This is a genomic window from Streptomyces sp. NPDC005574, from assembly GCF_040605435.1.
Classification (GTDB): domain Bacteria; phylum Actinomycetota; class Actinomycetes; order Streptomycetales; family Streptomycetaceae; genus Streptomyces.
Genome location: NZ_JBEXCW010000022.1, coordinates 1 through 57233, shown reverse-complemented (window position 1 = coordinate 57233; position 57233 = coordinate 1). Strand labels below are relative to the sequence as shown.

At 73.2% G+C, this 57233-nt stretch carries 49 protein-coding genes, 2 rRNA genes and 5 pseudogenes (1 of these 56 running past the window's edge); 13 read left to right on the top strand and 43 right to left on the bottom strand.

The genetic code is table 11. From position 1 onward, the window contains the following. From ABZT03_RS17180 to ABZT03_RS17155, 6 genes are all read right to left on the bottom strand, one after another. Window positions 1-481, bottom strand: partial view of an LLM class flavin-dependent oxidoreductase gene (locus ABZT03_RS17180; RefSeq protein ID WP_356039812.1) — the 5' end (the start) only. 626 nt of this gene lie to the left of the window's left edge; 481 of the gene's 1107 nt are visible here — the first part of the coding sequence; the start codon lies at window positions 479-481; its stop codon lies off the left edge, out of view. Between the two features lie 6 nt (window positions 482-487). After that, a complete protein-coding gene (locus ABZT03_RS17175) occupies window positions 488-667 on the bottom strand; it encodes a hypothetical protein (protein WP_356039809.1) in 180 nt (59 codons plus the stop codon). 46 nt (window positions 668-713) lie between these two features. Next, window positions 714-2483 carry an FAD/NAD(P)-binding protein gene (locus ABZT03_RS17170; protein WP_356039805.1) on the bottom strand — a complete coding sequence of 590 codons (1770 nt, stop codon included), beginning with the start codon at window positions 2481-2483 and terminating at the stop codon, window positions 714-716. Continuing rightward, on the bottom strand, window positions 2480-2674 hold the full coding sequence (locus ABZT03_RS17165; protein ID WP_356039802.1) for a hypothetical protein: 195 nt from the start codon (window positions 2672-2674) through the stop codon (window positions 2480-2482). Before ABZT03_RS17165 ends, ABZT03_RS17170 begins: the two co-directional genes overlap by 4 nt. Before the next feature lie 416 nt (window positions 2675-3090). After that, window positions 3091-3807 (bottom strand): ATP/GTP-binding protein, encoded by a 717-nt coding sequence (locus ABZT03_RS17160; RefSeq protein ID WP_356039799.1) that lies wholly within the window; start codon window positions 3805-3807, stop codon window positions 3091-3093. Window positions 3808-3966: 159 nt separating this feature from the next. Next, the gene (locus tag ABZT03_RS17155; RefSeq protein ID WP_356039796.1) at window positions 3967-5226 is read right to left on the bottom strand and encodes a DUF5685 family protein; all 1260 of its coding nucleotides are present in this window, start codon (window positions 5224-5226) and stop codon (window positions 3967-3969) included. A 300-nt stretch (window positions 5227-5526) separates the two neighbouring features. Between ABZT03_RS17155 and ABZT03_RS17150 the strand changes: the two genes are divergently transcribed. After that, window positions 5527-5967, top strand: a complete 441-nt coding sequence (locus tag ABZT03_RS17150; protein ID WP_356039793.1) for a cell division protein SepF — start codon at window positions 5527-5529, stop codon at window positions 5965-5967. Between the two features lie 38 nt (window positions 5968-6005). Here the strand turns inward: ABZT03_RS17150 and ABZT03_RS17145 are convergent, their stop codons facing one another. Further along, the gene (locus ABZT03_RS17145) at window positions 6006-7196 is read right to left on the bottom strand and encodes an acyl-CoA dehydrogenase family protein (RefSeq protein WP_356039790.1); all 1191 of its coding nucleotides are present in this window, start codon (window positions 7194-7196) and stop codon (window positions 6006-6008) included. 214 nt (window positions 7197-7410) lie between these two features. Beyond that, the gene (locus ABZT03_RS17140; RefSeq protein ID WP_356039788.1) at window positions 7411-9063 is read right to left on the bottom strand and encodes an MFS transporter; all 1653 of its coding nucleotides are present in this window, start codon (window positions 9061-9063) and stop codon (window positions 7411-7413) included. Between the two features lie 261 nt (window positions 9064-9324). On the opposite strand from ABZT03_RS17140, the gene ABZT03_RS17135 reads away from it, so the two are divergent. After that, complete coding sequence (locus ABZT03_RS17135) at window positions 9325-10587, top strand: hypothetical protein (RefSeq protein WP_356039785.1); 1263 nt, start codon at window positions 9325-9327, stop codon at window positions 10585-10587. Between the two features lie 238 nt (window positions 10588-10825). Further along, window positions 10826-11839 carry a phosphatase PAP2 family protein gene (locus ABZT03_RS17130; protein WP_356039782.1) on the top strand — a complete coding sequence of 338 codons (1014 nt, stop codon included), beginning with the start codon at window positions 10826-10828 and terminating at the stop codon, window positions 11837-11839. Between the two features lie 97 nt (window positions 11840-11936). Here ABZT03_RS17130 and ABZT03_RS17125 read toward each other — a convergent pair whose 3' ends face one another. From ABZT03_RS17125 to ABZT03_RS17110, 4 genes and pseudogenes are all read right to left on the bottom strand, one after another. Then, window positions 11937-12152, bottom strand: a complete 216-nt coding sequence (locus ABZT03_RS17125; RefSeq protein ID WP_356039779.1) for an I78 family peptidase inhibitor — start codon at window positions 12150-12152, stop codon at window positions 11937-11939. Window positions 12153-12638: 486 nt separating this feature from the next. Beyond that, window positions 12639-13601, bottom strand: a pseudogene (locus ABZT03_RS17120) (YafY family protein); the annotation flags it as partial. A 94-nt stretch (window positions 13602-13695) separates the two neighbouring features. Beyond that, window positions 13696-14352, bottom strand: a complete 657-nt coding sequence (locus tag ABZT03_RS17115; protein ID WP_356039776.1) for a transglycosylase family protein — start codon at window positions 14350-14352, stop codon at window positions 13696-13698. Window positions 14353-14456: 104 nt separating this feature from the next. Next, complete coding sequence (locus ABZT03_RS17110; protein ID WP_356039773.1) at window positions 14457-15140, bottom strand: transglycosylase family protein; 684 nt, start codon at window positions 15138-15140, stop codon at window positions 14457-14459. 540 nt (window positions 15141-15680) lie between these two features. Between ABZT03_RS17110 and ABZT03_RS17105 the strand changes: the two genes are divergently transcribed. Together ABZT03_RS17105 and ABZT03_RS17100 are read left to right on the top strand one after the other, a co-directional pair. After that, complete coding sequence (locus tag ABZT03_RS17105; protein WP_356039771.1) at window positions 15681-16463, top strand: hypothetical protein; 783 nt, start codon at window positions 15681-15683, stop codon at window positions 16461-16463. A 172-nt stretch (window positions 16464-16635) separates the two neighbouring features. Further along, a complete protein-coding gene (locus tag ABZT03_RS17100) occupies window positions 16636-17049 on the top strand; it encodes a hypothetical protein (RefSeq protein ID WP_356039768.1) in 414 nt (137 codons plus the stop codon). Window positions 17050-17103: 54 nt separating this feature from the next. Here the strand turns inward: ABZT03_RS17100 and der are convergent, their stop codons facing one another. The 5 genes from der to aroH all read right to left on the bottom strand — a co-directional run bounded on the left by der (window position 17104) and on the right by aroH (window position 21529). Next, window positions 17104-18579 carry a ribosome biogenesis GTPase Der gene (gene der, locus ABZT03_RS17095; protein WP_356039766.1) on the bottom strand — a complete coding sequence of 492 codons (1476 nt, stop codon included), beginning with the start codon at window positions 18577-18579 and terminating at the stop codon, window positions 17104-17106. A 77-nt stretch (window positions 18580-18656) separates the two neighbouring features. Beyond that, window positions 18657-19304 (bottom strand): lysophospholipid acyltransferase family protein, encoded by a 648-nt coding sequence (locus tag ABZT03_RS17090; RefSeq protein ID WP_356039763.1) that lies wholly within the window; start codon window positions 19302-19304, stop codon window positions 18657-18659. Further along, window positions 19301-19978 (bottom strand): (d)CMP kinase, encoded by a 678-nt coding sequence (cmk, locus tag ABZT03_RS17085; protein ID WP_356039760.1) that lies wholly within the window; start codon window positions 19976-19978, stop codon window positions 19301-19303. Before cmk ends, ABZT03_RS17090 begins: the two co-directional genes overlap by 4 nt. Window positions 19979-20084: 106 nt before the next feature. Then, window positions 20085-21170, bottom strand: a complete 1086-nt coding sequence (locus ABZT03_RS17080; RefSeq protein ID WP_356039758.1) for a prephenate dehydrogenase — start codon at window positions 21168-21170, stop codon at window positions 20085-20087. After that, the gene (aroH, locus tag ABZT03_RS17075) at window positions 21167-21529 is read right to left on the bottom strand and encodes a chorismate mutase (protein WP_356039755.1); all 363 of its coding nucleotides are present in this window, start codon (window positions 21527-21529) and stop codon (window positions 21167-21169) included. The genes ABZT03_RS17080 and aroH overlap by 4 nt, the downstream gene beginning before the upstream one ends. A 235-nt stretch (window positions 21530-21764) precedes the next feature. Here aroH and ABZT03_RS17070 point away from each other — a divergent pair, with 235 nt between their 5' ends. The 3 genes from ABZT03_RS17070 to ABZT03_RS17060 are packed head-to-tail and all read left to right on the top strand — an operon-like array spanning window position 21765 to window position 23461. After that, window positions 21765-22466: a hypothetical protein gene (locus tag ABZT03_RS17070; RefSeq protein ID WP_356039753.1), complete on the top strand. Its 702-nt coding sequence runs from the start codon at window positions 21765-21767 to the stop codon at window positions 22464-22466. 18 nt (window positions 22467-22484) lie between these two features. Further along, a complete protein-coding gene (locus ABZT03_RS17065; protein WP_356039750.1) occupies window positions 22485-23063 on the top strand; it encodes a DUF6529 family protein in 579 nt (192 codons plus the stop codon). Beyond that, window positions 23060-23461, top strand: a complete 402-nt coding sequence (locus ABZT03_RS17060) for a Rieske (2Fe-2S) protein (protein WP_356039748.1) — start codon at window positions 23060-23062, stop codon at window positions 23459-23461. Before ABZT03_RS17065 ends, ABZT03_RS17060 begins: the two co-directional genes overlap by 4 nt. Before the next feature lie 36 nt (window positions 23462-23497). Here the strand turns inward: ABZT03_RS17060 and ABZT03_RS17055 are convergent, their stop codons facing one another. From ABZT03_RS17055 to ABZT03_RS16995, 13 genes and pseudogenes are all read right to left on the bottom strand, one after another. Continuing rightward, the gene (locus ABZT03_RS17055; protein WP_356039745.1) at window positions 23498-24526 is read right to left on the bottom strand and encodes an ADP-ribosylglycohydrolase family protein; all 1029 of its coding nucleotides are present in this window, start codon (window positions 24524-24526) and stop codon (window positions 23498-23500) included. Next, complete coding sequence (locus ABZT03_RS17050) at window positions 24523-25263, bottom strand: NUDIX domain-containing protein (RefSeq protein WP_356039742.1); 741 nt, start codon at window positions 25261-25263, stop codon at window positions 24523-24525. The genes ABZT03_RS17055 and ABZT03_RS17050 overlap by 4 nt, the downstream gene beginning before the upstream one ends. Window positions 25264-25276: 13 nt before the next feature. Further along, window positions 25277-25852, bottom strand: a complete 576-nt coding sequence (locus ABZT03_RS17045) for an MFS transporter (RefSeq protein WP_356039928.1) — start codon at window positions 25850-25852, stop codon at window positions 25277-25279. Between the two features lie 11 nt (window positions 25853-25863). Further along, window positions 25864-26477, bottom strand: a pseudogene (locus tag ABZT03_RS17040) (RNA polymerase subunit sigma-70); the annotation flags it as partial. Window positions 26478-26640: 163 nt separating this feature from the next. Beyond that, the gene (locus ABZT03_RS17035) at window positions 26641-27816 is read right to left on the bottom strand and encodes a pseudouridine synthase (protein ID WP_356039740.1); all 1176 of its coding nucleotides are present in this window, start codon (window positions 27814-27816) and stop codon (window positions 26641-26643) included. Beyond that, window positions 27813-28475: an SMC-Scp complex subunit ScpB gene (gene scpB / locus ABZT03_RS17030; protein WP_356039737.1), complete on the bottom strand. Its 663-nt coding sequence runs from the start codon at window positions 28473-28475 to the stop codon at window positions 27813-27815. Before scpB ends, ABZT03_RS17035 begins: the two co-directional genes overlap by 4 nt. Further along, entirely contained in the window at window positions 28472-29887 is a 1416-nt protein-coding gene (locus ABZT03_RS17025; RefSeq protein ID WP_356039734.1) for a segregation/condensation protein A, read from the bottom strand. The genes scpB and ABZT03_RS17025 overlap by 4 nt, the downstream gene beginning before the upstream one ends. A gap of 18 nt (window positions 29888-29905) precedes the next feature. Further along, window positions 29906-30457, bottom strand: a complete 552-nt coding sequence (locus ABZT03_RS17020) for a hypothetical protein (protein WP_356039731.1) — start codon at window positions 30455-30457, stop codon at window positions 29906-29908. Further along, entirely contained in the window at window positions 30442-31578 is a 1137-nt protein-coding gene (locus tag ABZT03_RS17015) for a ParA family protein (protein WP_356039728.1), read from the bottom strand. Before ABZT03_RS17015 ends, ABZT03_RS17020 begins: the two co-directional genes overlap by 16 nt. 401 nt (window positions 31579-31979) lie before the next feature. Next, entirely contained in the window at window positions 31980-33104 is a 1125-nt protein-coding gene (gene ald, locus ABZT03_RS17010; protein WP_356039725.1) for an alanine dehydrogenase, read from the bottom strand. A gap of 135 nt (window positions 33105-33239) precedes the next feature. Then, the gene (locus tag ABZT03_RS17005; RefSeq protein ID WP_356039723.1) at window positions 33240-35423 is read right to left on the bottom strand and encodes a tetratricopeptide repeat protein; all 2184 of its coding nucleotides are present in this window, start codon (window positions 35421-35423) and stop codon (window positions 33240-33242) included. A 156-nt stretch (window positions 35424-35579) separates the two neighbouring features. Next, the gene (locus tag ABZT03_RS17000) at window positions 35580-36206 is read right to left on the bottom strand and encodes an NUDIX hydrolase (RefSeq protein ID WP_356039721.1); all 627 of its coding nucleotides are present in this window, start codon (window positions 36204-36206) and stop codon (window positions 35580-35582) included. 107 nt (window positions 36207-36313) lie between these two features. After that, a complete protein-coding gene (locus ABZT03_RS16995; RefSeq protein ID WP_356039719.1) occupies window positions 36314-37981 on the bottom strand; it encodes a CTP synthase in 1668 nt (555 codons plus the stop codon). A gap of 506 nt (window positions 37982-38487) precedes the next feature. On the opposite strand from ABZT03_RS16995, the gene ABZT03_RS16990 reads away from it, so the two are divergent. The 3 genes and pseudogenes from ABZT03_RS16990 (at window position 38488) to ABZT03_RS16980 (ending at window position 42793) form a co-directional block, all read left to right on the top strand. Continuing rightward, window positions 38488-40290, top strand: a complete 1803-nt coding sequence (locus ABZT03_RS16990; protein WP_356039925.1) for a glycoside hydrolase family 15 protein — start codon at window positions 38488-38490, stop codon at window positions 40288-40290. A gap of 77 nt (window positions 40291-40367) precedes the next feature. Further along, window positions 40368-41071, top strand: a pseudogene (locus tag ABZT03_RS16985) (FAD-binding protein). A 78-nt stretch (window positions 41072-41149) separates the two neighbouring features. Beyond that, on the top strand, window positions 41150-42793 hold the full coding sequence (locus ABZT03_RS16980) for a PucR family transcriptional regulator (protein ID WP_356039717.1): 1644 nt from the start codon (window positions 41150-41152) through the stop codon (window positions 42791-42793). A 28-nt stretch (window positions 42794-42821) separates the two neighbouring features. Here ABZT03_RS16980 and ABZT03_RS16975 read toward each other — a convergent pair whose 3' ends face one another. The 5 genes from ABZT03_RS16975 to ABZT03_RS16955 form a co-directional block, all read right to left on the bottom strand. Next, window positions 42822-43958, bottom strand: a complete 1137-nt coding sequence (locus tag ABZT03_RS16975; RefSeq protein ID WP_356039715.1) for a glycosyltransferase family 4 protein — start codon at window positions 43956-43958, stop codon at window positions 42822-42824. 320 nt (window positions 43959-44278) lie between these two features. Continuing rightward, on the bottom strand, window positions 44279-45997 hold the full coding sequence (gene recN, locus ABZT03_RS16970) for a DNA repair protein RecN (RefSeq protein WP_356039922.1): 1719 nt from the start codon (window positions 45995-45997) through the stop codon (window positions 44279-44281). 207 nt (window positions 45998-46204) lie between these two features. Beyond that, window positions 46205-47110 (bottom strand): NAD kinase, encoded by a 906-nt coding sequence (locus ABZT03_RS16965; RefSeq protein ID WP_356039713.1) that lies wholly within the window; start codon window positions 47108-47110, stop codon window positions 46205-46207. Then, window positions 47107-47922, bottom strand: a complete 816-nt coding sequence (locus ABZT03_RS16960) for a TlyA family RNA methyltransferase (RefSeq protein WP_356039711.1) — start codon at window positions 47920-47922, stop codon at window positions 47107-47109. The genes ABZT03_RS16965 and ABZT03_RS16960 overlap by 4 nt, the downstream gene beginning before the upstream one ends. 7 nt (window positions 47923-47929) lie before the next feature. Then, window positions 47930-48232 carry a hypothetical protein gene (locus ABZT03_RS16955; protein WP_356039709.1) on the bottom strand — a complete coding sequence of 101 codons (303 nt, stop codon included), beginning with the start codon at window positions 48230-48232 and terminating at the stop codon, window positions 47930-47932. Window positions 48233-48274: 42 nt separating this feature from the next. On the opposite strand from ABZT03_RS16955, the gene ABZT03_RS16950 reads away from it, so the two are divergent. Beyond that, entirely contained in the window at window positions 48275-48622 is a 348-nt protein-coding gene (locus ABZT03_RS16950) for an SCP2 sterol-binding domain-containing protein (RefSeq protein WP_356039707.1), read from the top strand. Window positions 48623-48757: 135 nt separating this feature from the next. Here ABZT03_RS16950 and ABZT03_RS16945 read toward each other — a convergent pair whose 3' ends face one another. From ABZT03_RS16945 to ABZT03_RS16930, 4 genes are all read right to left on the bottom strand, one after another. Continuing rightward, entirely contained in the window at window positions 48758-49633 is an 876-nt protein-coding gene (locus ABZT03_RS16945; protein ID WP_356039705.1) for an ABC transporter ATP-binding protein, read from the bottom strand. Further along, window positions 49630-50676, bottom strand: coding sequence for an iron chelate uptake ABC transporter family permease subunit (locus ABZT03_RS16940; protein WP_356039703.1), 1047 nt, complete (start codon window positions 50674-50676; stop codon window positions 49630-49632). Before ABZT03_RS16940 ends, ABZT03_RS16945 begins: the two co-directional genes overlap by 4 nt. Next, window positions 50673-51716 carry an iron chelate uptake ABC transporter family permease subunit gene (locus tag ABZT03_RS16935; protein ID WP_356039701.1) on the bottom strand — a complete coding sequence of 348 codons (1044 nt, stop codon included), beginning with the start codon at window positions 51714-51716 and terminating at the stop codon, window positions 50673-50675. Before ABZT03_RS16935 ends, ABZT03_RS16940 begins: the two co-directional genes overlap by 4 nt. Window positions 51717-51798: 82 nt before the next feature. Further along, on the bottom strand, window positions 51799-52827 hold the full coding sequence (locus ABZT03_RS16930) for an HAD hydrolase-like protein (RefSeq protein ID WP_356039699.1): 1029 nt from the start codon (window positions 52825-52827) through the stop codon (window positions 51799-51801). 71 nt (window positions 52828-52898) lie between these two features. Here ABZT03_RS16930 and ABZT03_RS16925 point away from each other — a divergent pair, with 71 nt between their 5' ends. Continuing rightward, a complete protein-coding gene (locus ABZT03_RS16925; RefSeq protein WP_356039696.1) occupies window positions 52899-54191 on the top strand; it encodes a DUF1015 domain-containing protein in 1293 nt (430 codons plus the stop codon). A 374-nt stretch (window positions 54192-54565) separates the two neighbouring features. Here ABZT03_RS16925 and ABZT03_RS16920 read toward each other — a convergent pair. The 4 genes and pseudogenes from ABZT03_RS16920 to ABZT03_RS16905 form a co-directional block, all read right to left on the bottom strand. Further along, a pseudogene (locus tag ABZT03_RS16920) lies at window positions 54566-55258 on the bottom strand (hypothetical protein); the annotation flags it as partial. 108 nt (window positions 55259-55366) lie between these two features. Next, window positions 55367-56818, bottom strand: a pseudogene (locus ABZT03_RS16915) (hypothetical protein); the annotation flags it as partial. A 97-nt stretch (window positions 56819-56915) separates the two neighbouring features. After that, window positions 56916-57032: ribosomal RNA gene (gene rrf, locus ABZT03_RS16910) — 5S ribosomal RNA — on the bottom strand. Between the two features lie 104 nt (window positions 57033-57136). After that, window positions 57137-57233, bottom strand: a 23S ribosomal RNA gene (locus tag ABZT03_RS16905); the annotation flags it as partial.

The following is a 57233-nucleotide window of genomic DNA, read 5'->3' as shown; positions in this document are numbered from 1 at the left end:
TGGTCTCGGCGTCGTCCGCCCGGCTGTCCCACAACCGGGCGGCCACGTCGGCCACTTCACCGTCCCGCCACAGCTCGGCCACTCCACCGGCCTCCCGCCACAGCGCGTCGACGGGGGACGGGGGACGGCGGCCGAAGGGGCGGGCCTCCCCCTCGGTGGCCGGCACCGCCAGCCGCCAGCCGGCCCTGCCGCGGCTGACCCGGTCGAGGGTCGCGACGGCCGCCCGGACGTGGAAGGGCTCCGTGTGGGTGGTCGTGACGGTGGGGACCAGGCCGACCCGGCGGGTGGCCGGCGCGACCCGGGACAGCACGGCGAGCGCGTCGGGGCCGGGGCGCGCGAAGGGGTCGTCCAGCGTCACGAAGTCGAGGCCGCCGCTCTCGGCGAGCCGCGCCAGCTCGACGTGGGAACCGGCGTCGTACGCCGTCCGCTGGTCGACGGCGGCGGCCAGGTGCAGCAGCGCCCGGCCGGGCTTGGGGGCCATCGCGGGTCACACCCTTCCGGTGCGGGCCCGAGGGACCGGGTCCGACCCGGGCTCGGAGAACCCTGGAGAGGAACGCCCGCGGACCGCGACGGCCTCGCCTGCCGGTACGGCGAGGCCGATGCCCCTGAACACTTCGCGGGAGCCGTAGCTCTTGTGGGCGGACCTGATGTCGACCATGCCGCTCATCGCGGGGTTCCTTCGGTGACGTTCGGGAGGAGGGTGCCGACACGGGCTACGCGGCCGTGCGACACGCGAGCGCCCGCAGGAACGCCAGCGCGGTCCGCGCGGTGGCGTCGTTCTGCCGGAAGGCGGGCCCGCCGGTGCGCGGCCGGGTGAAGGCGCCGGAACCCCGCGCGTCGGTGTGCGGCCCGAGCGCGAACCGCCGTGGGTGCGGCCGTCCGGAGCGGTCCAGGACGCGTCCGTCGGCGGGGTCCACGGAGAGCAGTCCGTCGGGGGTGGCGGCGGCCCCGTCCTCGTGCAGTTCCCGCAGCAGGGTGTCGCGGGCCCGCTCGACGGTGGGGCTCGGCAGCCGCGCCTCGACCAGGGCCCGCGCCCGGACCGCGTGGCCCGGCACGGTGGGACTCGACGCCCGGAACTCCCCGTCCTCGGCGGTGACGGTCATGTCGGCGCCGAGGAAGCCGAGGACACCCGCGCGGGAGAGGGCGAGCATCTGCCGCAGCCGGGGCCCGGGCGGGCCGGACGCCAGGTAGCTGAAGAAGCCGTGCCACCAGGGGCCGACGTCGCCGAGCCGCACCAACTGGCCGTAGACCGAGAGCAGTCCGAGGAAGACCGCCTGGTCGGGGCTGTGCGCGGGGTCGTGCCGGCGTCTCAGGTCCTCCTCGACGTAGTCGCGCAGGCCGTCCTGGAAGGCGTCGTAGGAGACGTGGCGGACCCCGTCCAGCGGACGGTCGAGGGCGGCGAGGTCGAGCCGGTCGGCGGGGTCGGGCACGGCGGAGGCGACGAGGGCCTCGCGCTCGGCCGCGTCGGCGGCCGCGTACTTCTCCTCGAAGTCGGTCCAGGCCATCCGGGTCCGCCCGGGCAGGGCGGTGAACAGCCGGTGGTAGTGGGCGAAGCCCAGTTCCTTCTCCACCAGCGGCCACACCTCGCGCCGGAAGTCGGGACGGCCCGGCCCCGCGAGCAGGGCGTCGACCTCGGCGGGCCCGAAGAAGCGTGGCAGCGGCGGCCGTTCGCCGCTCCAGTCGTAGCCGATCTTCGAGTGGTACGGCACTCCGCGGCGCGAGCCGACGTGGAGCAGGGGTTCCCGTCCGGACGGGTGGTAGGTCAACTCGCCGTCCGCGCCGGTCTCGTAGCGTCCGCCGCGGCCCTCGGTGAGCAGCGCCATCAGGTCGACGAAGGCGAGTCCGAAGCCCCGGACGATGACGGGTTCACCGGGCGCGAGCGCGGACAGGTCGCTGTCGGCGGTGAAGTCCGGCGGCAGGTGGACGAGGTTGTGGCGGGCCGCGTGGGCGGCCAACTGCTGTTGTTCCTCGTCGAGTTCAGCGTCGAGGTGGCCGAGGGCGAGGACCACGAGGTCGGCCAGGAGGGGGCGCGGACGGTCCTCCAGCCACACCTGCTGGCGTCCCTCCCGCGGTCCGCAGACCCGCAGGGCACGCCGCGGGTGGTGGTGGACGGTGACGGACGGCGGCAGGGCGGCCACCGCCCGCTCGTACACCCAGCGCAGGTAGGACCCCTGCGACTGCCGGTCCGCGAAGGTGCGGCCGTCGATGCCGGCCCACTCGTGCAGGGTCGGGCCGGGACGCACCGGCCCGGCCATGTCCACCGTCTCGTCGGTGAACATCGTGACGTCCTCGGCGTGCGAGTTCATCCACAGCAGCGGCGACTGCTCCTCGCGCCAGATCCGCCCGGCACCCGGCGGATAGGGGTCGACCAGGTGGATGTCGAGTCCCGAACCGGCGTACAGCTCGGGCGCGTTGGCGGCGATGCGCTCGATGAGACCGGTCCCCCGCGGACCGGCCCCGACGATCACCAGGGAGGGTCTCATCGGACGCGCTCCGACCCGCGGGCGTAGTGCTTCCCCGCGAAGGGGTACAACGCGCCGGTGTCGAACCACGGCGGCGGGACGACGGCGGCCGTCCACCGGCCGAGGCGGCGCTGCGGGACGGTCCGCGGGGAGTCCGCGTCCTCGGGTGTGTCCGGTGAGGTGGGGGCTTGGGCGAGGGTGGGGGAAGACATGGAAGGCTCCGTGACGTCGAGTCGGTCGAACTCGGGTGGGTGCCTTCACACGGATGCGCGGGAAACGCGCCGCGCGGCGCTGTCACGGTCGAGCCCCTCAGCAGGACCGCGCACCGAGAGTACGGCGGCGTTTCCCCCAGCTGTCAAGGCTGTCCACACTCTGGTCGTCACGTCTCAAGTCGGTTGACTCACCACCGAATGCCTGTTCCACTTGCCCCATGCATCCGCAGCAGTGGCTGGTCACGCGCTCCCACATCGACTTCGGTCGAGTGTGGTCCTCTTCCTGTTGAGCTGACCCCCTGCGCGCCCCGATTCCTCGGGGCGCCTTTCGCGTTCCCCTCCTCGCACCGCCTTCACACGCGCACCCTCCCCTCGCCCTGCCCCCTCGCTTCGCCCTTCTCGATCTCCACCCACCATCAACGGACCGCTCCACGCCTCCCCGCCGGAACCGAAGAACCAGTGCTCGTCCGCGGGGGTGCGGGGCGTTCGCGCGCGAGGACCGCGGACGGCTGCCGCGCGGGGCCGTGTGCCCCGGCCACCCGGTCCATCAGTACGGCCAGCACATCCCGTACGGACGCCCGGTCGCGCGCGTCGCACTCCAGGACCGGCACCTCGGCGCCCAGTCCCAACGCGGCCGCGACCTCGTTCAGTTCGAACCGTTCGGCCCCGTCGAACCGGTTGACGGCGAGGACGAACGGCGCCCGCTGCCGCTCGAAGTAGTCGACCGCGGGGAAACACTCCTCGATGCGCCGCGTGTCCGCGAGGACCACCGTGCCGAGGGCGCCCTCCACCAGGTCGTCCCACAGGAACGAGAACCGGTTCTGACCGGGTGTGCCGAACAGGTACAGCGCGATCGTGGGGTCCAGCGTGACGCGGCCGAAGTCGAGAGCGACGGTCGTCGTCGTCTTGGACTCGACGCCGGCCAGCGAGTCGACGCCGACCGACACCTGGGTGATCGGCGCCTCCGTCTCCAGTGGGCGGTCGATCTCCGAAATGGCTCTGATGAAGGTCGACTTGCCCACCCCGAGCCCCCCGCTGACCACGATCTTCACCGCCAGCGGCACGATCCTGCCGGAGCGTCCGGACGCCGGCTGCCGGGTCCCCGGCCCTTTCGCTGATCCTTTCGCGACCATACCCGGCTCTACGTCGGGCGGCTCGTGGCCGTTCATCCGGGCGGGAAGCTTGAGGAAGCCTTCACCGTCAGCCGGGGTGCCGACTCCCCGACCTCCCGTCCCGTGCCGCTCGTTGGTCCCGCCGGGTCAGGGAACGGTCGTCGTGCCCCGGCCGCTCGCTCACAGCCCGCAGTCGCAGCACGAGCAGCATTCACAGCACTCGCAGGCTTCACAGCAGTCGCAGCAGTCGCAGTCACAGTCGCTGCACCACCCCTCGCGCCTCTGCCGCGACCACGGCCCCTCGTACTCGTCGGCGCAGCACACCCGGCAGGTGCAGCACAGCCCGAGGGCGACCGCGCACCCCGACCAGAACCCGCGTCTGCCGGGCCGCGGCGGCTCCCCGCCGAAGGGATTGCCGCCGTGCGGACGCCCGCTGTAGGGGTTGCCGCCGTAGGGGTTCCCCGGCGCCTGCGGTGTGTGGGATCCGCCGTGCTGCGGGGGCCCGAAGGCGGCCCCGGGGGCGGAACCCGTGTCCGGGGCGGTGTGTCCGCAGGACGACACCCCGAACGCCCGGTCCACCGAGCGCCGCAGCTCGTGCACGAGCAGCAGATGCGCCAGCTTCCCGTCGGCGTTGCGCCGGTCCGGCGACGCGTCGTGACCCCAGGCCACCTCACGCAGGGCGAGCCGTATGCCGTGCAGCGCGTCGTCCGCGAGGCGCCGGGCCTCGGCGAGCGAGGTGCCGGTGGCCGTGAGCGGGTTCCAGGCACCCGACGCGGCGTCGGCGGCCTGGTCCTCCACGGCGTCCAGGAGGTGCGCCAGCCGCCCGAAGAGACGCCCGGCCTCCGCGAGCGGCACGGCGTTGCCCGGCCGCCCCGCGAGCACGGCGGTGTGCGCGAAGGCCGCGGCGGTGGCGGTCTCGGTGGGCTCGGTCACCGTGAGGATCGGGGTTCCCGCCCCCGCGAGCGCCTCGATGCCGGCCTGCCGCTCCACGGCGTCGACCAGGACGGCCGTGTCGAACCCGACGTCCAGGCCGGTCCGCGCCCCGGCCCTGCCCCAGCTCACGGCGACCCGGCGGGCGGCGAGCGCCACCGGTCGGCGGGCCAGCAGCCCGTCCCCGTCTGTTACATGGTCACGTACCTTGGCGGAGGCGAGCACCAGGGAGACGGCCGCCGCGAGCCGGGCGCCCTCACCCTGAGCTACGGACGCGGTGCGCATTCCGCGCAGCGGACAGGGCCCGGCGGTACGCGTCCGCCCTTCGCCGCCGCTTTCCTGAGCCTGTGTCAGAACGGAGACGAGAAGACCGTCGTAGTTGGTGACCACACGCGCGAACTGGCCGTGATCACCGCGCAACGCGAGACACAGCCCGCACAAATGCGCCATCCACTGGGCTTTGAGGCTCTCACCGAGCCGATGGGTGCAGGGCCTGACGATTCCGAACACGACGATCCCCCGAGGTGCGTGCGGCGTTGGACTGCGCTGAGCTGCGCATCGTACCGAGCGTCGCGGTTCACCCGTACGCCCCGTCCGTCACCCGTACGCCGTGAAGAATCATATTTCACTCACAGTCAGCAGTTGTTTGCGAAACGGCCCTTGGGACACACGGACTCTCGACGTATTCGCTGTGCACCAGTACCGTCACAAACCCCCCGCGCGGCGTCTATCCACTTGGCGCACAGTCCGCATCATGGATGACCATAGGGATGCGGAAAGCAAGAATGACCGCTGTGAGAGGAGGCGTCCATGGGATCGGTGCGCAAGGCGAGTGCCTGGCTGGGCCTCGTTGACGACAACGATGACGAGCGTTACTACGACGACGACGGATACTCCGAAGGGACCGAGCCCGGGGAAGCCTGGGTCACCGATCCGAGAGTGAAGGTGGCCGCGGAGGTCGCCGAGGCGAAGGAGCGCCGGATCGGCACGGTCACTCCGGACAGCTTCCGGGACGCGCGCGCCATCGGCGAGCTGTTCCGGGAAGGAGTGCCCGTCATCGTGAACCTCACGGCCATGGACGCCGCCGACGCCAAGCGCGTGGTCGACTTCGCGGCCGGGCTGATCTTCGGTCTGCGCGGTTCCATCGACCGCGTGTCCAACCGCGTGTTCCTGCTGACCCCCGCCGACACGGAGATCGTGAACGGGGACCCGGCACCGCACCGGACGGACGGCTTCTTCAACCAGAGCTGAGGCAGGGCCGCTCATCGGCCCTGCCCGCTACCGGGGGGTCAGCGGAAGGCGTCGAGTCCGGTGAGCGCCTTGCCCAGCACGAGCTGGTGCATCTCGACGGTGCCCTCGTAGGTGAGCACCGACTCGAGGTTGGTGGCGTGCCGCATCACGGGGTATTCGAGCGAGATCCCGTTGGCGCCGAGGATGGTCCGGGCCGTACGGCAGATGTCGATGGCCTCGCGCACGTTGTTGAGTTTGCCGAAGCTGACCTGCTCGGGACGCAGGCGGCCGGCGTCCATGCGCCGCCCGAGATGGTGGGCGAGCAGAATCCCCTTGTGCAGTTCGAGGGCCATGTCCGCGAGTTTGGCCTGGGTGAGCTGGAAGCCACCGATGGGCCGCCCGAACTGCTCCCTCGACTTCGCGTAGCCGACGGCGGTCTCGAAGCAGGAGCGCGCCGCCCCCATCGCCCCCCAGACGATGCCGTAGCGGGCGTGGGAGAGGCAGCTGAGCGGGCCCTTGAGGCCGACGACCTCGGGCAGCACCGCGTCGGCGGGCAGCCGTACGTCGTCCAGGACGAGTTCGCTGGTGACGGAGGCGCGCAGCGACCACTTGTGCTTGATCTCCGGGGCGGAGAACCCGGCACTGTCGGCGGGCACCACGAACCCGCGGATCCCCTCGTCGGTCTGCGCCCAGACGACGGCGACCTGCGCGACCGACCCGTTGGTGATCCACATCTTGCGCCCGTTGAGCACCCAGTCCCCGCCGTCGCGCTTGGCGTGGGTGCGCATGGCGGCCGGGTCGGAGCCGTGGTCGGGTTCGGTCAGGCCGAAGCATCCGATGGCCTCGCCGGCGGCCATCCGCGGCAGCCACTCCTGCTTCTGCTCCTCGCTGCCGAAGCGGTGCAGGGCGTACATGGCGAGGGAGCCCTGCACGGAGACGAGGGACCGGATGCCGGAGTCGGCCGCCTCCAGCTCCAGACAGGCGAGCCCGTACTGCACGGCACTGGCCCCGGCGCATCCGTAGCCGGTGAGTGACATGCCCAGGGCGCCGATGCCGCCGAGTTCGCGGGCGAGGTCACGGATGCCGGGCAGCTCACCCCGCTCGTACCAGTCGGCGACGTGCGGCAGCACACGGTCCGCGGCCCAGGCGCGCACGGTGTCCCGGACGGCCAGGTCCTCCGGGTCCAGCAGATCGTCGATGCCGAGCGGGTCGGCGGGGTCGAACGGGGGCAACTTCGAGGACGCGGACATGGGGACACCCTCCGGCACACTGAAAACTAGCAGCGCTAGTCACGATTCCGGCCCGACGTTACGACGCCGCGCCCGACACGTCCAGTACGCGGGGCGTGTACGGGGCGGACGGGGGTGGCAGAGACGCCGGGGCGGGTAAGGGGCGGACGGGGGTGGCAGAGACGCCGGGGCGTGTACGGGGCGGACGGGGGTGGGAGAGCTACGGGACCGCGAGTCACGCCGAGACGCGGGACTCCGCGACCTCCCGGGGCGCGGGCACGCCCACCGACCCCGGCACCGAGCCGGGTCCCGGTTCGGTGCCGGGTCCCGGTTCGGTTTCCGCTCCCGCCTCCTCGCACTGCATCACGCGCGGCAGCCGCAGCGCCATCACCGCGCCCAGCAGCAGCAGTCCGGCGCTGACCAGCAGGGTCATGTGCAGTCCGTGCACGAAGCAGTCCCGCGCGGTGCGCCGCAGGGCCTCACCGGCGGGGCCGCCGAGCCGTCCCGCGACGTCGTACGCCTCACCCAGGGAGTGACTCGCCGCGGCCGAGTCCGCGGCGGGAACGCCCGGTACGGACGCGAGCCCCGGCGCGTACGCCGCGTTCATGACGCTCCCGAGCAGCGCGATGCCGATCCCGGCGCCCAGCTGGTAGGAGGTCTCCCCCACCGCCGCCGCGCCGCCAGCCTGCTCGGGCGGGGCCTCGCTCAGCATCGACTCGTACGCGCCGAACAGGGTCGTCTCCAGCCCGAAGCCCAGCAGCAGGAACCCCGCGAGCAGCAGGCGCGCGTTGTCCTCGCCGCCCATCGCGGTCAGCAGGACGACGGCGGCGGCGGTCATGCAGAAGCCGGCGCACACCATCCGCCGCGGTCCGAACCGGCGCAGCAGCCGCGCTCCGGCCAGCCCCGCCGCCATCGCCGCGATCGTGAGCGGCAGCAACCTCAGTCCGGTCTGCAGCGGCGACAGGTCGAGCACGAGTTGGAGGTACTGCGCCGCGATGAGTTCCAGGCCGACCAGGGCGAGCATCGCCAGCACGATGCAGCCCACCGACGTGCTGAACGCCGGGCGGGCGAACATGCGCAGGTCCACCAGGGGGTGCGTGCGCCGCCGCTGCCGGCGTACGAAGAGCACGATCAGCGTGGCGCCGACGAGCAGCGGCACTGCGGTGAACACGTCGAGTTCCCCGCCGCCGAGCCGTTTGACGCCCAGCACCAGCGCGAACAGCCCGGCGGCCGCCGTCAGCGCGCCGACCACGTCCCAGGGACCGTCGACGGCCCCGCGCGACTCGGGCAGCAGCAGCCGCCCGACGGGCAGGCTGACCAGCATCAGCGGGATGTTGACGAGGAAGACCGAGCCCCACCAGAAGTGTTCGAGGAGGAAGCCGCCGAGCAGCGGGCCGATCGCCGCGCCCACCGCGGCCACCGCGCTCCAGATACCGATGGCGAGCGCCCGCTCACGCCGGTCGGGGAAGACCTGGCGGAGGATGGAGAGCGTGGCCGGCATGATCATCGCGCCGCCGACGCCCAGCAGGGCGCGGGCCACGATGAGGACCTGGGCGTCGTGGGCGAGGGCCGCGAGTCCGGACGCGACGCCGAACAGGGCGTATCCCAGCAGCAGGATCCGTCTGCGGCCCACCCGGTCGCCGAGCGTGCCGAAGAGGATCAGCAGCGAGGCGCAGACCAGGGGATAGACGTCGACGATCCAGAGCAGCTCGATCGCGCCGGGCTTGAGGTCCTCGGTGACCGCGGGCACCGCCACGTGCAGCACGGTCGCGTCGAGGGCGACGAGCAGCAGGCTGGTGCAGAGGACCACGAGGACGACCCAGCGGTTGGCACCGGCCCCGGCCGCCCGACGGCGCAGCGTGGCGGCGGCCGTGGTCGTCCCGGACATGTACGTACCTCCCAGATGTTCCCTCGCGTTCGGCGGGGCTCACGGGGCGGGGACTCCCCGTGACTCGGCCGGGGAGGAGCGGTGGTCCCCGGCCCGCGCAGCGAATGGCGAGTGACGAGCCAATGTACGCGAGTTCGAGCCGGTGCCCAGTGGCGGACCTCACGAGCCCCCGCCCAACCCGTGTGGCGTACGCCACTCCCCCGGGCGGTGGGCGCACCCCGGTCGGCGGGCCGGGTGCGGACGCCGTCGATAATCGGGCCCGTGACCGATCTCGAGACGCGCGCGGCCCGGCCCGGTGCCACGGCCCTGCGCCGCGCGGCCCCGGCCCTCCTCGGGTACGCGGCCGTGCGCGCCCTGGGCCTGGTCGCGCTGGCCCTGTGGAGCGCGGCGCGCGGCAAGAGCGCGTACACCCTGCTGACCGCCCGCTGGGACGCCCTCTGGTACACCAGGGTCGCCGAGCTCGGGTACGGCTACGAGGTGCGCCTGCCGAACGGCGACGTCCACTCGAACCTGGCGTTCTTCCCGCTGCTGCCCTGGCTGGAGCGGGCACTGGCGGCGGTGAGCCCGCTGTCGTACGCCGACGCGGGGTTCGTCGTGTCCCTGCTCGCCTCGCTCGCCGCGGCCTGGGGGATCTTCGCGGTCGCGGACCAGGTGTACGGCCGCCGCGCGGGGGTGTGCGCCGTACTGCTGTGGGCCGTCCTGCCGGTGGGGATCGTGCAGTCGATGGCGTACAGCGAGTCGCTGTTCACCGCGCTCGCCGCCTGGTCGCTGTACGCGGTGCTGACCGGGCGGTGGCCGGCGGCGGGGGCACTGGCCCTGCTGGCGGGTCTGACCCGCCCGGTGGGGCTCGCCGTGGTGGCCGCGGTGTGGGCGGCGGGCATCGCCTCGTTCGTGCGGGAGCGGAGCGGGGCGCGGGTGGGCAGCGCCCACACCGGCGAGGGCGCCCCGGATCCGGCGGCCGATGCCCGTCCCCGGCGCGACCCGGCGGCGGACGGCGCGCTATGGGCCACACGCGCCCCTGGTGTCCGGGCCCGGCGCGCCCTCGGCATGGCCCTCGCCCCGCTCGGCGCCGCCGGGTACGTCCTGTGGGTCGGCCACCGCACCGGCGCGGGCCCGCTGGGCTATCTCGACGTCCAGGCGGGCTGGCGCAACGGCTTCGACGGCGGGTACGCCTTCGCGCGCTTCGTCGCCGCCAAGTTCACGTCCCTCCCCTCGGCCCTGGCCGGCGTCGGCCTGATCGTCGGGGTCGCCCTGCTCGCCCGGCTGTACGTCGTATGTGTGCGGCAGCGCCAGCCCCTCCCCCTTCTGGTGTACGCCGGGGTCGTCACCGCGCTCGCGCTGTGCGCGTCGAGCTACTTCGGCTCGAAACCACGGCTGCTGCTGCCCGCCTTCCCCCTGCTGTTCCCGCTCGCCCTGGCCCTGGCCCGGCTGCGTATCCCCAGGTCGGCGCTGGTGGTGGGCTGCGTCGCGCTGGCGTCGGCCGTGTACGGCGCGTTCTGGCTGAACGGATCGGGCCCGCCATGATCGTGCGGATGCCCCGTGTGAGCGGCCGGATAATTCCACCCCATGATTCGGTGAACGAATTCATAAGCGCGATTAAACCGCGACGCGGAATGATCAATGGAATTGAAGGGCCGGCTCGGCCCGGATTGTTGAATCGCTGGAAATAAACGTCCCGCTGAGAGGAATCCCACATCACATCGTCATCACAAAGCCGCTGATTCGACGGGGAACTGAGCTCACTCGCTGTAACGTCGATTGGGTGCGTACCAAACGAAACCTCACCCGTCTGGACCGGGTGTTCGCCAGACTCGACCGTGAGCCGGAACGACCGGCTCACATCGACGTGCCGAAGATGAGCCGGCACCGGGTCGTGCTGCTCTGCGCGTCCCTGGCCGTCTATCTGGCGATCGTGTGGGCCGTGGTCATCACCTCGTGGCTGGTCCGTCTCGACTGGCAGGTCATGTTCTTCCGGCCCTACCAGCAGTGGCCGGAGATCCACGCCTTCCTCGACTACTACGTCGTCCTCGGCCAGCGCGGCCCGACGGCCGTGATGGTCGCGTCCTGGCTCGGCTGGCGCTCCTGGCGGCAGCACACCCTCCGCCCGCTGCTCACCCTGGGCGCCTCCCTGCTGCTGCTGAACATCACGGTCGGCGCCGCCAAGCTGGGCATGGGCCGCCTCGGACCGCACTACGCCACCACCATCGGCGCCAACGAGATGGGTCTGGGCGGCGACATATTTCCCAGCGGCCACACCGCCAACGCGGTCGTGACCTGGGGCATCCTGGCCTATCTGGCCTCCACCCCGCGCGCCCGCCGCTGGCTGTCCGCCATCTCCGCGGTGACCTCCCTGGGCGTCGGCCTGACCACCGTCTACCTCGGTACGCACTGGCTGAGCGACGTCGTGCTCGGCTGGATCGCCGGCCTGCTGATCCTGCTCGCCCTGCCCTGGTGCGAGCCGCTGATCGCCCGCGCCGAGGACGCCCTCTTCGACCTGCGCGACCGCTGGCGCGCCCGCCGCGGCGCACCGGCACCCGTGCCGGCCCCGCCCGTCGGCGCACCCGTCCCGGTCACGGCACGCGGCGGCGACGAACCCGCCGCGCCAGAACCGGTCCCCGCGTCCCACTCGGCCCGGGCGCCCGCCTACCATCTGGCGCCGGGCCCGCACACGACCCGTTCCGAGCGGACCCCGGTCACGCCGGTCGGCAGCCGCCGCCCGCCGCACCCGGAGCGCGTCACGCGCGGCACGGCCGCCCGCCCCGTGGCGGGTGGCTGACCTCTCGGCGGACGGGGGCCGGTACGCACCGCCAGACCCCCCGCGCACACGACGGCCCCGGCTCCCCCATCGGAGAGCCGGGGCCGTCGCCGTCCGGTCAGCCCTTCCAGGCCCGGCCCACGCGGCCGTCCTTCACCTCGAAGTTCAGCCGTCCCGCGCGGTACTCCATGGTGATGATCGCGCCGGGCGGCAGCGAGCGCACGGTCGTCCACCCCCGCTCGCGGGCGAGCCGCTCGGCCCGGTCGACGTTCAGGCCGACATACGTGTCCGGGGTGTCGTCAGGTTCGGCGGGTGGTGTCGGAATCGGTGCCATGCGGCCACGCTAGGCCCTGTCCCAGGACCGGGGAAGCCCGGGGCCCCGCGGTGGTCACGCATCGTCCGCCGGTCACACTTCTGTCACAGGATCACGACACGCGTGTCCTCCGAACTCCGTCACCCGAACGGGGGGTTCCGTGCCCCTTCCGGCCGTATTCGAACTCAATTCCCGCCGGCCCCGACAACCCGGCGAATAGCCCCGCGAAAAAGGACCGTTAGAAGCGTCCCAGAGTCCTTTCGGAGCCGATTCCGGCCGACTTCGCGCGGACCGGCACGGCATGGGAAATACACGGTTCCGGCACAGAATCCCCGCACATCGCCCGCCGGCTCCCAGGCGCCTCGGCTCTCCGCAGGCTGCGCGTACGAGGGGAACGGGGACGCTCCGGCGCCCCGCGAGGGAGCGCTCTCAGGGGGCCGGCGCGGTGCCGCCCCCAGGCCCCGCCGGGCGCTCCACGGCGCCGTGCGCGGGAGCGGCTGAGTCCTCACTCCGGGCGAGGGCACGGGCCAGCCGGCCGTGCGCCACGCGGATCGCCTCGGTCAGTTCCGCCGGCTCCAGCACCTCGAACTCGAAGCCCTGCAGCATCACGTGGATCACCATCACGTCCAGGCTCGCCGCCCCCGTCCGCAGCACGCAGGCGTCCGGGCCGTCGGGCTCCAGCGTCCCGACGGACGGCGAGATCCGCTCGGCGGCCTCGGCCGACGGCACCAGCAGCCGGACCGCCGCGCGCGAGGCGTACGCGCGGGTGGAGACGCCCCGGGAGACGTAGGCGGCGAGGTCGTCGGCGGGCGGGGTGCGCGGGGCGAAGCGCGGGCCGTGCGGCGGCTTCGGGGTGATGCGGTCCGCGCGGAACGTCCGCCAGTCCCCGCGGTCGACGTCCCAGGCGACCAGGTACCAGCGGTGCTCGGTGCACACCAGGCGGTGCGGTTCGACGGTACGGCGGGAGGGGACGCCGCCGTGGTCGCTGTACTCGAAGCGCAGCCGCTCGGTGTCACGGCAGAGGTTGGCCAGCTCGGTGAGGACGGCCGGGTCGACGGTGGAGGGCCGGGGGCCGCGCAGCATCGGCACGGTGAAGGCGTTGAGGGCGGCCACCCGGCGGCGCAGCCGGCCCGGCAGGACCTGCTCCAGCTTGGCCAGGGCCCGTACCGAGGTCTCGCCGATCCCCTCGACGCCCTGTCCGGCGGCCGTCCGCAGACCGACGGCCACGGCGACCGCCTCGTCGTCGTCCAGCAGCAGCGGCGGCAGCTCGGCCCCCGCGCCGAGCTGGTAGCCGCCGCCCGTGCCGGGGCTGGCGTGGACGGGATAGCCCAGCTCGCGCAGCCGGTCCACGTCCCGGCGGACCGTGCGCGCGGTGACGCCGAGCCGGCCGGCGAGGTCGGCGCCGGACCACTCGCGGTGGGCCTGGAGCAGCGAGAGCAGACGCAGCAGACGTGCCGAGGTCTCCAACATGCGGCCGAGTCTGCCAGCGGTCGCGGACAGGTGCTGTCCGCAAGGGAAGAACGCCCTGGGGCCCCGGGACCGGAGGGAGGCTCCGGGACGGGGGTCAGCGCAGGGGCGGGCGCGTGGGCGCGTCGGCCGGCGGCAGACGACGGGGCGCCGGGGTCAGCGGCGGCCCGAACGCGGCGGGGGCGCCCGCCGGGGGCAGGACACGGGCCGAGCCCTTGGGGATGACCAGCAGGGCGCCGGGCTTCAGCCGCTCCGGCCGGCTGCCGATGACCTCGCTGTTCGCCGCGTAGAGCGCCGTCCAGCCGCCCTTGACGCCGTAGAGGCGGGCGATCGACACGAGGGTGTCGCCGGGGGCCACCGTGTGCATACGGCCCTTGAGTCCGTAGCGGGCCGCGCACACCCGCCAGGCCCCCCACCCCTGGACGGCGAGCACCTTGCGGGCCACGGCGATCTGTTCGGCCCGGGTGGCGAGGTCCGCGCGCGGGGCGTGGGCCAGTCCGCCGTACGCCTTCCAGGTGGGCTGCCAGAACTGGAGTCCGCCGTAGAAGCCGTTGCCGGTGTTGGCGTGCCAGCGTCCGCCGCTCTCGCAGTCGGCGACGCACCCCCAGGGCCACTCGTCGCTCGCGCACGCGGGAGACGTACGGGTCGGGGGCGGGCCGGGCAGGGGTGGTGGTGGTGCCGCGTACGCCACGGCCGGGGCGAGGACGGCGAGCAGGGCGGCGGCGAGGACGAGCGGGAGCGGCTTCGACGGCATCGGCCCACGCTACGCAGCGCGCCCTCCTCGGCCGCCCCGGCGCGTCCGGTGTGCCGCTCGCCCCACCCGGTCGGCGGACCGGGCGGGGCTCCTCACGGGTGTGCTCAGACGTCGATGCGCTGTCCGGGCACGATCAGGTCGGGATCGGCGCCGAGGACGGCCCGGTTGGCGGTGTAGAGGCGCTGCCAGGTCGTGCCGTGGCGGGCGGCGATCGCGCTCAGGGTGTCGCCCGGGCGGACGGTGTAGTCGCCGCGGGAGGCGCCGCGGTTCGGGTGGCCGGCCGGACGCCCCGGTGCCTTCGCGGGGGCTGCCTCGGGGGCCGGCTCGGGAGCAGTCTTCGGCGTGGCCGTCGAGGGAGCGGACCGCGCGGCCGAGCCGGTCGGGACGGCGGGGGCGCCCGGGGCGCTTCCCTGGGCTCCGGCCCGCGCCGAGCAGGTGGGCCAGGCGCCCCACCCCTGGGCCCGCTGGACCTTGGCGGCCACGCTGATCTGCTGGGGCTTCGAGGCCCCGTCTGCGGTCGGCGCGTAGGCCGTGCCGCCGTAGGCACGCCAGGTGCCGGCGGAGAACTGCAGTCCGCCGTAGTACCCGTTGCCGGTGTCGATGTGCCAGTTGCCGCCGCTCTCGCACTGGGCGATGCGGTCCCACACCCCGCCGTCCGCCGCCGCGGCGCCGCCGGTCGCGGCCAGGACCCCGAGGGGCGCGAGCAGCGCCGCGCCGGCGAGGACCGCCGTCGTGCGGACCGGGGTCCGGCGGGAGTTGTCATGGGTGTTGCCGGCACATGAGGACATGGAGTTCCCTCTCCACGGACCCGGGCTCCCCCGGAGCGGGACGCCCCGCGCCGCGCGTCGTACGCGGTCGTCGCGTCCCGCCCCGTCCGCCGGCGGTGGTGGTGCTGTGAGCCGTCTGAATGCGGCCGGCGGACTACCCAAGCGGTGCTCGTTGCACACGGCGGAGCAATGTAGGGAGCCGGTCCGCCCGGCAGCAAGCATCTGCCTGTCGTTCCAGGCCAGTTCGCCATTACCTTGGGTATCGGCGATTTCCGGACACCCACTTCATTCGCCGATTTCATGATTTGTCGACCAGCCGCACCGGTACCCTGTGACCCAGTTCACCGCCTCAACTCCCTTCCTACTGCACGTACTTGACTCAGAGTGCCAGGTTCCACACACAGCGTGACCCTGCGGGTCGCCGGTCGGATTCCGTTCGTCATGGGGCGTGACTCCCGCCACAGATCGCCCGTTGTCTTCTTCATGAGCCCGGGAGCCACCCGGTTCACGGAGCGGGAGCCACCCGGCCCCGCCACGCACCACATCCCGAGGGAGCCCCCCGTGCCGCGCATGCTCGACGTCAGCGACGAGGTACGCGCCGAGATCGGCGACGAAGAAGCCGCCCGGCTGCTCGCCGGCGAGAACGCCCCCGGCGGTTACGACTGCACGTCCTGCCGCACGCAGGGCGACTCGGACCAGGAGCGCACCAGCACCGTTCTGTTCATCGGTGACGAGACCGCCGTCCTCGCGTTCGCCCACGCCTCCTGCCTGCCCTCGCAGGTCGTCCAGGTCACCGAGGAGCAACTCCGGGGCGCGGTGCGGTCCATCACCGGCGACACCGTCGACCTGGAGCCCGACAAGATCATGCCCGAGCAGGCCGTGCTCGGCGTGACCAGCGGACTCGTCCTGATCGCCGGGGAGTTGCACCCGGCCCTGGTCGTCGAGCCGACCGCGCCGGTCGTGCGCCCCGGGGAGACCGGCCTCGGCGACGACTTCCTGCCGCTGCTCATCGAACAGGGCTTCATGCCGCTGACCGCGATCGAGTCCGCGCCGGGCGTCCTGCACGGCTGGTCCGTGCTGCTCGCCGCGGGCCGGCTGCACGCGGTGCTCCAGCCGGGCGCCGACGGCGGTCCCCCGGTGGCCTGGTGGCAGGCGCACCAGCCGCTCCAGGTCACCGAGAGCTGGCGGGCGGCCGCCAACAAGCACCAGCAGGTGCTGATGTTCGCGGCTCCGGTGGGCTCGATCGGGCGGCAGCCGCGGGAGGACCTGCTGCGCGGCGCGCTGGACAAGGCCGCGGCCAACGGGAAGCTGGTCGCGGCGGCGCTGCCGCTGGCGGGCACCTGAGCACGGCGGGCCCGGGAGGCGGGCGAACGCGGCCCGCGAAGGCCCCCGGGCCACGCCCCCACACCCCCGGCGACGCCCCCTGCCGGCAAAACCCCACGTCGGCAGCGGCCCCGCGCCCCGGAGGCATGCGGTACGCCCGCATCCCCTGAGGGCCGGGGTCGTTTGGACATACGTGCACGCATACGACGTCTCCCGCCGCCAGCCCCTCCCGTCGATCCCGTCCGCGCGGCCGGCCCAGGATCACCAGGGCGGCCCCTCGGCCACGCCGATCTACGACGCGCTCTACGCCGAGTACGTCAGGTCCTTCCGCTCGCTGCCGGGTGACCGCAGCGGCGAGGAGGATCTGGGCTTCACCGCCTTCGGGAACCTCCCGTACGCCGCGGGCTCGTTCGGCGGTCACCGCTCGGGGTCGTTCAGCAGCTCGTACAGCGCCTACAGCGCGGGCGCCCACAGCGCCCGCCACACGGCGGCGCAGCAGCAGTCGCCGTGGCAGCGCGTCGGCCAGCTCGGGCAGGCCGGCCAGCAGGGCAACGGGCTGCACCACGTCCCGGCGGCGCTGCCGCCCGGTCCACGCCGGGGCCTGTGACATGCGGGAAGGGCGGCCCCGGTCGGGGCCGCCCTTCCCGCATGTCAGGGGCTACTACTTCTTCGCGCCGCGCTTCTCGCGGACCCGCACCGAGATGTGGATCGGGGTGCCCTCGAAGCTGAACTCCTCACGCAGCCGGCGCTCGACGAAGCGCCGGTAGCCCGCCTCGATGAAGCCGGAGGCGAAGAGCACGAACCGCGGCGGCTTGGTGCCGGCCTGGGTGCCGAACAGGATGCGCGGCTGCTTGCCGCCCCGGATCGGGTGCGGGTGCGCGGCGACCAGCTCGCCGAGGAAGGCGTTCAGGCGGCCCGTGGGCACCCGGGTCTCCCAGCCGGCCAGGGCGGTCTCGATCGCCGGGACCAGCTTCTCCATGTGCCGCCCGGTGCGCGCCGAGACGTTGACCCGGGGCGCCCAGGCGACCTGGGCGAACTCGGTCTCGATCTCCCGCTCCAGGTAGTAGCGGCGCTCCTCGTCGAGGTTGTCCCACTTGTTGTAGGCGATGACGAGCGCGCGGCCCGCCTCGACGGCCATGGTGACGATGCGCTGGTCCTGCACGGAGATGGACTCGGAGGCGTCGATGAGGATGACGGCCACCTCCGCCTTCTCCAGGGCGGCCGCGGTGCGCAGCGAGGCGTAGTAGTCGGCGCCCTGCTGGAGGTGGACGCGCTTGCGGATGCCCGCCGTGTCGACGAACTTCCAGGTCGTGCCGCCCAGGTCGATCAGCTCGTCGACGGGATCGCGGGTGGTGCCGGCGACCTCGTTGACGACGACGCGCTCCTCACCGGCCACCTTGTTCAGCAGCGAGGACTTGCCGACGTTGGGGCGGCCGATCAGGGCGATGCGGCGCGGTCCGCCGGTCGCCGTGCCGAAGGTCTGCTCGGGCGCCTCCGGCAGCGCCTCCAGGACGGCGTCGAGCATGTCGCCGGTGCCGCGGCCGTGCAGCGCGGAGACCGGGTGCGGCTCGCCGAGCCCGAGGCCCCAGAGGTACGCCGCGTCGGCCTCGCCGCTCAGGCCGTCGACCTTGTTGGCGGCGAGGACCACGGGCTTGCCCGCCTTGCGCAGAAGTCGTACGACGGCCTCGTCGGTGTCGGTCGCGCCGACCTTGGCGTCGACGACGAACACGACCGCGTCGGCGGCCTCGATGGCGTACTCGGCCTGCGCGGCCACGGAGGCGTCGATGCCGAGGACGTCCTGCTCCCAGCCGCCGGTGTCGACCAGCTTGAACCGGCGGCCGGCCCACTCGGCCTCGTAGGTCACGCGGTCGCGGGTGACGCCGGGCTTGTCCTCCACGACGGCCTCACGGCGGCCGATGATGCGGTTCACCAGAGTCGACTTGCCGACGTTCGGGCGGCCGACGACGGCCAGGACGGGCAGCGGTCCGTGACCGGCCTCGTCGATGGCGCCCTCGACGTCCTCGACGTCGAAGCCCTCCTCCGCGGCGAGCTCCATGAACTCCGCGTACTCGGCGTCGCCGAGCGCTCCGTGCTCGTGCCCCCCGGCCGGGCCGTCGGGCTGGATGTGGTCGTTCATGAAGTCCGTACCTCGTCGTTCATCGTGGTGATCGGTGGAACGCCCCGTTCTCGGGTGATCCACTACTCAAGTGTCGCCTAGCGGCCGGTCAGGCGCCTGGCGTTGTCCAGGTGTGCGGTGAGCTGCTTCTGGATGCGCTCGGTCGCCTCGTCCAGCGCCGTGCGGGTGCGCCGCCCGCTGCCGTCGCCCGCCTCGAACGGGTCGCCGAAGACCACGTCGACGCGGCTGCGCAGCGGAGGCAGCCCCTTCATCAACCGCCCGGGGCGTTCGGAACTTCCCAGTACGGCGACCGGGACGACCGGCGCGCCGCTGCGCACGGCGAAGTAGGCGAGCCCGGCGCGCAGCGAGGCGAAGTCGCCCTCACCCCGGCTGCCCTCCGGGAAGATGCCGAGGACGCCCCCATTGTCCAGCACGCCCAGGGCCCGGGTGATGGCGGTGCGGTCGGTGGTGTCCCGGTCGACCTTCACCTGCCCGATGGCGAGCAGGAACGGGTCGAGCGGGCCGATGAAGGCTTCCTTCTTGATCAGGAAGTGCGTCGGCCGGGGTGCCACGCCCATGACCATCGGGCCGTCGATGTTGTGCGAGTGGTTGACGGCGAAGATCGCCGGGCCGCTCGCCGGCACCTTCCAGGCGCCCAGCACGCGCGGCCGCCACAGCCCGTACATCAGGCCGACGCCGATGCGCCGGCCGACCTCGGCGCCCCGCGCCGACGGCAGTTCGGTCACTTCGCGGCCCGCTTCTCCTCGACGAGGGTGACGACGCACTCGATGACCTGCGTGAGTGTGAGGTCGGTGGTGTCCACCTCGACCGCGTCGTCCGCCTTGGCGAGCGGCGAGGTCTTGCGGGTGGAGTCGGCCGCGTCCCGCTTGACCAAGGCCTCGCGGGTGGCGTGGACGTCGGCGCCCTTCAGCTCGCCGCTGCGGCGGGCGGCCCGCGCCTCCGGGGAGGCGGTGAGGAAGACCTTGAGGTCGGCGTCGGGCAGCACGGTCGTGCCGATGTCGCGGCCCTCGACGACGATGCCCTGCTCGGCGGCCGCGGCGGCCTGGCGCTGGAGTTCGGTGATCCGGGCGCGCACCTCGGGCACCGCGCTGACCGCGCTGACCTTGGAGGTGACGTCCTGGGTGCGGATCGAGCCGGCCACGTCCACGCCGTCGACGGTGATCGTCGGGTCGGCCGGGTCGGTCCCGGAGACGATCTCCGGCTTGCCGGCGACGGCGGCGATCGCGGTCGGGTCGTCTATGTCGATCCCGTTGGTGACCATCCACCACGTGATCGCCCGGTACTGGGCGCCGGTGTCCAGGTAGCTCAGGCCGAGCTGCGCGGCCACGGCCTTCGACGTGCTCGACTTACCCGTGCCGGAGGGGCCGTCGATGGCGACAATGACTGCGGCGCGTTCCACTGTGGGGGCACCTTCCTGATCCGGGGTGGCGGGTGGGGGCGGACGATGCCCCCGACAAGGTTACCGGGCGCGCGTCACTCGTCCGGCCGCCCGGTCGCCCCCGGCCCTACTGCCGCAGCGCCCAGCCCCGCTCCCGCAGCGCCGCCGTGAGGACCGGCGCCGCCTTGGGCTCCACCATCAGCTGCACCAGACCGGCCTGCTGCCCGGTCGCATGCTCGATGCGTACGTCCTCGATGTTGACGCCGGCCATGCCCGCGTCCGCGAAGATGCGGGCCAGCTGACCCGGCTGGTCGTCGATGAGGACGGCCACGACCTCGTACGCCCGCGGGGCCGAGCCGTGCTTGCCGGGGACGCGGACCTGGCCGGCGTTCCCGCGCCGCAGGACGTCCCGGATGCCAGCGGTGCCCTCCTGGCGTTTGGCCTCGTCGGAGGACTGCAGGGCGCGCAGCGCCCGGACCGTCTCGTCGAGGTCGGCGGAGACGTCGGCGAGGAGGTCGGCGACCGGTCCCGGGTTCGCGGAGAGGATGTCGATCCACATCCGGGGGTCGGAGGCGGCGATCCGGGTCACGTCCCGGATGCCCTGCCCGCACAGCCGTACGGCCGCCTCCTCGGCGTCCTCCAGCCGGGCGGCGACCATGCTGGACACCAGGTGGGGCATGTGGGAGACGAGGGCGACGGCACGGTCGTGGGCGTCGGCGTCCATCACCACGGGCACCGCCCGGCAGTGCGAGACCAGCTCCAGCGCGAGGTTCAGCACCTCGGTGTCGGTGTCGCGGGTGGGGGTCAGCACCCAGGGGCGGCCCTCGAACAGGTCGGCGGTCGCGGCCAGCGGGCCCGACTTCTCCCGGCCGGACATGGGATGGCTGCCGATGTACGCCGACAGGTCGAGGCCGAGGGCCTCCAGTTCGCGGCGCGGGCCCCCCTTGACGCTGGCCACGTCGAGGTAGCCGCGTGCCGTGCCCCGGCGCATGGTGTCGGCGAGCACGCGGGCGACGTGGGCCGGTGGGGCCGCGACGATCGCGAGGTCGACGGGACCCTCGGGCGCGCTGTCCAGGCCGGCGCCCAGCGCGGCGGCGGTGCGGGCCTGCTCCGGGTCGTGGTCGGCGAGGTGCACGACGACGCCCCGCTGCGTCAGGGCCAGGGCGGCGGAGGTGCCGATGAGGCCGGTCCCGAGGACGAGCGCGGTCCTCACTGGGCGATGTCCCTGCGCAGGGCGGCCGCGGCACCGAGGTAGACATGGGCGATGTCGGCGCGGGAGCGGTCGGACTCGACGTGGGCGAGGACGCGGACCACCCGGGGCATGGCGCCCTCGATGTCCAGTTCCTGGGCGCAGATCAGCGGCACGTCCACGATGCCGAGCTTGCGGGCCGCGGCCGCCGGGAAGTCGCTGTGCAGGTCGGGCGTCGCCGTGAACCAGATGCTGATCAGGTCGTCGGCGGTCAGCTCGTTGCGCTCCAGGACGGCCGTGAGCAGGGCACCGACCTGCTCGTCCATGTGGCCGGCCTCGTCCCGCTCCAGCTGGACGGCCCCCCTGACCGCTCGTACCGCCACGGCGCTGCTCCTTGCTGGTGTGCGTGTTCTTCCCTGGTCCGTCCAGCGTAGTCAGCCCGCGCGGGACCGGTGCGCGGCGCCCGCCCGCTGAGACGGCCGGGGCGGGCGGGGCGCAGGGGGGAACCGGCGGGAGTGCCGGGTCCATCGCGGGGGCGAGAACGCCTCCGTGCGCCTCTGGACGCCGGGCCGCCGGTCCGCTCTGATGGCAGGACACCCGCCTCGGGGGAGGCCCGTCATGAAACGCTCCGGACCACTGCTCACCCTGCTCGCGGGACTGCTGCTCGGCCTGTTCATGCTGTCGCTCAACGCGACGACGGGGACGAGGAGCGCCTCGACCTCCTACCGCGAGGAGGCGCCGACGGCCACGGCGTCACCCTCGGCCGCCCCGTCCCCGTCCCCGTCCGCCTCGAAAACCCCCGCGCAGCCGCCGCCGGTGAAGTCGCCCGTGCGGTCACCGGTGAAGTCGCCGGTGGTGGACGCCGACTACGCGGGCCGTACCGACGACGGCTCCTCGGCCGTCTCCGTGTCGGTGCGCGACGGCCGGGCGATCGCCTACTTCTGCGACGGCCACGACACGGAGTCGTGGCTGAGGGGCGCGGTGCGCGAGGACGGCCGGATGCGGCTGACCGACGGGCACGGCGCCGCCCTGACCGGCACGCTCCAGGGCGGCCGGCGCCTGCGCGGCAGCGTCGACATCGACGGCGGCCACCACGCCTTCACCGCGGACCGGGCGAAGAAGCCCTCGGGGCTGTACCGCGCGACCGCCACCGTCCGCGGGGCGAAGGTCGACGGCGGCTGGATCGTCCTGGCGGACGGCACGCAGGTCGGCGTCCTCACCCGGGGCGGCAAGCCCTCCCCCGCTCCGCGCATCGACCCGGCGACCGGCGTGGTGACCGTGGACGGTCGGAAGCTCACGGCACACCCCGTCACCCCCTGAACCCTCCGGGAGCCGCTCATGACCGCCGACCCGAACGCCGCCACCCAGAGCTTCCCCCCGCCCCGGCCCACCGCCCCGCACCCCGCCCGCTACCTGGTCCCGGCCCTCGTCGCCGCCGCGGTGGCGGTCGCCCTGGGCGTCTACGGCAAGGTCCACGACCCGGCGGGCACCGCGTTCAACCTCGCGGGGTTCAGCAGCACCGGGGCGGTGAAGTCGTGGCTGGCGTCCGTCGCGTTCCTCTTCGCGCTCGTGCAGCTCGTGTCGGCGCTGATGGTGTACGGCAGGCTGCCGGGTCCCCGCTGGGCAGCCACGCTGCACCGCTGGTCGGGCCGGGCGGCCTTCCTGGTGGCCGTGCCGGTCGCGGTGCACTGCCTGTACGCGCTGGGCTACCAGACGTACGAGACGCGGGTGATGTGGCACTCCCTCCTGGGTTGCTTCTTCTTCGGTGTCTTCAGTGCCAAGATGCTGCTGCTCCGCTCGGAGCGACTTCCCGGCTGGCTGCTGCCGCTCGTCGGCGGGCTGGTGTTCGCCGCCCTCACCGTCGTCTGGCTGACCTCGGCCCTCTGGTTCTTCCGCACCTTCGGAGTGACGACATGACCCAGCACCCGGCGCGCCGCGCGGTCCTCCTCGCGGCGGGCACGGCGGCCCTGACCGCGGGCTGCAGCAAGTACGGCGGCGACGACGGCGGTTCCTCCGGTGCCACCAGCGGCCAGGAGCTGGCCCGGACGGCCGACATCCCGGTCGGCGGCGGCACGATCTTCGCCGACGAGAAGGTCGTCGTCACCCAGCCGAAGAAGGGCGAGTTCAAGGCCTTCTCCAACATCTGCACGCACGCGCAGTGCCCGGTGGCGAGCGTGTCGGACGGCACCATCAACTGCACCTGCCACGGCAGCAGGTTCCACATCGCCGACGGTTCGGTGGCGCACGCTCCGGCGACGCAGCCGCTGCCCGAGAAGAAGATCACCGTGCAGGGCGACTCGATCCGCCTGGCCTGAGGGCCGCGCGCCCGGGGAGCCGGGCGGCACCCGTCGTCAGGCGTCCCAGAGCGCCCCGAGCGTCGCCAGCTCGCTCTGGTACTCGATGCGGTCGGCCCACGCGGCCGGCCAGGCGTCGGCGCCCAGGTAGGCGCCCGCGAAAGCGCCGGTGAGACAGGCGATCGAGTCCGAGTCGCCGGAGGTGCAGGCGGCGCGGCGCAGGGCCGTCACCGGCTCGTCGGGGAACAGCAGGAAGCACAGCAGACCGGTCGCCAGGGCCTCCTCGGCTATCCAGCCCTCCCCGGTGGCCAGGCACGGGTCGTCCTCGGGCGAGACGCCGCCCACGGCGGTCTCCAGCCGCCCCAGAATCTCCAGGCACTCGTCCCAGCCGCGGGAGATGAAGTGCGTCGCGCTGGGGTCGTGTGCCCGGGTCCACAGATCTCCGAGCCAGCGCTGGTGGTAGTGCTCGCGGTTCTCCTCGGCGTACGCGCGCAGCAGCCCGACGAGTGCGGCCGGCTCGGCGCCCTGGGCGAGCAGGCGTACGGCATGGGCGGTGAGGTCGGACGCGGCGAGCGCGGTCGGGTGCCCGTGCGTGAGCCCGGACTGCAACTGGGCGGCGCCGGCCCGCTGTTCCTCACTGAGGCCGGAGATCAGGCCGAGGGGCGCCACCCGCATGTTGGCGCCGCACCCCTTGGAGCCGATCTGGCTCGCCTCCTGCCAGGGGCGGTCCTCGGCCTTCAGCAGGTTGCAGGCGACCAGGCAGGTGCGTCCGGGGGCACGGTTGTTCTCCGGGGACTGGTACCAGTTCACGAACTCCTCCCGCACCGGCCGCTCGAGCCGTTTGGGCCCCAGCAACCCCCGGTCCATGGCGGAACGCAGTCCCCGCCCCAGTGCCAGCGTCATCTGCGTGTCGTCGCTGACGATCGCCGGCGTCAGCAGCTCCATCTCCCGCCACGGGCCGAACTTGGCGAGGATCGACGGCACGTCGTTGAACTCGGTCGGGAAGCCGAGCGCGTCCCCGAGGGCGAGGCCCAGCAGGGCCCCGCTCGCGGCGCGCTTGTGGGTGTTGGGTGTGCTGGCGCTCATGAGGGTGGGCCTTCCCGGGGCGGTCGGAGCAGAGGCGGATGCAGGGTGGTGGCCGCCCCTGCGCGGTACAGCGCGGCGGGTTTGCCGCGGCCGCCGGTCAGGCGGGCCGCACCCGGCACCGGTTCGACGAAGCCGGGGGTGGTGAGCACCTTGCGCCGGAAGTTGGGCCGGTCGAGCGCGGTGCCCCACACGCTCTCGTAGACCTGCCGGAGCTCACCGAGCGTGAACTCGGGCGGGCAGAAGGCGGTGGCGAGAGACGTGTACTCGAACTTGCCGCCGACGCGGTCGTGGGCGTCGCCGAGGATCACGTCGTGGTCGAAGGCGAGCGGTCCCGTCTTGTCGTACGGCGTCCAGCGGGCCCGCGCCGCGTCGCCGCCGCCGTGCGGCTCGGGCGCGTCGGGCAGCAGCGCGGCGAACGCCACGGACACGACCCGCATCCGGGGGTCGCGGCCGGGCTCGCTGTAGGTCCGCAGCTGCTCCAGGTGCAGCCCGGAGACGTCCGACAGGCCGGTCTCCTCGGCGAGTTCACGCCGGGCGGCGGTCTCCGCGGACTCCTCGGGCAGCACGAAACCCCCGGGAAGCGCCCACCGCCCGGCATACGGCTGCTGTCCGCGTTCGACGAGCAGGACGTGCAACTCGCCCTCGCGCAGGGTGAGGACGGCGAGGTCGACGGTGAGGGCGAACGGCTCGAAGGCGTGCTTGTCGTAACCCTCGGGCACCGGTCCACGCTGGCTCACGCCCCCACCCCCTTCACAGCCCCCGACTAAGAGTCAGGTCGACTATAAAGGGGTGGGGGTGGCCCCACAAGGCCTGGCGCCCGCCTCGGGCCGGGGCGAGCGCCGCCACCAGCGCGCCCACCGCGGCGGCTCCCGCCGAGATCCACAGCGCCGGCCCGCCCCCCTCGACGAAGGCGTCCGCCGAGCCGTAGCCGCCGTACCGGGAGAACACGGCCGCCGCGATCACGATCCCGAACACCCCGCCCAGCTCCCGCAGCGCCATGCTGACCCCGGCCGCGACCCACGCGTCGGCGGGCGGCACGGAGGCGGTCACGGCGTTGGCGGCGGTGGGGAACACCATGGAGATCCCCACGCCGGAGATGACCAGGGGCACGATCAGGTCCCCGTAGGCGAGACCCGGCTCGACCCGCCAGGCCGTCAGCCCGTAGCCGACGACCTGGAGCAGCAGGCCGTCCAGCATGAAGGGCCGGTTGCCGAACCGGTCCGCGAGCGTGCCCGCGACCGGCGCGACCAGCAGGGACATGCCGGTCCACACCAGAATCCGCACCCCCGCCTCCAGCGGGGAGTCGCCGAGCCCGGTCTGGAACAGCTGCGAGATCGGACGTCGCGGTCGGCGGCGCCGTCCGGCTCGACGACGAGGTCCTCCTGCGGCGCGATTTCGCCGAGGCGGGCCCGCGCGCGCTGGAGGCTGCTCTTCGCGGACGCCGTCGAGACGCCGAGGAGGTCGGCGACCGCCGGCGCCCGCCACACCAGTACGTCCCGCAGGATGAGCACGGCCCGCTGCCGGGCGGGCAGGTGCTGGAGCGCCGCGACCAGCGCCAGGCGCACACTGCCCCTGGCCGCCACCAGGCCCGCGGGATCGGGCAGGGAGTCGGGCAGCGGCTGGAGCCACGGAACGTCCGTCGCCGGGGCCGGCAGCGGCTCCTCGGGCGCCTGTGACGGCCCGCCGAGCCCGGAGGACAGGGGACGCGGCGCGCACGGCTGTCCAGCGCCGTCAGACACGTGTTGGTGGCGATCCGGTGCAGCCAGGTCCGCAGGGACGCCCGGCCCTCGTACCCGTCGTAGGACCGCCAGGCCCGCAGGTACGTCTCCTGCACCAGGTCCTCGGCCTCGTCGACCGAGCCCAGCACGCGGTAGCAGTGCGCCAGCAGTTCCCTGCGGTACGGACCCGTCAGCCGCGCGAACTCCTCGCGGTCGGTGGTCGGCACGGTCATCCCCGCTCCCGCCGTCACCGGTACGGAGGTACGGACCGGCGCGAGGGGGAAAACGAATCGGCCGGAGGCGGCCGGGCTCCCGGAGGGCGGGCCCGCACCCGGGCCCGCTCCGTGGGAGCCGGCCGGCGTGCGGGACCGCCGGAGTCCGCCGGGTCCGCCGGTCCTAGAGGTCGACTTCCTTCATCAGCATGCCGACCTCCGTGTTGGACAGCCGCCGCAGCCAGCCCGACTTCTGGTCGCCCAGGGTGATCGGGCCGAAGGCCACGCGCACCAGCTTGTCGACCGGGAAGCCGGCCTCGGCCAGCATGCGGCGCACGATGTGCTTGCGGCCCTCGTGCAGGGTCACCTCGACGAGGTAGTTCTTGCCGGTCTGCTCGACGACCCGGAAGTGGTCGGCCTTGGCGTAGCCGTCCTCCAGCTGGATGCCGTTCTTGAGCTGCTTGCCCAGGTCGCGCGGGATCGGGCCGACGATGTGCGCGAGGTAGACCTTCTTCACGCCGTACTTGGGGTGGGTCAGCCGGTGCGCCAGCTCGCCGTGGTTGGTGAGCAGGATCACGCCCTCGGTCTCGGTGTCGAGCCGTCCGACGTGGAACAGCCGCGTCTCGCGGTTGGTCACGTAGTCGCCGAGGCACTGCCGGCCCTCGGTGTCCTCCATCGTGGAGACGACACCGGCCGGCTTGTTCAGCGAGAAGAACTGGTACGTCTGGGTGGCGACGGTCAGGCCGTCGACCTTGACCTCGTCGTGCTCCGGGTCGACCCGCTTGCCCTGCTCCAGCACGATCTCGCCGTTGACCTCGACCCGGGCCTGCTCGATCAGCTCCTCGCAGGCCCGCCGGGAGCCGTACCCGGCGCGCGCCAGGATCTTCTGCAGCCGCTCGCCCTCCTGCTCGGCGCCCGGGAAGGTCTTGGGCAGCTTGATGTCCTTCTTGCCCGCGTACCGCTCGCGGTTGCGCTCCTCGGCGCGCACCTCGTACTCGCGGGAGGTGGCCGGCACCGAACGGCCGCGCCCGGTGCCCTGGCCCTGCTTGGGTCCGCCCTTGGCGCCGCCGCGCGCGGAGGCCCCGCGCCCCGACTTCGGGCCCTCGTGGGTGGCGCCGGAGCCCACGTCGTAGCGACGCTCCTCGGGGCGGGGCTTGCTGGGGCGCTGCCCCTGCTTGTCGTCGCGGGCGTTGCCGGCGCCGCGCTGGCTACCGCGGCCACCGCTGCTCCCGGCGCTGGCCCCGCCGCGGCCACCGCTGCTCCCGCCGCGGCCGCCGCCACTCCCGCCGCGGCCGCCGCTGTTGCCACCACGGCTCCCGCCGTTGTTTCCGCTGCTGTTCCTGCCGCTGCTTCGCATCAAAGTTCCGTCTGGTCGTCTGCGTCGTCTGTCCCCGGGGCATCGGGTGCGTCCGGGTCGAACGACAGAACTCCCTCCTGCGTCTCCGCCTCGATCGCCTCAGCCTCCGGGAGGAAGGGCGCGAGCTCCGGGAGTTCGTCCAGGCCGCGCAGGCCCATCCGTTCCAGGAAGTAGTTCGTCGTCGTGTACAGGATCGCACCTGTTTCGGGTTCCGTGCCCGCCTCCTGGACCAGACCGCGTTGCAGGAGGGTGCGCATCACGCCGTCGCAGTTGACTCCGCGGACCGCGGAGACCCGGCTGCGGCTGACCGGCTGGCGGTAGGCGACGACCGCGAGCGTCTCCAGCGCCGCCTGGGTGAGCCGGGCCTGCTGGCCGTCCAGGACGAAGCCCTCGACGGCCGCCGCGAACTCGGGCCGGGAGTAGAAGCGCCAGCCGCCGGCCACGAGCCGCAGTTCGAAACCGCGGCCCTGCACGGTGTACTCGTCGGCCAGTTCCCGCAGCGCGTCCGCGATCCGGCGCCGGGGCCGCTGGAGGATTCTGGCGAGGTGCTCCTCGGTCGCGGGCTCGTCGACGACCATCAGGACGGCCTCCAGAGCGGGCTTGAGGTCGAGGTCGGCGACGGTGCGCGACCCCGCGGGTACGTCGGTGGTCTCCTCGCTCACGCCTTCTCCTCCTCGGGCGGTCCGGACTCCTCCGGCTCCTGGGGCGGCCGGTCGAACTCGTCGGTCACCACGGGCCCGGCTTCCCCCGCCCCGCCGGTCCAGCGCACGAGCAGCTCGCCGAGGGCGATCTCCTGGTCGAGCGCCACCGCCTTCTCGCGGTACAGCTCCAGCAGGGCGAGGAAGCGGGCCACGACGGTGAGGGTGTCCTCGGTGTCCTCCACGAGCACCCGGAAACTCGCCTCGCCGAGTTCCCTGAGCCGAGCGACCACGATCCCGGCCTGCTCCTGCACGCTGACCAGCGGCGCGTGGATGTGGTCGACGTACACCTGCGGCCTGGGCCGGGGCTGCATCGCCTTCACGGCGAGTCTCGCGAAGCCCTCGGGGCCGATGCTGATGACGACCTCGGGCAGCAGCTGCGCGTGGTGGGGTTCCAGCCCGACGGTACGGGGGTAGCGCCGGGCCTCCTCGTCGAGGCGGCGGTTGAGGATGTCGGCGATCTGTTTGTACGCGCGGTACTGCAGCAGCCGGGCGAAGAGCAGGTCCCGGGCCTCCAGGAGCGCGAGGTCGGCCTCGTCCTCGACCTCGGCGGCGGGCAGCAGCCGGGCCGCCTTCAGGTCCAGCAGGGTGGCGGCCACGACCAGGAACTCGGTCGTCTGGTCCAGGTCCCAGTCCGGCCCCATGGCCCTGATGTGCGCCATGAACTCGTCGGTCACCTTGGACAGGGCGACCTCGGTGACGTCCAGCTTGTGCTTCGAGATCAGCTGGAGGAGCAGGTCGAAGGGCCCCTCGAAGTTGGCGAGCCGCACCGTGAAGACGCCGTCACCGGGCTCCTCGGCCCCGCCTCCACGAACCGGGCCCTCCACGGGGGCGTCGACGGACGCGGGCGCCGGCGGGTCCGGAACCGGGGCCGCCGGCACCTTGGGCGCCGGAAGCCGGACCTCGGGTTCCGGTCCGCCGGCCCCGGCTGCCGCCTCGACTCCGGCGGGCGGGCCCTCGGCCCCGGCGGCTGCTTCGACGCCGGCGGGAGGGACCTCGGGTGCGGGAAGCCGGACCTCGGGTGCGGGACGCCGGACCTCGGGTGCGGGACGCCGGACCTCGGGTGCGGGACGCCGGACCTCGGGTGCGGGACGCCGGGGGTCGGGCGCCGGAAGCCGGACCTCGGGTGCGGGAAGCCGGACCTCGGGTTCCGGTCCGCCGGCCCCGGCTGCCGCCTCGACTCCGGCGGGCGGGCCCTCGGCCCCGGCGGGCGCCCCGGCTTCCCCGCCGGGCGGCGGGCCCTCGGGCTCCGGGGGCTCCTCCGGTACGACGGCCTCGGGTCCCGGCGTGGTCCCCGGTCCCCTCCCCAGCGCACGCCGACGGCCGGCAAAGGCGCCGGGGACGGAGGCGGGGGCGGAAGAGTCGTTCGAGGTCATGGCCCCCGCAGGCTACCGCTACCGCCCGCGCAGCCGCCGTACGAGAATGCTCGCGTCTCCCCGGGACTCCAGATCGGCCAGCACCACGGCGACCGCCTCGCGGACGATCCGGCCGCGGTCCACGGCGAGCCCGTGCTCACCCCGGAGCACCAGCCGCGCGTGCTCCAGGTCCATCAGTTCCTCGGCCGAGACGTACACCGTGATCTTCTCGTCATGGCGTTCGCGGCCACTGGGGCGGCGCGAGGGCGCCCGGCCGCGCTTGCGGGACTGGCCCGCGGCAGAACCTTCCTGCGCGTCCTGACGTGGTCCGGAGCGGTCCGCGCCACGGCTGCGGGACTCCCCGGAGTCGGCGTCGGCGGCGACGTGTTCCGCGCCCTCGCCGTCACCGCCCCGCACGGGCACGGACTGCGGTGCGTCCTCCCCGGCCGCCACCCCGTCGCTCTCCCCCGCGGGAGCGGGCACCCGGGCCTCGCCGTTGGCCCCCCGCCGGGGAGTGGACGCCTGGAGCGCCATCCCCCCTGTCGTACGGAACAGTTCGTCGGCCCCCGGCAGACTCACTCGGCGTGACACCGGGCGAGCACCTCCCTGGCGAGCTGGCGATAGGCGGCGGCACCGACGGAGTTGGAGGCGTACGTGGTGATCGGCTCACCGGCGACCGTGGTCTCCGGGAAGCGGACCGTGCGCCCGATGACCGTGTGGTAGACGTGGTCGTCGAAGGCCTCGACCACCCGCGCGAGCACCTCACGGCTGTGCACCGTGCGGGAGTCGTACATGGTCGCGAGGATGCCGTCGAGTTCCAGCTCGGGGTTGAGCCGCTCCTGGACCTTCTCGATGGTCTCGGTCAGCAGCGCCACACCGCGCAGCGCGAAGAACTCGCACTCGAGCGGCACGATCACCTTGTGCGCGGCGGTCAGCGCGTTGACCGTGAGCAGACCCAGCGAGGGCTGGCAGTCGATCACGATGTAGTCGTAGTCGGCCATCAGCGGCTTGAGCGCCCGCTGCAGGGTGGACTCGCGCGCGACCTCGCTGACCAGTTGGACCTCGGCGGCGGACAGGTCGATGTTGCTGGGCAGCAGGTCCATGTTGGGGACCGCCGTCTTGAGGAGGACCTCGTCGGCCGCCATGCCCCGCTCCATGAGCAGGTTGTAGACGGTGAGGTCGAGCTCCATCGGGTTGACACCGAGACCCACCGACAGCGCGCCCTGCGGGTCGAAGTCCACGAGCAGCACACGGCGGCCGTACTCCGCGAGCGCGGCACCCAGGTTGATGGTCGACGTGGTCTTGCCGACGCCGCCCTTCTGGTTGCACATCGCGATGATCTTCGCGGGTCCGTGGTCCGTCAGCGGCCCGGGGATCGGGAAGTACGGCAGCGGACGCCCGGTCGGGCCCACGCGCTCACGGCGCTGGCGGGCGGCGTCGGGGGCGAGTGTGGCCGCGTACTCGGGATCGGGCTCGTACTCGGCGTCGGGGTCGTAGAAGTGCCCCTCGGGCAGTTCGTCGTAGGCGGCGAAATGGTTGTGGGGCGTGCCACTTCCGTCGCCGACCGTGGCGTTCACGTGATGGCCATCCATGCTCTGGTGTGCTGACTGAGTCACCCCTGAGGTCCGGTGACTCTGGCGGGCTGCGAAGGTGCGCACTGCGACGGAGCCGACAGCCTCGAACCCCTCGGGGTCCTGGCCCCGTGCAGGCATTCCTGGTTGACCACCCCCGGGAGAAAATGTCGACTCATTCACAAGTCGTCTTACCTCCTTGGAGACCAGGAAACTTCTAGACAGGTCAGCGAAACACCATGCCGACGGTTGGCGACTCTATGGCGTGTCGGGCGTCCGCAGCAACACAATCCGCCGGACCCGGCAGGATGTGTCGGCAATGAAACATCCCTCTGTCAAGGGCGTACGGCCGTCGCACGGCAGGTTTCACCGGTGTACGAATCGGTTCAAGGGTTACGTTCGAGGCGAGTTGACCGAGAGTCGCAAAGTGACCATACACACATCCGGCCGGACCTCATCGAGCAAGGTCCGGCCGGGTGCGCGGTGTTGACGACCTCTGTTGACGTATCGCCTTTTGGCCTGCGCCGACTTGGCGCCGGGGCTCAGCCGAGCAGGGTCTCCAGCTCGGCGTGCTCCAGGCCGTGCGCCTCGGCGACCTCCTGGTAAACGACCTTGCCGTCATGCGTGTTGAGACCCTTGGCCAGGGCCGCGTCCCGGCGCAGCGCCTCGGCCCAGCCGCGGTTGGCGAGTTCGACGATGTACGGCAGCGTCGCGTTGGTGAGCGCGTAGGTGGAGGTGTTGGGCACCGCGCCCGGCATGTTGGCGACGCAGTAGAACACCGAGTTGTGGACCGGGAAGGTCGGCTCCGCGTGCGTGGTCGGACGGGAGTCCTCGAAGCAGCCGCCCTGGTCGATCGCGATGTCGACAAGGACACTTCCGGGCTTCATCCGGGAGACCAGCTCGTTGGTGACCAGCTTCGGGGCCTTGGCGCCCGGGATGAGCACCGCGCCGATCACGAGGTCGGCCTCCAGGCAGGCCTTCTCCAGCTCGAAGGCGTTGGAGACGACCGTCTGGATCTTCGTGCCGAAGACCCGGTCCGCCTCCTTGAGCTTGTTGATGTCGCGGTCCAGCAGCGTCACGTGGAAGCCCATGCCGATGGCGATCTGGGCGGCGTTCCAGCCCGAGACGCCGCCGCCGATGACGACGGCCCGGCCGGCCAGCACACCCGGGACACCGCCGGGCAGCACACCGCGGCCGCCGTTGGCGCGCATCAGGTGGTAGGCGCCGACCTGCGGGGCCAGCCGGCCCGCGACCTCGGACATCGGAGCGAGGAGCGGCAGCGCGCGGCCCGGCAGCTCGACCGTCTCGTACGCGATCGCCGTGGTGCCCGACTCCAGCAGGGCGTCGGTGCACTCGCGGGAGGCGGCCAGGTGCAGGTAGGTGAAGAGCGTCTGGTCCTTGCGGAGGCGGTGGTACTCCTCGGCGATGGGCTCCTTGACCTTCAGCAGCAGGTCGGCGGTGGCCCAGACCTCGTCGGCGGTCGGCAGGATCTGCGCGCCGGCGGCGACGTACTCGGCGTCCGTGATCGAGGAGCCGAGACCGGCGCCCAGCTCGACGACGACCTGGTGACCGTTGCGCACCAGCTCGTGCACGCCGGCGGGGGTGATGGCCACCCGGAACTCGTTGTTCTTGACCTCGCGGGGGATGCCGACCTTCACGTGGATCACGGTCCTTGGCTCAGAGGATGTGGGGGCAATACAACACATACCCAGGCATGCGGGTGCACACCGGGAGACACCGCTGGGAAGGTGCGGCAGAGCCAGTTTAATGAAGGCGTTCTTCCTGTCTAGCCTTTCATTGCATCAATCTTCGGCGGGTGTACTACGGATTTCGTAGGTGTTAGCTCCGTGTTCCGCCTTCGGAACCCTGGACTGCGGCTCCGCGGCCCCCGTTTCGGGCCCCACGGCCTCCGTCGCCGGGCCCGCCGCCGCGGGCGCCGGCCCCACGGCCTCCGGCCCGGGCGCCCCGGCCCCCGGCCCCGGTGCGGGAGCGCTCTCCCGGGGGTCCTCGCCCAGCAGCCGCTCGGCCGCGCCCCGGTGCAGCCGGGCCGCCACGGGGTCGCCGAGGTGCTCCAGCGTGTCGGCGAGCCGCAGCTGCAGCGCGGCCTGGAGGCGCACGTCCTCGGCCCGGCGCGCCCACTCCACCGCCTCCTGGCAGGTCCGCAGCGACTCGGCGGGCCGTCCCGCGTACTCCTGGACCCGGGCCAGTTCGCTCAACGCCCGCGCCTGGGCGGCCACATCGCCGTTCTTGCGGTACCCGGCGACCGCGGCACGCCAGTTGCGCAGCGCCTCGCCGTAGCGGCCCGCGTAGGTGTGCGCGGCGGCGATACGGCCGTACAGCCGGGCGGCCTCCGCGCGCTCCTCCCGGGCCAGCCGCTGGGCCAGTGCCCGGCCGTACCAGTCGGCGGCCCGGTCGTAGTCCCCGAGCTCCAGATGGGCGCCGCCGACGGATTCCATCGCACGGCCGGTCGCGTACGGGTCGTTCGCCTCGCGCCCCGCGTCCAGCGCCGCCCGGTAGCGGGCCAGCGCCTCCGTGGTGCGGCCGGTGCGGGCGTCGAGGTCGCCGAGGTTCAGCAGCGCCGCGGCCTTCTCGCGGGGCAGCCCGCGCCGCTCGGCCACGTCGAGGACCAGCCCGTGGACGCCGTACAGGTCCGGGGCCGCCTCCCGGGTGCCGAAGTGGGCGACCATCGCCCGCACCAGCTGGGACATCAGACGGCGGGCCAGGGTGTCCAGCTCCCCGTCGGCGACCGCGAGCCGCACGGAGGCCAGCAGGGCGGGGCGGCACGCCCTCAGCCACTCCTCGGCCGCCCGGGGGCTGGGGAAGCGCAGCGAGCGCGGCATGCCGAGCAGTTTCTGGCGGGCCGGGGGACTGTCGGTCTCGGTGATCGCCCGGCAGGACTGGAGCAGCCGCACCGTGCGCTCCAGCATGCGGGCACGGGCCAGCTGGAGTTCCGCGGGACGGTCCCGGGTGTCGGCGAGGGCCCGCAGCAGGGGCTGCAGGCAGCCGGGGACCTCGTACTGCGGCAGCGGCGACCCGACGGCCCGCAGCAGGCCGAGAGCGACGAAGTCGTCCAGGGTGGTACGGGCGCCGTTGACCGAGCAGCCGGCGAGCGCGGAGGCGGTGTGCGGGTCGACCAGGCCGGCCGGGGCGAGGGAGAGCAGGCGCAGCATGCGGGCGGCCGGGACGGACAGGGAGGCGTGGGCGAGCCGCAGGACACGGCTCAGCGGGGTTCCCTCGTCGCTCTCGGCGTGCAGGTGTTTGGCGAGGTCGGCGACGGCCGCCGTGGGGCGGGCGGCGAGCCAGCCGCCGGCCAGGGCCAGCGCGGCCGGCTGTGACCCGCACACCTCGACCAGCTTCTCGGCGGCGCGCGGGTCGACGGTGATGCGGACCGAGCCGGTGCAGCGGCTCAGCAGCTCCAGGGCGGACTTGGTGTCGAGGCCGCCCAGGGTGCAGGGCCGGACGTCCGCGATCCCGGTGAGGGGGCCGCCGGAGACGGCGACGACCAGGCACTGCGGGGCGTCCGGGAGCAGGGCGTCGACCTGCTCGGCGGCTGCGGCGTCGTCGAGCAGCAGCAGGACCCGGCGGTCGGCGAGGGCCTCGCGGAGGGCGGCCGTGAGGTCGTCCTCGGCGGCTCCCGCGGGGGCGGGCAGACCGAGGGCGTCGAGCAGGTCGCGGGCGGTGCGTTCGGTGGGGACGGGGGTGCCGTCGGGGTCGCTGAGCCGGGCGCGGAGCGTCCCGCCGCCGTAGCGGTCCGCGACCTGCCGGACGAGTTCCTCGGCGAGGGCCGTGCGGCCCGAGCCGGGCCGGCCCGCGATGAGGAGCACGCGTGCGCGGGGGGCCTTGCGGCCGGAGAGGGTGTCCAGACCGGCGCGCTCGATGTCGGCGCGGAGTTCCTTCAACTCCCGCGTGCGGCCCACGAACCGGGCCTCTTCGGGAGCGCGCTCCGACAGCCGTGCACCGTCCGTGTCCACCGCCTGATCCGTCACGGGCCACACTCCCGTCCCACCGCACGCGCAAGCCCGCCGGGACTCCGGTTCGGGCGTTTCCAGAGCCTAGTTCACGCTCTGCTACCTCCCGGGCGGAGCGCGGCGGGGAGGTCCCCCGATCGGATCAGCCGATGGTCACACCGGTGGGGTGTGTGTTCAGGACTCGAACGGACGGGCGGGCCAGGGCGCCTCCGCCGGGCGCAGCGCGTCGAGCCCGTCGCCCTGCTCGGCGGCGACCAGCGAAAGCACGCCCACCACCAGGCAGTTGTTGTGCAGTTCGCCCGCGAGCACCCCGCTGACCAGTTCGGTCACCGACACGCGCGACAGCTCCATGTCGGCCTCCTCGTCCTCGACCTCGAAGCGGTCCCCGTCGGCCTCCGACAGGTCACGGGCGAGGAAGATCCGTACGGCCTCGTCGCACCCGCCCGGGGTGGTGTACACGTCGGTGAGCACCCGCCAGTCCCCGGCCTTGACGTGCGCCTCCTCGTACAGCTCGCGCTGGGCTGCGTGCAGCGGGTTCTCGCCGGGGACGTCGAGCAGGCCGGCCGGGATCTCCCAGAGCTTGTGCCGCACGGGGTGGCGGTACTGACGCAGCACCAGCACGCGCCCCTCGTCGTCGAGGGCGAGGACGGCGACCGAGCCGGGGTGGACCTGGTAGTCGCGGTGGACCACCGTGCCGCCGGGCATGACCACGTCGTCGGTGCGTACGGAGGTCTTGTTGCCCACGAAGGGCGTCTGCGTCGCCCGGATCTCCCACTCCTCCGGGGTGTCCCTGATGGTCATGCCCTGTCCTCCCAGACGTACCGAACCGTGTGCGAGGCCGCGCGTGAAAGCGGCCGGGGTGCCCACCTCTTGAAGGTGCGCGCCCCGGCCACCGTACAACCGGTCTGTTACTCGGAACTCGTGCCCGCCGCGGCGACGGTCCGCTGGACCGCCGCCTTCACCAGTCCGGCGAACAGCGGGTGCGGCCGCGTCGGACGCGAGCGCAGCTCGGGGTGCGCCTGGGTCGCGACCAGGTAGGGGTGGACCTCGCGCGGGTACTCGACGTACTCGACGAGCTTGCCGTCCGGGGAGGTGCCGGAGAAGACGATCCCGGTCTCCTTCTCCAGCTCCGCGCGGTAGTGGTTGTTCACCTCGTAGCGGTGGCGGTGACGCTCCTCGACGTACTCCTTGCCGTCGTACACCTCACGCACGATGGAGCCCTCGGCCAGCTTGGCCGGGTACATGCCCAGCCGCATCGTGCCGCCCATGTCGCCCTCGCCGGCGACGATGTCGAGCTGCTCGGCCATCGTGGAGATGACCGGGTGGGAGGTGGCCGAGTCGAACTCGGTGGAGTTGGCGTCCGGGATGTCGGCCAGGTTGCGCGCGGCCTCGATCACGATGCACTGCAGGCCGAGACAGAGGCCGAGCAGCGGGACGCGGTTCTCGCGGGCGTAGCGGATGGCGCCGACCTTGCCGAGCACCCCGCGGTCGCCGAAGCCGCCCGGGATGCAGATGCCGTCGACGTCGCCGAGCTGCTGGGCGGCGCCGGCCGGGGTGCGGCAGTCGTCGGAGGTGACCCACTTGATCTTCACGCGGGCCTTGTTGGCGAAGCCGCCGGCGCGCAGCGCCTCGGTGACCGAGAGGTAGGCGTCGGGCAGGTCGATGTACTTGCCGACCAGGGCGAGGGTGACCTCGTGGTCGGGCCGGTGCACCCGGTCGAGCAGGTCGTCCCAGGTCGTCCAGTCCACGTCGCGGAACGGCAGGTCCAGCTTGCGGACGACATAGGCGTCCAGGCCCTCGCCGTGCACGGTCTTCGGGATGTCGTAGATCGAGCGGGCGTCGGGGCAGGCGACCACCGCGTCCTCGTCGACGTCGCACATCAGCGAGATCTTGCGCTTGATGGCGGTCGGGACCTCGCGGTCGGAGCGCAGCACGATGGCGTCGGGCTGGATACCGATGTTCCGCAGGGCCGCGACCGAGTGCTGGGTCGGCTTGGTCTTGAGCTCGCCCGAGGGGCCGATGTACGGCAGGAGCGAGATGTGCACGACGAAGACGTTGTCCCGGCCCACCTCGTGGCGGACCTGGCGGACGGTCTCCAGGAACGGCAGCGACTCGATGTCGCCGACGGTGCCGCCGACCTCCGTGATCACGACGTCCACCTCGTCCGTCGCCATCCGGCGGATGCGGTGCTTGATCTCGTTGGTGATGTGCGGGATGACCTGCACGGTGTCGCCGAGGTACTCGCCGCGCCGCTCCTTGGCGATCACCGTCGAGTAGACCTGTCCTGTAGTGACGTTGGCGGAGCCGTCCAGGTCGCGGTCGAGGAAGCGCTCGTAGTGTCCGATGTCCAGGTCGGTCTCGGCGCCGTCGTTGGTGACGAAGACCTCACCGTGCTGGAAGGGGTTCATCGTGCCCGGGTCGACGTTCAGGTACGGGTCGAGCTTCTGCATGACGACGCGCAGGCCCCTGGCCTTGAGCAGCATCCCGAGACTCGAGGCGGTCAGCCCCTTGCCGAGCGAGGAGGCGACACCCCCGGTGACGAAGATGTGCTTGGTCGTCGTGGATTTGGGCGTCATGGCCAAGAGGGGGCTCCCGTGGTCGCGGTCTGGGGTGCGGTACGGCTGCCGACCGGGAATCTCCGGGGGTGCCGTCGCTGCGGTTCGGGGGTTTCTTGCCCACCGGTCCACGGGCTACCAGGGTATCAGCGCCCGGAGGAGATGGCTTCCGGCCACGCACCGCGCACGCGTCGACACGGAGCCGTCCCTGGTCACGTGTTTCTCGCCGGCCGCTCACCCGTTCGGCCCATCCGGGTTGCCCGGAGCGGCACGCAGATCATCTACGTGCGTCGTATCCTGCTCGGACACTCGCTGGCGAGCCCGCCCGGCAACAGGGCACCACCCCCCGCCCGTACGCCCCGGAACAACGAGCGCCCGCCAGTTCGTTGAGCGGAGATTGTCGTTTTGCCATACGGCACGAGCGGCTGCTTTGCTTCACCGCTCAACGACGCTTGACCCATTCCCCCTGACCGCAAGAGCGACAGCCCCCTGCTGGGGGTGACGTGGCCGTTCGACTGGAGTTGCACGTGGCCGGGCGCATCGAAGACTACGCACTCATCGGAGACATGCAGACCGCGGCATTGGTCTGCCGGGACGGCACGGTGGACTGGCTGTGCCTGCCCCGCTTCGACTCGCACGCCATCTTCGCCGGTCTGCTCGGCACCGAGGAACACGGCTTCTGGCGGCTCGGGCCCGCCTACGCCTCCGACGCCCGGCCGCCCACCGCGGCCCGCCGCGGTTACCGCGGGGACTCCCTGATCCTGGAGTCCGAGTGGGACACCCCCCGCGGCACGGTCCGCGTGACCGACTTCATGCCCCCGCGTGACGGCGCCCCCCAGCTGATCCGCATCGTGGAGGGCGTCTCGGGCCGCGTCCCGATGCGCTCCGCCCTGCGGATGCGTTTCTCCTACGGCCGGGTCGTGCCCTGGGTCCACAAGCACGAGGGGCGCACCGTCGCCGTCGCCGGTCCCGACTCCGTGTGGTTCGACACATCCGTCGAGACCTACGGCAAGTCGCTGACCACGTACTCGGACTTCACGGTCGCGCCGGGCGACCGGATCGCCTTCACCATCTCCTGGGAGCCCTCCCACAAGCAGCCGCCGCCGCTGCCTGAGCCCGAGCAGTCGCTGGAGGCGACCGAGGACTTCTGGCGCGACTGGGTCGACCACTGCACGTACCACGGCCCGTACCGCGAGGCCGTGGTCCGCTCGCTGATCACCCTCAAGGCGCTGACGTACGCCCCCACCGGCGGCATCGTCGCCGCGCCCACCACCTCCCTGCCCGAGGAGATCGGCGGCGTCCGCAACTGGGACTACCGCTACACCTGGCTGCGGGACGCGGCGATCACCCTGTCCTCGCTGCTGCGCACCGGCTACCGCGAGGAGGCCCGCGCCTGGCGCGAGTGGCTGCTGCGGGCCGTCGCCGGCGACCCCGAGAACCTGCAGATCATGTACGGCATCGCCGGCGAGCGCGAGCTCGGCGAGGCGGAGCTCGACTGGCTGCCCGGCTACGAGAACTCCGGGCCCGTCCGGGTGGGCAACGGAGCCGCGCACCAGCTCCAGCTGGACGTGTACGGCGAGGTCACCGAGGCCCTGCACCTGGCCCACATGACGGGCCTGGCCCGCAACGACTACGCCTCGGTGCTCCAGCTCAAGCTGATCCGCTACCTGGAGGGCCACTGGGACGAGCCGGACGAGGGCATCTGGGAGGTGCGCGGCCCGCGCCGCCACTTCGTGCACTCCAAGGTCATGGCCTGGGTGGCGGTGGACCGCACCATCAAGCTGATCGAGTCCGGTGACGCGGACGGCCCGCTGGAGCGCTGGCGCGAGCTGCGCGACGACATCCACCGGGACGTCTGCGAGCGGGGCTACGACAAGGAACGCAACACCTTCACGCAGTCCTACGGCTCGAGGGAACTGGACGCCTCGCTGCTGCTGATCCCGCAGATGGGTTTCCTGCCGCCGGACGACAAGCGCGTGATCGGCACCATCGAGGCGATCCAGCGCGAGCTGTCCACCTCGGACGGCTTCATCCTGCGCTACCCCACCGACGGTGAGGCCGAGGGCGTCGACGGCCTGCCCGGCGACGAGGGCGCCTTCCTCGCCTGCTCGTTCTGGATGGCCGACGACCTCGCGATGATCGGCCGGGTGGACGAGGCCCGCAAGCTGTTCGAGAAGCTGCTGGCCCTGCGCAACGACCTCGGCCTGCTCGCCGAGGAGTGGGACCCGCGCCTGCAGCGCCAGGTCGGCAACTTCCCGCAGGCCTTCAGCCACGTCCCGCTCATCGACACGGCCCTGCGCCTGACGGCGTCGGGTGCCTACGGCGGCTGAACAGGAGAGACCGGCCGGGCCCGCCTGCGCTGGAGCCAACGGCCCCTGCACGGAAGGGGGCGCCGCATGGCCTCCGCATCGAGGCGGGCGCGGCCGTCCGCGCGCTGCGCGAGGATCTGGTCGGAGACGTGGTGACGCGGGTGGCCCCGGCTACGACGAGGCACGGACCGTCTTCAACGCGATGATCGACCGGCGTCCTGCGGTGATCGCCCAGTGCGTGGACGAGTCCGACGTCGTGCGCTCGGTGCGTTTCGCCCGTGACCTCGGCCTGCCCGTCGCGGTGCGCGGCGGCGGCCACAGCGTGGCGGGTACGGCGGTCAACGACGGCGGCCTGGTGGTGGACCTGCGGCACATGCGGGCGGTCACCGTCGATCCGGCGGCCGCCGCGGTACGGGTGGCGGGCGGCGCCACGACGAGCGACATGGACCGGGCCACCCAGCCGTACGGCCTGGCGACCACCGGCGGGCGGGCCTCCACCACCGGCGTGGGCGGATTCGTCCTCGGCGGCGGCACCGGCTGGCTGGACCGCTGCTGCGGCCTGGCCGTGGACCCGGCCGACGACGAACGGGCCGTCCGGTGGGTCCGGGACGTCCGGACGGGCGTCCGGCCGTGGAGCACGGGCGCGGTCCACCTCAACTTCGTCGGCGACGAGGGCACGGACCGGGTGGTGGCCGGCCTGGGCGCCGAGAACACCCGGCGGCTGGCCGAGCTGAAACGGCACCACGACCCGGACAACGCGTTCCGCTTCAACCACAACATCCGTCCGGCACCGGCGCCGTGAGCGGTCCTGGGGTCCGTGATCGTTCCCGTGGGTGCCCGGAGATGTCCCGGTGGCGTCCGCGCGGGTAGCGTCCGGCTCATGGACAGCGGCGCGGACAGCAGATTCGACACCCAGGGCGCGGGGATCACCGTGCAGCGGGCACTGGAGCTGCCCGGACTGCGCAGCGGGCTGCCCGAGATCATCGCGGGCGCCGACCGGCTGCAGCGCACGGTGCGCTGGGTGCACGCGGGCGAGGTCCCCAACATCGCCTCCCTCCTCAAGGGCGGCGAGCTGCTGCTGACCACGGGCTACGGCCTCGGCACCCGCCCGGCCGAGCAGCGGGCGTTCGTGCGCACCCTCGCCGAGCGCGGCATCGCGGCCCTCGTGGTGGAGCTCGGCCCGCGCTTCACCCGGCTGCCCGCCGCTCTCGTCGACACGGCCCGGGCGACCGGGCTGCCGCTGGTGCAACTGCACCGCGAGGTCCCGTTCGTCGCGGTGACCGAGGAGATCCACACCGAGATCGTCAACGGCCACTACGCCCTTCTGCAACGGGCCGAGGAGGTGCACCGCCGGTGCACCGAGGCGCTGCTCGGCGGCGGCGGAGTCCCCCAGGTGCTCGGCATCCTGGCCGACTTCAGCGCCAACCCGGTGTTCCTGGAGACGACGGACGGCCTGCTCCTGTACGCCGCCGGCGCCGGTCCCGAGGGCGCCGACCCGCTCCAGGTCTGGGAGGGACTGCGCGCCCAGCACCGGGACACCCCGCCACCGGCGGGGTCGCTGCTGGTGGACGTGCCCGGCGGCGGCCCCGGGACGGGTTCGGTCCGGGCGCGGCTGGTCCTGCTGCCGGTGCGGGCCCGGCTGGCGCCGGTGCACCGGATCGCCGCGGAACGGGCCGCGAGCATCCTGGCCGTGGTGCTGATGCAGGCCCGGCAGGAGGAGGAACTGGCCGCGCGCGGACGCGGCGACTTCCTCACCGACCTCGCGGAGGGCCGCGTCGCCGCCCAGGACGCGCCCGCGCAGGCACGCGTCCTGGGCTTCAAGCCGGGTGACGGCCCGCTGCTGCCGGTGGTGATGGGGCTCGGCGACGCGCTCTCCCCGGGCGGCGGCTGGGCGGTCCTGGCGCGCGCGGTCGGCGAGGAGCTGGCCTCGGTGGGGGTTCCGGTCCTGCTGGGGGTACGGCCGGTCGAAGGCCGCGTCCCGCTGCTGCTGGGCCTGCGGTCGGAGTCGGAGCGCCCGGCGGTCGCGGACCGGGTCGCGGCGGCGCTGCGGGCGGGTGTGGAACGGGCCGGGATCCAGCGGCCGGGGGCCCAGCCGCCGGTCGTGGTCGTCGGGATGGCCGGGGGCTGGGCGGCGGCCTCGGCGGGGCTGCGGCACGCGGCGGAGACGGCGACCGCGGCGCACGGCCTGTCGGACCGGCCGTGGTACGACGCGCGGCGCCTGGACATCGACCTGCTGCTGTGGCGGCTGCGCGACCATCCCGACCTGGCGGCCTTCGTGGACCGCGCGATCGGCCCGCTCCGCGACCACGACAGCCGCTCCAAGCCGCCGCTGCTGCCCACCCTCCAGACGTACCTGGCGCATGCCGGCCGCAAGGCGGAGACGGCACGCGAACTGCACCTGAACCGGCAGACGCTCTACAACCGCCTCGCCCGGATCGGGGAGTTGCTCGGCACCGACCTCGACGACCCGCAGACGGTCCTGGCGTTGAGCCTGGCGCTGCGGGCACGCCGGCACGTGTCCTAGGAGCCGGCCGAACCGGACGGAGGGGGCGTCAGACGAAAGGTCGCGGCTGGGTCAACTCGTCGTAGACGCTCAGGACTTGGGCGACGGTCTCGTCCTCGGTGGGCCAGGTGGCGGCCTGCACGGTCCCCCGGTCCCGCAACAGTTGGCACCGCCGGGGATCACCGAGCAGCCGTACGACGGCGTCCGCGAGGGCGTCCGGGTCCTCGCCGGGCACGAGTTCGGCCGCGTCGCCGACCAGGTCGGGAACACCGCCGACCGCCGTGGCGACCAGCGGCACACGCGCCAGGAGGGCCTCCTGGGCCAGCACCGACCGCGATTCCCACCGGCTGGGCAGTACGGCGAGGTCGGCGGCGGCGAGCAGGTCGGCCACGTCGTCCCGCCGGCCGAGGAGCCGCACCGGCAGCCCCTCGTCCTCGATCCGCCGCTGGAGCACGGTCCGCAGCGGCCCCTCCCCCGCGATCACCACGAGCGGCACCGGGTCGAGCCGGCGCCAGGCGCGCGCCGCGTCGAGCAGTGTGTCGTAGCCCCGGTGCGCGTCGAGGGAGCCGACGGCCATCAGCAACGGCCTGCCGATGGCGCCGAGTTCGGCCCGCAGCTTGGGCCGCAGCCGGTCCGGGTCCTCGTGCTCCGGGTCGGCGCCCGGCCCGGGGACCGTCACCGCCGCGAGCCGTGCATCGCGCGCGCCCGTGCGGCGGGCCCGGTCCACCAGGTCCGAGGTGGTGGCGAGCACCACGGAGGCGGCCTTCACGACCCGGCGCTCCAGCAGGCGCAGCAGATGCGCGCGGGCCCCCTCGGCGTGCGCGCGGTCGTGCCAGGTGACGACCAGCGGGGTGCGGCGGCCGCTGAGGGCGAGCACGGCCCGGAAGGAGGCGTGCAGTCCGTGCGCGTGCACCAGGTCGGCGTCGGCGCACGCCACCCGCAGCGCGGCCACGGAGGCGGGGTCGCTGCTGCGTGGCACGTGCACGTGCCGGGCGCCGGCCCCGGTGAAGTCGTAGGAGTGATCGGCGTCAGCGGGGGCGCACACGGTGACCCGCACGCCCCGTGCGGCGAGCCCCAGGGCCAGGGAGCGCACGTGCGCGCTGCTGCGGGCGTTGCCGCCGCCCAGCACCTGCACGGTGCGCAGCGGCGGCCTGCCGTGCGGTGCGGGGCTGCTCACGGGGATCACGTGGCCGGGGCTCCTGGTTCGGCGTCGGGCGGGCACGAGGAAACGTACAGAAGGTAGCGAGCGGAGGAGCGTACCGCGCGCTTCCTCCGCGTGCTGCGTGCCCGACCAAGGATGCCAGGCCGTACGGGTGTTCCGGCAACGCCGGGAACTCGAAAACCGGGCGACGCGCCGCGCTGGGTCACTCACACGAGTGAGGGAACCGTTGGTTCCGCGCACTCCGCGCGCCCCCCGAAAACCGAACACGCCCCCACGACCGGGCACTTCCCCGACGCGCGACGCCCCTGGCCCTCGCCCCTAGCGCTCGCCCCTGGCCCTCGCCCCTAGACGTCGCCTCTGGCCGTCGCCAGGAGTTCCTCGGCGTGGGCCCGGGCGGTCTCGGAGTCCTCCTGTCCGGCCAGCATCCGCGAGAGTTCCCGGACGCGTTCCTCGCCCTCCAGGACCTTGACGCCGGAGCGCGTCACCGACCCGTCGTTCGTCTTCTCCACCAGCAGCTGCCGGTCGGCGAACGCCGCCACCTGCGGCAGGTGCGTCACGACCACGACCTGCGCGGTCTTCGCGAGCCGGGCCAGCCGCCGTCCGATCTCCACCGCGGCCTTGCCGCCCACGCCCGCGTCGACCTCGTCGAAGAGGTACGTCGGCACCGGATCGGTTCCGGCGAACACGACCTCGACGGCCAGCATCACGCGGGACAGCTCACCGCCGGACGCGCCCTTGGCGATGGGCCGCGGCGGCGCGCCGGGGTGGGGCGCCAGCAGCAGTTCGACCTCGTCGACGCCGGAGGGCCCGTACGCCACCGTGCGTCCACCGACCTCGACGCCCTCGGGGTCCTCGGTCTGGCGGATGTCGAAGGACACGCGCGCGTGCGGCATCGCGAGGGAGGCCAGCTCGGCGGTGACCGCGGCCGCGAACCGCTCCGCCGTCTCCGTCCGCGCGTCGGTCAACGCCTGCGCGAGCCCGCCCAGTTCGGCCCGCAGCGCGTCCCGCTCGATCGTCAGCTCGCCGATCCGCTCGTCGTCGCCGTCGAGCTCGGTCAGCCGCACGGCGCTCCGCTCGGCCCAGGCGAGGACCGTGGCGACGTCCTCGCCGTACTTCCGGGTCAGCGCCCCCAGCGCGGCCCGCCGCTCCTCGACGGCCGACAGCCGCAGCGGGTCGGCGTCGAGGTCGTCGGCGTACCCGGCGAGTTCCCCGGCCACGTCACCGAGCAGGATGCCGATCTCACCGAGCCGCTCGGCGAGCGCGGCCAGCGCCGGGTCGTGCGACCGTACGGCGTCCAGGGCCCGCTGCGCGCCCGCGACGAGCGTGGCGGCGTCGATGCCCTCGGGGTCCTCGGGATTGCCCGCGAGCGCGGCGTGCGCGGCCGTCGCGGCGGACGCCAGCGCCTCCGCATGCCCGAGCCGCTCCGCCTCCTCCGCCAGCTCGACGTCCTCGCCGGGGCGTGGTTCCACGCCCGCGATCTCGTCGAGCCCGTAGCGCAGCAGGTCGGCCTCCTGGGCCCGTTCCCGCGCGCGGGTGGTGATCTCGTCGAGCTCGACGGCGACGGCCCTCAGCCGCCGGTAGGCCTCGGTGTACTTGGCCAGCGGCACGGCGACGGCGTCCCCGGCGTACCGGTCGAGCGCCTGCCGCTGCCGGGACAGCTTGAGCAGCCCCTGCTGGTCGGTCTGCCCGTGCACGGCCACCAGGTCGTCGGCCAGCTCGGCCAGCAGTCCCACCGGCACCGACCGTCCGCCGAGGTGGGCCCGGGAGCGCCCCTCCGCGGAAACGGTACGGCTGATCAGCAGCGCCCCGTCGTCGAGCTCCGCGCCCGCCTCCTCGGCCCGCAGGACCGCCGACGCGCCCGCAGGCACGGCGATGCGCCCCTCCACGACCGCGTTCTTGGCGCCGATCCGCACGAGCGCGGGGTCGGCGCGTCCGCCCAGGAGCAATCCCAGGCTGGTGACCACCATGGTCTTGCCCGCACCCGTCTCACCCGTCACGGCGGTGAAACCGGGCGACAGCTCGACGACCGCGTCGTCGATGACTCCGAGCGACCGTATCCGCATCTCCTCCAGCACGGACACGACCTTACGAGGTCGGGGGCGGGAGGTGCGACGGCGCCCACCCCACAGCCGCGAAGTCCCAGGTGGACGAATGCACAGCGGGCGCCCATGTCACCCACCCGAGTGCACCGACCGCGGGGGCGCGGGGACCCGCGTGAACAGCCGCGAACCACTCGCGGCCGCGTATCTCCCCCGCCCCCTCCCCGGGTGTCAGTGCGGCGCCCCCCGCCACCCCGACACCGGCAGCGCGAACTTCGCGACCAGCCGATCGGTGAACGACGCGTGATGCAGCCGGGCCAGCCGTACCGGCACGGCTCCCCGCCGCACCTCGACCCGCGCGCCCGGTGGGAGCTCCACCGTCCGCCGCCCGTCGCACCACAGCACCCCCGGCGGGATGTGCGGCAGGACCTCCACCGCGAGCACCGAGTTCGGCGAGGTCACCAGGGGCTTCGCGAACAGGGCGTGCGCGCTGATCGGCACCATCAGCAGGGCCTCGACCTCGGGCCACACCACGGGCCCGCCGGCCGAGAAGGCGTACGCGGTCGACCCGGTCGGGGTCGCGCACACGATCCCGTCGCACCCGAACCCCGTCACCGGCCGGCCGTCGATCTCCAGCACGACCTCCAGCAGCTTCTCGGCGGACACCTTCTGCACGGCCGCCTCGTTCAGCGCCCAGTCGGTGTGCACGATGTCGCCGTTGCGGTGCACGACCACATCGACGGTCATCCGCTCCTCGACCTCGTACGACTTGGTCACCACCCGGTCGACGACCCGGTCCAGGTCGTCCCGCTCGGCCTCGGCGAGGAACCCGACCCGACCGAGGTTGACGCCGAGCATCGGCACCCCGGAGGCCCGGGCGAACTCGGCGCCGCGCAGCAGCGTGCCGTCACCGCCCAGCACGATGAGCAGCTCGCAGCCGTCGAGGCACTGCGGGGTGGCCTCACCGACCAGCTCCACCTCGCTCGGCAGCGGCAGGTCACGCGCCTCGGCCTCCAGGACGCGCACGCCGATGCCCTCGCGCAGCAGGCCCTTGACGACGAGTTCGGCGCTGCGGATGGCCGCCGGCCGCCCGGTGTGGGCGAGCAGGAAAACAGTACGAGCTCGGTTCTCGGTCAACGCGGCCCCTCCGCCACTGCACGGTCGACATCGGCCGGGTCGAGTTCCGGTGCCCCGGCCCGCAGCCACAGAAAGTACTCGACGTTCCCGGAGGGTCCGGGCAGCGGGCTGGCGGTGACCCCCCGCACCCCGAGCCCGAGCTCCGCGGCCCGCGCGGCGACACCGCGCACGGCCTCCGCCCTCAGCTCCGGGCTGCGGACGACTCCTCCACTGCCCAGCCGCTCCTTCCCCACCTCGAACTGCGGCTTGACCATCATCACCAGGTCGGCGTCCGGCTTCACGCATCCCGCCAGGGCGGGCAGCACCAGCCCCAGCGGGATGAAGGACAGATCCCCCACGACAAGATCCACAGGCTCCCCATCGATCACTTCAAGCGTCAACTCGCGTACGTTCGTACGGTCCTTGACGGTGACGCGTTCATCGCTCTGCAGAGACCACGCGAGTTGGCCGTATCCGACGTCGACTGCGACCACGTGCGCGACACCCGCCCGCAGCAGTACGTCCGTGAAGCCCCCGGTGGACGCTCCGGCGTCCAGCGCCCGCCGGCCCTCGACCACGAGCCCGGCCGGTCCGAAGACCGCGAGCGCGCCGGCGAGCTTGTGGCCGCCCCGCGACACGTAGTCGGGGTCCCCGTCGTCGGCCGCGACCACGATAGCGGCCGCGGTCTCGACCTGGGTGGCCGATTTGGTCGCGACGGTCTTGCCGACAGAGACCCGCCCGGCGGCGATCAGCTGTCCGGCGTGCTCGCGCGAGCGTGCGAGCTTGCGGCGGACCAGCTCGGCATCGAGGCGGCGGCGTGCCACTCCTGCCACGTTCGGTTCAGCTCCTGTGGTGGTGCGTCGACGGGGGCGCCGGAGGTCCCGGGCGGGCGTCGAGCGCGGTCAGCGCGTCACGCAGCCCCCGGTGTACATCCTCGTACACCTCGACGTGCCCGTCGGTGGTGAGGTGGTCGGCGTCGGCGAGGCGCTCCAGCCGGGCGTCGACCTCGGGGTCGCCGGTGGGGGTGCGGACCACGCCCAGCGGGGCGGGACCGGCCGGTTCGTACTCCGGTCCGGGCGGAGCCTGCGGCTCCGCGGCCGCCGCTTCGTCCCGGGCGCCGGCCTCGGGAACTGAGTCGCTCATGCCCCGACGCTACCCCGAAGCGCTGGGGTACCGTCGGTCGCGATGGCGACGACTGAGGAGTGCCGTGCCGCACTCGACAAGCTCTCGGACAACATGGCGGGCGCCCAAGGCGGCGTGGCGGAGGCCGCGGCCCTGGACCGCTCGCTGAGCTGCCGTGTCACCGACCTGGACATCACCTTCGTCGGCCGCCTCACCGGCGGCCGGATCGTGGTGAGCGACACGCTCCAGGGTCCGCCGCGCGAGACGGCCGACATCAGACTGACGATGACCGGCGACGACCTCGTGGCGATGGTGAACGGCGAGCTCAACTTCGCGAAGGCCTGGGGCGCGGGCCGGGTGAAGCTGGAGGCGAGCCTGCGGGACGTGTTCCGCCTCAGGAAGCTTCTGTAGGGAGCACCGGCACGGGCCGCCGCGGCCACCTCACGAAGCCGCCGCAGGGGGCGCCGGCAGGGCTTCGCGGCCGCCTCGGGAAGCTTCTGCGGCGGCCGCCTCACGGGCGCCGACACGGGCCCCCTCGCAGCCGTCTCAGGAAGCCCTCGTCGCACCCCCGGCACGGGCCGCGGCGCGGGCCCTGCGGGCGGCCGGCACCACCAGCGGCGTGCCCGTCTCGGGGTCGTCGATCACCTGGCAGCGCAGCCCGAACACGTCCTCGACCAGCTCGGCCGTGACGATGTCGCCCGGCGCGCCCTCGGCGATGATCTCGCCCTCGCGGAGCGCGATGAGGTGGGTGGCGTACCGGGCGGCGTGGTTGAGGTCGTGCAGCACGGCCACCAGGGTGCGCCCCTGCTCCTCGTGCAGTTCGGCGCACAGGTCGAGGACGTCGATCTGGTGCTGGATGTCGAGGTAGGTGGTCGGCTCGTCGAGGAGCAGCAGCGGCGTCTGCTGGGCCAGCGCCATGGCGATCCACACCCGCTGCCGCTGACCGCCCGACAGCTCGTCCACGTACCGTTCGGCGAGCTCGCCGACGCCGGTCTGCGCCATCGCCTCCCGCACGACCCGCTCGTCCTCGGCCGACCACTGGCGCAGGATGCCCTGATGCGGGTAGCGGCCGCGGCCGACGAGGTCGGCGACGGTGATGCCGTCCGGCGCGATCGAGGACTGCGGCAGCAGCCCCAGGGTCCGCGCGACCTTCTTCGCGGGCAGCGACTGGATGACCTGCCCGTCGAGCAGCACCCGTCCCTCGCTCGGCCTGAGCATCCGCGACAGGGCCCGCAGCAGCGTGGACTTGCCGCAGGCGTTCGGCCCGACGATCACGGTGAAGGAGTGGTCGGGTATCTCGACCGACAGCCGCGCGGCGATGACACGCTGGTCGTAGGCGAGGGTGACGTCCTCGGCGGACAGGCGGTTCACGGTGCTCCTCTGGTTCGTCGGTCCGCTGCGGGTACTGCTGCCGGCGCTCATATCCGGCCCGCCCTGCGCTCGGTCACCAGCAGCCACAGCAGGTAGACGCCGCCGAGCACACCGGTGACCACTCCGACGGGCAACTGGTCCGCGCCGAACGTCCACTGCGAGACCCAGTCGGCGGTGACCAGCAGCGCGGCACCCATGCACAGGGAGGGCAGCAGGTTCGGGCCGGGCGAGCGCGTCAGCCGCCGGGCGAGCTGCGGCGCGGTGAGCGCCACGAAACTGACGGGGCCGCAGGCGGCGGTGGCGGCCGCGGTGAGCAGTACGGCGGCCACCATCAGCACCAGCCGTACGCGTTCGACGCGCACCCCGAGGGCGTGCGAGACGTCGTCGCCCATCTCGGTCGTCCGCAGCCCGCGCGCGTTGGCCAGCACCAGCGGCACGAGGACCGCGCACAGCGCGAGCAGCGGCCAGACCTGCGTCCAGTCGCGGCCGCTGAGGGAGCCGGTCATCCAGACGACGGCACGGGAGGCCTCGACGATGTCGGAGACGGTGAGCAGATAGCCGTTGACCGCCGTGAGGACCGCGGACACCCCGATGCCGACCAGCACCAGCCGGTAGCCGTGCACGCCCTGTTTCCAGGCCAGCAGGTAGATCACGAGCCCGGTCGCCAGGCCGCCGACGAGCGCGCCCACGGTCACCTCGGCCGCGTCGCCGGACATCAGCACGATCACCACGAGCGCCCCGGCCGTCGCGCCCTGCCCGAGGCCGAGCACGTCCGGACTGCCCAGCGGATTGCGCGAGATGGACTGGAACAGGGCCCCACCCAGCCCGAGCGAGGCACCGACCAGCAGACCGACGAGGACCCGCGGCAGCCGCAGCTCGTTGACGACGAGTTCCTGCCCGGCGGTGCCGCGGCCCGCCAGGGCCCGCAGGACGTCGGCGGGCGGGATCGGGAACTCGCCGGTGCCGATGAGCACGACGCTCGCGGTGAGCGCGACGAGCAGCAGCAGCACGACCACGACGAGGGCGCGGACGTCCACCCGGACGGAGAGCCCGCCCGGCGTCCTGAGGACACGGTTGGTCCGGGTGGTGCTCACAGTTGCGCCGTCCTCCGCCGTCGTACGAGAAAGATGAACACCGGCCCGCCGATGAGCGCGGTCACGATGCCGACCTGGAGCTCCGCCGGCCGGGCCACGACCCGGCCGATGACGTCGGAGCCCAGCAGCAGCACCGGCGACAGGAGGGTCGCGTACGGCAGGATCCAGCGCAGGTCGGGCCCGGTGAAGGAGCGCACGGCGTGCGGAACCATCAGCCCGACGAACACGATCGGCCCGCACGCGGCGGTCGCGGCCCCGCTCAGCACGGTGGCCGACAGCATGGACAGCGCCCGCGTGCGGTTCAGGTGCGCGCCGAGGGCCTTGGCGGTGTCGTCGCCCATGGCCATGGCGTTGAGGGGCCGGGCGAGGGCGAGTGCGAGGAGCGTGCCGGCCGCCAGGAACGGCAGCACCTGCACGATGGTCGAGTCGCTCGCGGAGGACAGCGAACCCACGGTCCAGAAGCGCATCCTGCCGAGCGCCGCGTCGTCGCTGATCATCACGGCCTGGAGATAGCCGTAGAGCGCGGCGCTGATCGCCGTACCGGCGAGGGCGAGCCGGACCGGTGTCGCGCCCCGGCTGCCGCCGAGGAACCAGACCAGCGCCCCGACCGCGGCCGCCCCGAAGAACGCGAACCAGACATAGCCGCTCAGCGAGGTGACGCCGAAGAAGGTGATGGCGGTGACCACGGCGGCGGAGGCGCCCGCGTTGATGCCGAGCAGCCCGGGATCGGCCAGCGGGTTGCGGGTGAGCGCCTGGAGCACCGCCCCGGACAGGCCGAGCGCGGCACCGGCCAGCAGCCCCAGCACCGTCCGCGACAGCCGCTCCGACACCACGACGTCGCCGTAGGTGCCGGAGTTGTGGAACAGACCGTGCCAGACCTCCCCCATGGACAGCTGTTTCGCCCCGATCGCGATACTCGCCAGCGCGACCAGCAGCAGGATCACGACGGAGACGAGCAGGCCAAGAGCGCGCACCGCCCGTCGGGTTGGGGGCGCGGGGGCGGTGTCCGCACACTGTTCGGGAGGACTGTCGACCAACACGCAGTTAGGTTAGCCTACCCTCGCAAGCGGTCGGGCTCCCGAGGCCGGACCCGGGCGGTCCACCCGCCGGCCACCCGCCGGCTCACCACTCCAGCCGCGCCAGCGCCTTCCCCGGATCGAGCTCGCAGACACCCTCACCGGCCGCCGTCCAGGCGGCCGCGCACAACGCCCGCAGCCCGTCGACGGCCTCGCCCTCGCCCTCCAGCTCCAACTCCTCCGTACCGGCCGTCGCCGTCCAGCCACCGCACCGGAACCCGTCCCCCTCCGCGGTGACCTCCGGCTGCCCGGTGAGCATCCCGCGCAGGTCGGCGTCGACATACGTCGGCCGGTGCTGCGGTGGCGCCGCGAGCAGGTGGGGCGGGTCGGTCACGCCGGTGAGGACGAGCAGCGAGTCGACCTCGCCGTTGAACGCGCCCTCGATGTCGGTGTCCAGCCGGTCCCCCACCACCAGCGGCCGCTCGGCCCCCGTGCGCAGGATCGTCTCGCGGTGCATGGGCGGCAACGGCTTCCCCGCGACCTGCGGTTCGGCACCGGTGGCGATCCGGACGACCTCGACCGCCGCGCCGTTGCCCGGGGCGATCCCGCGCCCGCTGGGAATCGTCAGGTCGGTGTTGGAGGCGTACCACGGCACCCCGCGCGCGACGGCGTAACTGGCCTCCGCGAAACGGCCCCAGGGCAACTCCGGCCCGCCGAAGCCCTGTACGACGGCCGCCGGATCGTCGTCCGCCGACTCGACGGGCTCCAGCCCGCGTTCGCGCAGCGCGACCCGCAGCCCCTCCCCGCCGATCACCAGCACCCTGGCCCCCGCCGGCACCTGCTCGGCGATCAGCCGCGCCACGGCCTGCGCCGACGTGATGACGTCCGACGCCTCGGTGGGGATGCCGAGTTCGCCGAGGTGCCCGGCGACCGCGTCGGGCGTCCGCAGCGCGTTGTTGGTGACGTACGCGAGCCGCATCCCGCCCGACCGGGCCGCGGCGAGCGAGTCGACCGCGTGCGCGATCGCCTCACCCCCCGCGTACACCACGCCGTCCAGGTCGAGCAGCGCCGTGTCGTACGCCTCGCTCAGGGCCCGGTCACTGCCGTCGGGCTTCGTCCTGACGCTCTGGCTCATTCCACATCGCTCCTCGTTCGTCCGCTTTCCCCGATCATCGCTCATGCCACCGACACACGTACGATGCCGGGATGAACTCAGCAGGTCACTCGGAAGCAACGACGCCCCGGGGCCTGGAACTCACCCCGTTCCGAGGCCTGCGGTACGACCCCGACCGGGTCGGCAGCCTGGCCGCCGTGACGTCCCCTCCGTACGACGTCGTGGTCCGCCCCGACGGCCTGTGGCACCTCCAGTCCGCGGACCCGTACAACATCGTCCGGCTGATCCTGCCGCAGGCCACCACCCCGAGTGTCCGCAACGAGCAGGCCGCCGACACCCTGCGCCGCTGGCAGGCCGAGGGGATCCTCACCACCGACCCCGAACCCGGCCTGTACGTCTACGAACAGCGCCACGACGACGGCATGCTCCAGCGCGGGATCATCGGCGCCCTGCGGCTGTCGGACCCGGCCGACGGCGTGGTCCTGCCCCACGAGGACGTCATGCCGCACGTCGTCGCCGACCGCGCGGCCCTCATGCGCGCCACCTCCGCGAACCTCGAACCGCTCCTCCTGACCTACCGGGGCGACGCCTCGGCGACGGCCGCCGCCGAGGCGGTCGAGCGCACCGCCGAGAAGCCCCCGCTCCTGTCGACGACCACGGAGGACGGCTTCGAACACCGCCTCTGGTCCATCACCGACCCGGCCGACCTGGCCCGCGTCCAGGCCGACCTGGCCCGCCACCAGGCCCTCATCGCCGACGGCCACCACCGCTGGGCCACCTACCGGCGTCTACGCGCGGAGCACCCCTCGCCCGGCCCCTGGGACCACGGTCTGGTCCTCCTGGTCGACACGGCCCGCTACCCGCTGCGCGTGCGCGCCATCCACCGGCTCCTGCACGGCCTGCCGGTGTCCGCGGCCCTGGCCGCCCTGGACGGCCACTTCCGCGTCCGCCGCCTGGACGGGCCGCTCGCGACCGCTCTGGAGGCCCTCGCGGACGCGGCCTGCGCGGGCAACGCCTTCCTCCTCGCCGGCGACGGCGCCTTCCACCTGGTCGACCGCCCCGACCCGCGGCTCCTGGCACGGACCGTGCCGGCGGACCGCCCCACGGCCTGGCGCACCCTGGACGCGACCGTCCTGCACGCCACGCTCCTCGCCCACGTGTGGCACGTCCCCGAGGACTCCCCCGCCCACATCGCCTACATCCACGACACGGCGGCCACGGTCGAGAAGGCGGAACGCGACGGCGGTACGGCCGTCCTGTTGCACCCCGTCCGCGAGGAGGTCGTCCGCGACCTCGCCCGCCAGGGCGTGACGATGCCCCGCAAGTCGACGTCGTTCGGCCCGAAACCGGCCTCGGGCCTGGTGCTGCGCGCGCTGGAGGTCTGACACGCGAAAGGGGCGGGACCCCGTCACCGGGATCCCGCCCCTTTCATTCGATGCGATCAGTCCTTGTCACGGTCGGCGTCGGCGTCGGCGTCGGCGTCGGCGTCGGGAGTGACCGCGGATCGGACGCCGGGTTCGACGTCGTCGTCCGACTCGTCGTCATCGGCGTCGTCATCGGCGTCGGCGTCGGCGTTGTCGTCGGCCGCGCCGGCATCGAGGTCGGCGTCCGCATCGGCGAGGTCGTCGGCGGACTCGTCGGCGTCGTCGTCGAGGTCACCCTGGACGTCGTCGTCGAGGTCGTCCACGAGGTCGAGGTCGAGGTCGTCCTCGTCGTCGGCCGGAACGGCGTCGCGAGGCTCTTCTTCGGCGGGGGCGTCGCCCTCACCGTCCTCGTCGAGCGCGTCCACGAAGTCCACGCCGTCTAGCTCGGCGAGTCGGTCGGAGGCGTCCGTGCTGCCGTCCTTGTCGGCCTCCACGGCCTTCGCGAACCACTCGCGCGCCTCACCCTCACGCTCGGCCGCGAGCAGGGCGTCGGCGTACGCGTAGCGCAGTCGCGCGGTCCACGGCTGCACGGAGTTGGAGGCGAGTTCGGGGCTCTGCAGCGTCACGATGGCCGCGTCGAGCTGCCCCATGTCGCGCCGGGCGCCGGCAGCGACGAGCCGCATCTCCACCTGGCCGGCCTTGTCGAGCTTGTGCACCTCGGGGGCCCCGGCCATGTCGAGTGCCTTCTCCGGCCGCCCGAGTCCGCGCTCGCAGTCGGCCATGACGGGCCACAGCTCCACGTTGCCGGTCATCCGACGCGCGGCCCTGAACTCCGCGAGCGCCTCGCTGTACTTCTGGTTGGCGTACGCGGCGAACCCGGCCGCCTCACGCACCGCCGCGACACGGGACGCGAGTCGCAGGGCCACCCGGGAGTAGCCGTAGGCACCCTCGGGGTCCTCGTCGATGAGCCGGGCGACCATCACCAGGTTCCTGGCGACGTCCTCCGCGAGCCCCTTCGGCAGGCTCATCAGCTCCTGCCGTACGTCCTTGTCGATCTCCTCGCCGGTGACCTCCTCGGGGATCGGCAGCCGCTTGATCGGCTCCCGGTCCCGCTCGTCACGGCCGCGGAAGCCACCGGGACGGTCGTCGCCCCTGCGGTCGTCGCGGCCACGGAACCCGCCCGGACGGCCGCCGGCGCGGTCGTCACGCCGTCCGGCGAAGCCCCCACGACCACGGTCGTCGCGGCCCCGGTCGTCGCGGCCGCGGAAGCCGCCCGGGCGCTCGCCACGGCTGTCGTCCCGCCGGAAGCCACCGCGGTCACCCCGGTCGCCACCCTGCCGGTCGTCACGCCGGTCGTCGCTACGGGGGAAACTCCCACGGTCGTCAACCCGGCGGTCGTCCCTGCGGTCGTCACGACGCGGGTAGCTCCCACGGTCGTCGCCGCGCCGCTCGTCACGGCGGTCATCGCGGCGGTCGTCACGGCGGGGGAAGGTGCCGCGGTCGTTGCCACGGTCGTCGCGCCGGGCAGGTGCCCGGTCGTCGGTGCGACGGAAACCGGTGCGCTCGCCCTCACGGCGGTCGTCACGCCGGTCGTCCCTACGGTCGTCACGGCGGTCGAAGGAGGGACGCTCACCCCGGTTGTCGTCACGCCGGTCGTCCCTGCGGAATCCACCACGCTCGGGCCGGTCGCCACGGTCGTCACGACGGAAGCCGCCGGGTCGGTCGTCACGGCCACGGAAACCGCCGCGGTCGTCGGTGCGGCGGTCGTCCCGCCGGTCGTCCCGGCGGAAGCCGCCACGGTCGTCGTCCCGGCGGAAACCACGGCGGTCGTCGTCGCCGCGCCGCTCACCACGGTCGTCGCGGCGGAACGGGGGACGTTCCCCGCTCCTGCCGACCCCGCTGTCCCGGTCGTCGCGACGCGGACCGAACGAGCGGTCGTCACGCCGGGGACCGGAAGGCCGGTCGTCGCGACGCGGACCACTGGAGGGCCGGTCGTCACGGCGGGGACCGCTCGTCGGACGGTCGTCGCGACGGAAGCCGCCCGAGCGGTCGTCACGACGCGGGCCACTGGACGGACGGTCATCGCGACGCGGGCCGCCGGAACGGTCGTCGCGCCGAGGAGCGAACGGCCGGTCGTCACGGCGCGGACCACTGGAGGGCCGGTCGTCACGGCGGGGACCGCTCGTCGGACGGTCGTCGCGACGGAAGCCGCCCGAGCGGTCGTCACGACGCGGGCCACTGGACGGACGGTCATCGCGGCGCGGGCCATTGGACGGACGGTCATCGCGGCGCGGGCCACTGGACGGACGGTCATCGCGGCGCGGGCCACTGGACGGACGGTCATCGCGGCGCGGGCCGCTGGACGGACGGTCATCGCGGCGGCCGTAAGTGCCGCGATCGCGGTCGTCACGGGGGCGGAAACCGCCACGGTCGCCGCGGTCGTCGCCGCGTCGGTCGTCACGGCGTCCGTAGCCGCCACGGTCACCACCGCGGTCGCCGGCACGGTCGTTGCCGCGCTGCGGACCGCCGCGGAAGCCGCCGCGATCGCTGCGGTCACCACGGTCACCACTGTCCCGTCGCTGGTCGCGCTCCGGTCGGTCGTCGGGAGAGTTGGTGGACATGGGTGACTCCTGTCTTCGGTACCGCAAGTCATTCTCGCGCAGCCGGGTAGCCGGCGCGCCCTGGAAAAACAAAAGGACCCCTGGTCCCAGCTGAACGCTGGTGACCAGGGGTCCTCCAAAAATTGTTCGGCGGCGTCCTACTCTCCCACAGGGTCCCCCCTGCAGTACCATCGGCGCTGTAAGGCTTAGCTTCCGGGTTCGAAATGTAACCGGGCGTTTCCCTCACGCTATGACCACCGAAACCCTATTGGTTTCGAGCGAACAAGCACACTTTTCAGTTGGTGTTCTGCTCAAAAGCCGACAACGGTCGTTGTCTCAGAACTAACACAGTGGACGCGAGCAACTGGGGACAAGCCCTCGGCCTATTAGTACCGGTCACCTCCAGCGGTTACCCGCCTTCCAGATCCGGCCTATCAACCCAGTCGTCTACTGGGAGCCTTAA

What these genes read in the sequence shown, in the direction of transcription:
- ABZT03_RS16930 (WP_356039699.1), bottom strand. Translation starts at nt 52,827, where the DNA reads ATGAGCCAGAGCGTCAGGACGAAGCCCGACGGCAGTGACCGGGCCCTG.
- recN (WP_356039922.1), bottom strand. Translation starts at nt 45,997, where the DNA reads ATGCGGATACGGTCGCTCGGAGTCATCGACGACGCGGTCGTCGAGCTG.
- ABZT03_RS17160 (WP_356039799.1), bottom strand. Translation starts at nt 3,807, where the DNA reads ATGGTCGCGAAAGGATCAGCGAAAGGGCCGGGGACCCGGCAGCCGGCG.
- ABZT03_RS16925 (WP_356039696.1), top strand. Translation starts at nt 52,899, where the DNA reads ATGAACTCAGCAGGTCACTCGGAAGCAACGACGCCCCGGGGCCTGGAA.
- ABZT03_RS16950 (WP_356039707.1), top strand. Translation starts at nt 48,275, where the DNA reads ATGGCGACGACTGAGGAGTGCCGTGCCGCACTCGACAAGCTCTCGGAC.
- ABZT03_RS17110 (WP_356039773.1), bottom strand. Translation starts at nt 15,140, where the DNA reads ATGTCCTCATGTGCCGGCAACACCCATGACAACTCCCGCCGGACCCCG.
- ABZT03_RS16955 (WP_356039709.1), bottom strand. Translation starts at nt 48,232, where the DNA reads ATGAGCGACTCAGTTCCCGAGGCCGGCGCCCGGGACGAAGCGGCGGCC.
- ABZT03_RS17060 (WP_356039748.1), top strand. Translation starts at nt 23,060, where the DNA reads ATGACCCAGCACCCGGCGCGCCGCGCGGTCCTCCTCGCGGCGGGCACG.
- ABZT03_RS17175 (WP_356039809.1), bottom strand. Translation starts at nt 667, where the DNA reads ATGAGCGGCATGGTCGACATCAGGTCCGCCCACAAGAGCTACGGCTCC.
- ABZT03_RS17140 (WP_356039788.1), bottom strand. Translation starts at nt 9,063, where the DNA reads ATGTCCGGGACGACCACGGCCGCCGCCACGCTGCGCCGTCGGGCGGCC.
- ABZT03_RS17055 (WP_356039745.1), bottom strand. Translation starts at nt 24,526, where the DNA reads ATGAGCGCCAGCACACCCAACACCCACAAGCGCGCCGCGAGCGGGGCC.
- ABZT03_RS17000 (WP_356039721.1), bottom strand. Translation starts at nt 36,206, where the DNA reads ATGACCATCAGGGACACCCCGGAGGAGTGGGAGATCCGGGCGACGCAG.
- ABZT03_RS17015 (WP_356039728.1), bottom strand. Translation starts at nt 31,578, where the DNA reads ATGCCTGCACGGGGCCAGGACCCCGAGGGGTTCGAGGCTGTCGGCTCC.
- ABZT03_RS17025 (WP_356039734.1), bottom strand. Translation starts at nt 29,887, where the DNA reads ATGACCTCGAACGACTCTTCCGCCCCCGCCTCCGTCCCCGGCGCCTTT.
- ABZT03_RS17115 (WP_356039776.1), bottom strand. Translation starts at nt 14,352, where the DNA reads ATGCCGTCGAAGCCGCTCCCGCTCGTCCTCGCCGCCGCCCTGCTCGCC.
- ABZT03_RS17170 (WP_356039805.1), bottom strand. Translation starts at nt 2,483, where the DNA reads ATGAGACCCTCCCTGGTGATCGTCGGGGCCGGTCCGCGGGGGACCGGT.
- der (WP_356039766.1), bottom strand. Translation starts at nt 18,579, where the DNA reads ATGAACGACCACATCCAGCCCGACGGCCCGGCCGGGGGGCACGAGCAC.
- ABZT03_RS16945 (WP_356039705.1), bottom strand. Translation starts at nt 49,633, where the DNA reads ATGAGCGCCGGCAGCAGTACCCGCAGCGGACCGACGAACCAGAGGAGC.
- ABZT03_RS17070 (WP_356039753.1), top strand. Translation starts at nt 21,765, where the DNA reads ATGAAACGCTCCGGACCACTGCTCACCCTGCTCGCGGGACTGCTGCTC.
- ABZT03_RS17065 (WP_356039750.1), top strand. Translation starts at nt 22,485, where the DNA reads ATGACCGCCGACCCGAACGCCGCCACCCAGAGCTTCCCCCCGCCCCGG.
- ABZT03_RS16995 (WP_356039719.1), bottom strand. Translation starts at nt 37,981, where the DNA reads ATGACGCCCAAATCCACGACGACCAAGCACATCTTCGTCACCGGGGGT.
- ABZT03_RS17165 (WP_356039802.1), bottom strand. Translation starts at nt 2,674, where the DNA reads ATGTCTTCCCCCACCCTCGCCCAAGCCCCCACCTCACCGGACACACCC.
- ABZT03_RS17125 (WP_356039779.1), bottom strand. Translation starts at nt 12,152, where the DNA reads ATGGCACCGATTCCGACACCACCCGCCGAACCTGACGACACCCCGGAC.
- ABZT03_RS17150 (WP_356039793.1), top strand. Translation starts at nt 5,527, where the DNA reads ATGGGATCGGTGCGCAAGGCGAGTGCCTGGCTGGGCCTCGTTGACGAC.
- ABZT03_RS16980 (WP_356039717.1), top strand. Translation starts at nt 41,150, where the DNA reads ATGGACAGCGGCGCGGACAGCAGATTCGACACCCAGGGCGCGGGGATC.
- ABZT03_RS17145 (WP_356039790.1), bottom strand. Translation starts at nt 7,196, where the DNA reads ATGTCCGCGTCCTCGAAGTTGCCCCCGTTCGACCCCGCCGACCCGCTC.